Raw genomic sequence first — 46,384 nt, forward strand, 5'->3', positions numbered from 1 at the left:
CAGCAATACTACCCTTTCCGTTATATAACATAAATCCTCCCATCCTATTCCCACCCTGATAAAAAATGTGATCCATCATGTGAAAAATAATTATCGTAATCCCACAAGCTATTTTTATAATAGATTTCTTTAATTTCATTATTTACCCTCGCACTCATACTTGTATGGTGATCGAGAGGATAAATAATGAGACCGCGTCAGGAAATAGCCCAGCCCCGTCACTTTTCATATTGTTGGTTGCCCTCCAGCGTGGAAGGAACATGGCTTAAACCGTATTTACAAGCGGTTCATCTCCCCCATCAGGAGGACGAGAACAACCAGACATTGCTGCTGGAGATTAAACAACTCACTGCAGACACGGTAATAGCCGCCGCTCCTCATGAAGCCTCGCTAATTTTTAAACTCGAGCCCTTCACAGACTCTCAGCCATGTCATGGCGAATATCTGATTACACGCGATGATTACGCGATAACCATTACTGCCGGAGATTATGCCGGGTTACTGTATGGCTGGTTCCATTTGCTGCGTAATATCGCTAATCCAACGGGTGTGAAGGAAATAACAAAAGAACGCCCGGCTTTTGCAATCCGCATGATTAACCACTGGGATAATATGGATGGCTCGATCGAGCGCGGATATGCAGGCCGTTCACTCTTTTTCGCTGATAATAAAATAAGTTACGATGAAACTCGCCTGTGCCAATACGCACGTCTGCTGGCCAGCGTCGGCATCAACGCCCTGACGATAAACAATGTTAACGTCCACCATCATGAAACCAACCTGATTCGTCAACACCTGCTGCCTGACGTTGCCCGTATCGCGGCTATTTTCCGCCGCTACGCTATCCAGCTTTTCCTGAGCGTTAACTTTGCCGCGCCTATTGAAACCGGCGAACTCGCCACGGCAGACCCCTTTGATCCGCAGGTTGTGACGTGGTGGCAGCAACGCGCCGAAGAGATTTATCAATATATTCCTGATTTTGGCGGCTACGTAGTGAAAGCGGACTCGGAGCATCGCCCTGGCCCCTTCACCTATGAGCGTACCCATGCTGACGGCGCCAATATGCTAGCGCGCTCGTTAGCTCCTTACGGGGGTCTGCTGTACTGGCGCTGCTTCGTCTACAACTGCCAGCAAAAATGGTATGACCGTAGCACCGATCGCGCCCGTGCCGCCTGGGACCACTTTGCGCCACAGGATGGGCAGTTCGATGACAACGTTATTTTGCAGATCAAAAGCGGTCCGATGGACTTCCAGGTTCGTGAACCGGTATCACCCCTGCTGGGCGCGATGCCCCACACCAACAAAGTCATGGAATTGCAAATCACCCAGGAGTATACCGGCCAGCAAATCGATCTCTGCTGGTTAGTTCCCCAGTGGAAAACCATTCTCGGCTTTGATACCCAACCGGGAAGGCACGACGCCTCGATTGCCGATATCCTCGCAGGCCGTTGTCGTCAGCACTCTATGCGCCACAGCGGCGTCACGGCGGTGGTCAACACTGGCGATCATCCCTTCTGGACGGGTCATCCGCTTGCGCAGGCCAATCTCTACGGTTATGGCCGTTTAGTATGGGATCCTGAGATCGATGAACGCCTGCTGGCACAGGAGTGGTGCAAGCTCACGCTGTCTGACTCCCCCAAAACCGTCGACACCGTTAGCCAGATGCTGCTCAGCAGCTGGTTAGTTTACGAAAGCTATACCGCACCACTGGGTGTAGGCTGGATGGTACAGCCCCATCACCACTACGGTCCCGCGGTTGATGGCTACGAATACGATAGCTGGGGTACTTACCACTACGCTAACCGCTACGGTCTTGGCGTCGACCGCACCCAAAACAGCGGTACAGGATACGTAAAACAATATCATCCGCTCAACTGCCAGATGTATAACAATCCGAATCGTTGCCCGCAGGAGCTGATTTTATTCTTCCATCATCTGAAATATCGCCACGTCCTGCCTTCAGGTAAGACCGTTATCCAGCACATTTACGACAGCCACTTTAATGGCGTGGCTCAGGTTGAGGATTATATTCAAAAATGGGCTGAGCTTGCCGCTGATAAAAACATTCCAGAAGATCTATTTCACGAAGTACAAGAGCGTTTAAATAGACAACTGAATAACGCTGAAGCCTGGCGTGACCAGGTCAACACCTATTTTTATCGTAAATCAGGTATTCATGACTCACGAAACAGAAAGATTTATCCCTGATAAATAAAAACCATTAGCCGGTGGCATTTATGCCACCGCTAAATAAATTCATCTAACTTTATGGCGTATTTCTGGAGATACCCTATGAGCACCCCTGTACCGATTAAACTGCGAACCTATATTGGTTACGGCATGACGGACCTCTTTTCCAGCGGCGCATTTTCCATTATTGCGGCGTGGTTAATGTATTTTTTTACCAACTTTTCGGGTCTGACGCCCATTCAGGCAGGATCGATTCTATTTATCGCCAAAATTATCGATACCTTCGTTAGCCCCTGCGTTGGCTATCTTACCGATAATATCGGGAATACCCGGTTAGGCCGTCGTTTTGGTCGCCGACGCATCTTCCTGCTGCTGGGCGCAGTGCTGGTGTATGTCTATTCACTGCTGTGGATCCCCGGCATGCCCTATCTTTACTATCTGGTGGTCTACCTTTCCATAGAGATCATCGGTGCGCTGGTCATCATTCCCTGGGAAACCCTCGCTTCCGAAATGACCGACGACTACAAGCAGCGCAGTATTCTGTCCGCCGTTCGTCTGTTTTATGGCGGTTTCAGTACCTGGCTCGCGACCTTCTTACCGGGACGTCTGTTTGCACATTTCGGTACGTCGGACAGCAAAGTTTTCTTCATTAACGCCGTCATTTTCTCCGTTATTTTTATGGTGGCTCTGCTGGTCACCTGGTCCACCACCTGGGAGCGTAAACAGGAAAGCACGGCAGATGCCCCTAAAGCACGCAGCTTCAGCATAAAACATATTTTTACGGATATGGCTTCTACGCTACGCGTGCGCTGCTTCCGCCAGCACCTGACCATGTACGTGCTATCGTTTACCTCACTCGATCTGTTCTACACGGTATTTATCTATTTTATTATTTACTCGCTGAACAGCACTTCGGTGATGGCCTCAAACCTGTTGGCGGTGGGTATTTTCCTTACCGGCTGGAGTAACGCGCTGATGGCGTGGATGGTGATCCGTTATGGCCAGACCTGGAGCCTGAGAATCTGTCTGACCGTCAGCATGCTGTGCTTTTTTGTCTTTTCCGGGTTCTACTTCTGGAAGCCTTTATTGATGCTTCCCATCATGTACGTCACTTCGCTTATCTATCAGTTCTTCAAGGGTGGCTACGTCTATATTATCTGGAATATTTATCCTTTTATTCCTGATGTCGATGAATTGGTCACACGCCAACGCCGCGAAGGTGTTTTTGCTGGCGTGATGACGCTTGCCAGAAAAAGCACCTCAGCGCTGGCTGGAATGTTAATTGGCATCGTACTGCAAGCCGTCCATTTCGACGCGACCAGCAGCACTCAATCCATCACCACTATTCACGGGATTACTGCCCTGTTCTTTTTTGGCAACGTCATTTTGTTACTGCTCAGCACCATTATTGCGTTCCGCTTCAAGCTGTCGAAAGAGAATCATCAGATAGTCAAAAATGAAATTGCACGTTTGAAAAATGGCGGTTCGTTAAGCGATACGGCTCCTGAAACGAAGGCGGTACTGCACACCCTGACCGGCCTGCCGCATGAAAAATTGTGGCCCGAAAAATAACCTACTCTCATCCGAATTCAGTCGTATCGGAAATATAATTTAAATTCATAATGGATGAAAAGAATGAAAAATATCACCTTACTATCGACTGCTATTAGCCTTGCTCTTATGAGTACCTCTGCATCAGCAATGAAAATTACAGATTCCTGGGTTAACTTTCGTGAAGCTTATATGTCCGGGAGCGAACAATTCCAGACAAAAATAGAATACGGAATGAAATTGGATGACGACCTCTATTTCAGCATTCAGAATACTTCCGGGCAAGGTAAGCACTTTGATGAATTTAATAACCGCTATAATGAAATTGAATCCAACTATAAGATCCCACTTGCTTCACGCCTGTTCTTCTGGCCCGGTTTCGTTTTTAACTGGGGTTCTAACGGCAGCGCCTTTGATCCCTACGTCAAACTTGGCGTGCAGGTGACTGATAACTTCATGCTCATTGCAGGCTACCGCTATAACCAGAACAATTATCAGAGCTTCGACTATAACGGCGATTACACCGAAGATTCCAACCAGGAAGTTAACATCTGGGCCGACCTCAATGTCACCGACCGAATCTGGATGGAGTACAACTTTACCTATCATAAACGTGATGAAGATTATCGCTACGGCAATGGTTCGACCGAGAACTACGAGCATACGTTAGCGTTAAGCTACAAAATTGACGACCACTTTACGCCTTATATTGATGTCGCTTATCTGGATAAAGCCAGCGACGGCGATGACGAAAACCGGGTACGTATAGGCGTGTACTATCATTTCTGACGTTCTCATCACCCGGCAGCCTGGCGCTGTCGGGTGAGGTGCACAAATGCCACATCACACGCCCGCCAGAAAACGGAATCGATAAAAAAACCCGCATAAAAATGAAGATTCATCAATAACAGAAGATTCTACGTACGTATTTTTTAGTATTCATTAAGCCCTATTGCATTATTTCTTCCAGAGGCTGAAAAAGCCTTGCACCCGTGCGCCCTTTACGGCATTTTTTTAGTCATGCAAAGGCAACGCGATAGCGCAACGCCACACAACAACACAGCACAACAGGGTTAACGGAGAAGTCTATGTGTTCTATTTTTGGTGTACTGGATATTAAAACTGACGCGGGCGAGCTGCGTAAAAAAGCGCTTGAGCTCTCCCGCCTGATGCGCCACCGTGGCCCGGACTGGTCCGGTATTTACGCATGCGATAAAGCTATTCTTGCGCATGAACGTTTGTCGATTGTTGACGTGAACGCCGGCGCACAGCCGCTGTATAACGAAAAGAAAACGCACGCTCTGGCGGTCAACGGTGAAATCTACAACCATCAGGCCCTGCGTGCTGAATATGCCGATCGCTATCAGTTCCAGACCGGCTCAGACTGTGAAGTGATCCTCGCGCTGTACCAGGAAAAAGGCCCCGAGTTCCTTGACGATCTGCAGGGCATGTTCGCCTTCGCACTGTATGACAGCGAGAAAGACGCGTATCTGATTGGCCGCGACCATATCGGTATTATCCCGCTGTATATGGGCCATGATGAATTCGGCAACTTTTATGTCGCCTCAGAAATGAAGGCGCTGACTCCGGTTTGTCGCACCATTCAGGAGTTCCCGGCAGGCAGCTACCTGTGGAGCAAAGACGGCGAAATTCGTCAGTACTATCAGCGCGACTGGTTCGATTACGACGCGGTAAAAGACAACGTCACCGACAAAAATGAGCTTCGTCAGGCGCTGGAAGAATCCGTGAAAAGCCACCTGATGTCCGACGTTCCTTACGGCGTGCTGCTGTCCGGCGGTCTGGACTCTTCGGTTATCTCGGCTATCACCAAAAAATTCGCCGCCCGTCGCGTCGAAGATCAGGAACGCTCTGAAGCCTGGTGGCCGCAGTTGCACTCTTTCGCCGTCGGTCTGGAAGGTTCACCTGACCTGAAAGCCGCGCAGGAAGTGGCTAACCACCTCGGCACCGTGCACCATGAAATTCACTTCACCGTGCAGGAAGGTCTGGATGCCATTCGTGATGTTATCTACCACATCGAAACCTATGATGTGACCACCATCCGCGCCTCCACGCCGATGTACCTGATGTCACGTAAAATCAAAGCGATGGGCATCAAAATGGTGCTGTCTGGCGAAGGTTCTGATGAAGTGTTTGGCGGCTACCTGTACTTCCATAAAGCGCCGAACGCCAAAGAACTGCACGAAGAGACCGTACGTAAACTGCAGGCGCTGCATATGTATGACTGCGCCCGTGCCAACAAAGCGATGTCCGCCTGGGGCGTGGAAGCACGCGTGCCGTTCCTGGATAAAAAATTCCTCGATGTGGCAATGCGCATCAACCCGCAGGATAAAATGTGTGGCAACGGTAAAATGGAAAAACACGTGCTTCGCGAGTGTTTCGAATCCTATCTGCCGGCAAGCGTGGCGTGGCGCCAGAAAGAGCAGTTCTCTGACGGCGTTGGCTACAGCTGGATTGATACGCTGAAAGAAGTAGCGGCAAAACAGGTGACCGACCAGCAGCTGGAAACCGCACACTTCCGTTTCCCGTACAACACGCCGAGCTCAAAAGAAGGCTACCTGTACCGTGAAATCTTTGAAGAGCTGTTCCCGGTGCCGAGCGCTGCGGAATGCGTACCGGGTGGCCCGTCCGTAGCATGTTCCTCTGCGAAAGCCATTGAGTGGGATGAAGCATTCAAAACCATGGACGATCCGTCTGGCCGTGCGGTAGGCGTGCATCAGTCTGCTTATAAGTAAGCACGATGTTTTAATAGCAGGGCCCCGATGGCGACATCGGGGCCCTGCTTCTTTCCGCTGTCGGCAAACCCACGTTTGCAGTGATAACAATCATTTCTTAAACCGGTGCCAGAACCCACTAGCCAACGCACTGTGAAGGGTCTATTTTACGTTTGGGATAACGGTAAATAGCCAATAATTGCCGAATAATGCGCCAGGCTGTTCGCAACCTAACCAAACAGTCACATTCCGGTGAATTTCATTGAAAAAGGTGTTGACGGTCCAGGGCTCAATACGCATAATGCGCCCCGCAACGCCGATAAGGTAACGCGAAAAAAAAGATGGCTACGTAGCTCAGTTGGTTAGAGCACATCACTCATAATGATGGGGTCACAGGTTCGAATCCCGTCGTAGCCACCATCTTTTTTTGCGGGAGTGGCGAAATTGGTAGACGCACCAGATTTAGGTTCTGGCGCCGCAAGGTGTGCGAGTTCAAGTCTCGCCTCCCGCACCATTCACCAGTAAGCGTTGCACGGATGGGGTATCGCCAAGCGGTAAGGCACCGGTTTTTGATACCGGCATTCCCTGGTTCGAATCCAGGTACCCCAGCCATTTTTCTTCGATATTTGCGGTTAACCGCGACGGTATTGGGGTATCGCCAAGCGGTAAGGCACCGGTTTTTGATACCGGCATTCCCTGGTTCGAATCCAGGTACCCCAGCCATCGAAGAAAACAATCTGGCTACGTAGCTCAGTTGGTTAGAGCACATCACTCATAATGATGGGGTCACAGGTTCGAATCCCGTCGTAGCCACCATATTCCGGAGTGCCGGGTTTACCCGGTTATCCAAAAACAATTTGTTGGGGTATCGCCAAGCGGTAAGGCACCGGATTCTGATTCCGGCATTCCGAGGTTCGAATCCTCGTACCCCAGCCAATTTTAAAAGTCGTTCACATCAGTGAATGCACCCGTTGGGGTATCGCCAAGCGGTAAGGCACCGGATTCTGATTCCGGCATTCCGAGGTTCGAATCCTCGTACCCCAGCCAAATTTTAAAGCTCGCTTCGGCGAGCTTTTTTTGTTTTTGTCCCTGCCAGAATGCCGTAGGCCTGATAAGCAAAGCGCCATCAGGCAGCGTGCCGGATGGCAGCGCTGCCTTATCCGAACTACAACTACAATCCCAGCGCGTACTTCAGCGCCTGACGTTTCAATACGCCCGCCCGCTGTGCCGCCATTAACCCCACATTACGCAAAACCCGCAGCGGGCCGAGATCGTTGCTGAAACCGGCGTAGAACAGATCCATGCCGCTTTGCATCAGCAGATTGTCCACCCGACGGCGCGACTGATAGCGTTCGAGCACCGGCAGACTGGCCCAGTCTTCGCCGACGCTGCGTGCGTTCGCCAGCACGTCCAGCAGCGCATCAACGTCGCGGTAGCCCAGATTCACACCCTGCCCCGCCAGCGGATGAATGGTATGCGCGGCGTCGCCTACCAGCACCAGCCCCGGCTGCACATACTGCAACGCATGGCGGCGCGTCAGGGGGAATGCCCCTGCCGCCACCGGCGTAACATTTCCTAAACGCGCCGGAAAATGCGCGCTGATTTCTCGCTGAAGCTGCGTCATCGACAGCGCCTGTAGCTGGCGAATGCGCGCCGGGGTGTCGTACCACACCAGCGAAGCCCAGTTATCGTAAAGCGGTAAATAAGCACGCGGCCCGGTCGGTGTAAACTGCTGCCAGGTACTGTCACCCGGTTCGTTTTCGGACTTCACGGTGATCAGCATACAGGATTGTGGATACTGCCAGCCGTGCACGCCAATACCCGCCAGTTGCCGCACCTGCGACTGCGCCCCGTCGGCACCGACCACCAGACGAGCAACAATCTCAGTGTCATCCGCCAGATGCAAATGCTGGCCGTGTATTTCGTTTAACGCACTGCCGTGCAGCAGCGTGACCTGCGGATGCGCCTCCAGCGCCTGCCACAGCGCCAGCTGTAGAACATTGTTCTCGACCATATAGCCGAGGTTTGGCAGCTTCAGCTCGGCGGCGTCGAATACCACATGCGCGGTCTGCCACTCCCAGGTCTCAAGACGCCGCCACGGATGCGCGCGCATTGCCAGTACGGCGTCCCAGACACCCAGGCTGCGTAACAGCTGCACAGACGCGGCGCTGATGGCGGAAATGCGCACGTCCGGCTGAGCCGTAGGATCAAATGCCGGAGGCGGCGCTTTATCCAGCACCACAACCGAAAAACCATTCTGCGCCAGACCTAACGCTAACGCGCCGCCGACCATCCCACCGCCGATAACGGCGACGTCAGTATGTCGAATTGTCATCATTTATTATCCTTAAAGCCGAATCCCTTAAGTTTACCGGACTTTTGCCCTTTACGGCGAATATCCGCCAGGCTGGTCACAACCGCGTCAAAGCATTACAATACGCGCCCGGCAATGTTGGCTATTCATAATTGAGCAAGAGCAAGGCGATGACAAAAAAACTCCATATTAAAACCTGGGGCTGTCAGATGAACGAATACGATTCATCAAAGATGGCCGATCTGCTGGATGCCACTCATGGGTATCAACTGACTGAAAATGCAGCAGAAGCCGATGTCTTGCTGCTGAACACCTGCTCAATTCGAGAGAAAGCGCAGGAGAAAGTCTTTCACCAGTTAGGCCGCTGGAAATTAATCAAAGCCAAAAATCCAAAGGTCATTATTGGTGTCGGCGGCTGCGTTGCGTCTCAGGAAGGCAAACTCATTCGCCAACGCGCCCACTACGTAGATATTATTTTCGGGCCGCAAACGCTGCACCGTCTGCCAGAAATGATTGACGCCGTACGCAACAATCGTCGCCCGGTGATTGACGTCAGCTTCCCGGAAATCGAGAAGTTTGACCGTCTGCCTGAACCGCGCGCCGAAGGCCCGACCGCATTCGTTTCCATCATGGAAGGCTGTAACAAGTACTGCACTTACTGCGTGGTGCCGTATACCCGTGGTGAAGAAGTCAGCCGCCCATGCGACGACATCTTATTTGAGATTGCCCAACTGGCCGCTCAGGGCGTGCGTGAAGTCAACCTGCTGGGACAGAACGTTAACGCCTGGCGCGGTGAGAACTACGATGGCACCACCGGCTCCTTCGCGGAACTGCTGCGCCTGGTGGCCGCCATTGACGGGATCGACCGCGTGCGCTTCACCACCAGCCACCCGATCGAGTTCACCGACGACATCATCGAAGTCTATCGCGATACGCCGGAGCTGGTGAGCTTCCTGCACCTGCCGATTCAGAGCGGTTCGGACCGCGTGCTGAACCTGATGGGCCGCCCGCACACCGCGCTGGAGTACAAATCGATTATCCGTAAGCTGCGCGCCGCGCGTCCGGATATTCAGATAAGCTCCGACTTTATCGTCGGTTTCCCGGGAGAAACGACCCAGGACTTCGAGCAGACCATGAAGCTGATTGCCGATGTGAACTTTGACGTGAGCTTTAGCTTTGTCTTCTCCGCGCGTCCAGGCACGCCGGCAGCCGATATGGTCGACGATGTACCGGAAGAAGAGAAAAAGCAGCGCCTGTACATTCTGCAGGAGCGTATCAACCAGCAAGCGATGGCCTGGAGCCGCCGTATGCTTGGCACCGTCCAGCGTATCCTGGTGGAAGGTACCTCGCGTAAAAGCATTATGGAGCTGACCGGGCGCACTGAGAACAACCGCGTGGTCAACTTTGAAGGCACGCCGGACATGGTCGGTAAGTTTGTTGACGTGGAAATTATCGACGTCTACACCAACTCCCTGCGCGGCAAGCTGGTGCGCACCGAAGATGAGATGGGCCTGCGTGTGGTTGAAACGCCGGAGTCAGTCATTGCGCGTACCCGCAGAGAGAGCGACCTGGGCGTAGGAATCTACCAGCCTTAATCTTCATGGCCCGTCAACTCTGGCGGGCCTTGTATTTCCTCCTGCCACCCCCATATTTATCGCAATGCTTGCGCCTTTTGACTGCGGCGTGAATAATTCCTTTACGAGCCAAAGACGCGTGTCCTACGGCTATACAGACATAAGAGGAACAGTTTGAACATAGACACTCGCGAAATTACCCTGGAGCCTGCAGACAATGCCCGTCTGCTGAGCCTGTGTGGCCCGTTTGATGACAATATCAAACAGCTGGAGCGACGACTGGGCATCGAAATCAACCGCCGCGATAACCATTTCAAACTGACGGGACGCGCCATCTGCGTGACCGCCGCTGCTGATATTCTACGTAACCTGTATGTCGACACCGCCCCGATGCGCGGCCAGATTCAGGACATTGAGCCAGAGCAGATCCACCTGGCGATTAAAGAAGCGCGCGTGCTGGAACAGAGCGCCGAGAGCGTGCCGGACTACGGCAAAGCCATCAATATCAAAACCAAGCGTGGGGTGATCAAACCGCGTACGCCTAACCAGGCGCAGTACATCGCCCACATTCTCGATCACGATATCACCTTCGGTATCGGCCCGGCAGGTACCGGTAAAACCTACCTGGCGGTGGCGGCTGCGGTCGACGCGCTGGAGCGTCAGGAAATTCGCCGTATTCTGCTGACCCGTCCGGCGGTTGAAGCGGGCGAAAAACTTGGCTTCCTGCCTGGTGATTTAAGCCAAAAGGTTGACCCGTATCTGCGCCCGCTGTACGACGCGCTGTTCGAGATGCTCGGCTTCGAGAAAGTTGAGAAGCTGATGGAGCGTAACGTCATCGAAGTCGCGCCGCTGGCCTACATGCGCGGCCGTACGCTGAACGATGCGTTTATCATTCTTGATGAAAGCCAGAACACCACCATCGAACAGATGAAGATGTTCCTGACGCGTATCGGCTTTAACTCTAAAGCGGTTATCACCGGCGACGTCACCCAGATTGACCTGCCGCGCAGCACCAAATCCGGCCTGCGCCATGCTATCGAAGTGCTGGCCGAAGTTGATGAAATCAGCTTTAACTTCTTCCACAGCGAAGACGTGGTGCGCCACCCGGTGGTTGCCCGCATCGTCAACGCCTATGAGGCGTGGGAAGAAGCCGATCAAAAACGTAAAGCCGAGCTGGCCGCAGAACGCAAACGCGAAGCTCAGGCGCAGGAGCAGAAATGAGTCAGGTGATCCTCGATCTCCAGTTGGCCTGTGAAAATAACACCGGTCTGCCAGAAGAAAGTCAGTTCCAGGGCTGGCTGGATGCCGTTATCCCGCAGTTCCAGGAGGAATCAGAAGTGACGATTCGCCTGGTGGATGAAGCTGAGAGCCATGAACTGAACCTCACCTATCGCGGTAAGGATAAACCGACCAACGTGCTCTCCTTCCCGTTTGAAGCGCCACCGGGTATGGAGATGCCGCTGTTGGGCGATCTGATCATCTGCCGTCAGGTGGTGGAGCAGGAAGCCGCTGAGCAAGGCAAACCGTTGGAAGCCCACTGGGCGCACATGGTTGTCCACGGCAGCCTGCATCTGCTGGGCTATGACCACATCGAAGATGAGGAAGCGGAAGAGATGGAAAGCCTCGAGACAGAGATAATGCTTGCTCTGGGCTATGAGGATCCGTACATTTCCGAGAAAGAATAAAGCGTTGGGCTGCGGCCCAATGTTTTTCCATGCCGTCCGGCGCTGAATTTACGCGCGACGAGCGACAGTTTAATCAACATGAGAACCCAAACGACGCCATGAGCGACGACAATTCACACAGTAGTGACACAGTAAACAGCAAAAAGGGATTCTTCTCCCTCTTACTCAGCCAGCTTTTCCACGGTGAACCGAAAAACCGTGACGATCTTCTGGCGCTGATCCGTGATTCCGGGCAAAACGAGCTTATCGATGAAGATACGCGCGACATGCTCGAAGGGGTAATGGATATCGCCGACCAGCGCGTCCGCGACATCATGATCCCGCGCTCCCAAATGATTACCCTGAAACGCAACCAGACCCTGGACGAATGTCTTGATGTGATCATCGAGTCCGCCCACTCGCGTTTCCCGGTTATCAGCGAGGACAAAGATCACATTGAAGGGATTCTGATGGCCAAGGATCTGCTGCCGTTTATGCGCAGCGATGCCGAAGCTTTCAGCATGGATAAAGTGTTACGCACCGCGGTTGTCGTACCGGAAAGCAAACGGGTTGACCGTATGCTCAAGGAATTCCGCTCCCAGCGCTACCATATGGCCATCGTTATCGATGAGTTTGGCGGCGTTTCGGGCCTGGTGACTATCGAAGATATTCTGGAGCTTATCGTCGGCGAAATCGAAGACGAGTATGACGAAGAGGACGATATCGACTTCCGTCAGCTCAGCCGCCACACCTGGACGGTGCGCGCGCTGGCCTCTATCGAAGACTTCAACGACGCCTTCAGCACCCACTTCAGCGATGAAGAGGTCGATACCATCGGCGGGCTGGTGATGCAGGCCTTTGGTCATCTGCCGGCGCGTGGGGAAACCATCGACATTGATGGTTACCAGTTTAAGGTGGCGATGGCTGACAGCCGTCGTATTATTCAGGTTCATGTTAAGATTCCGGACGATTCCCCCCAACCGAAACTGGACGAATAATCTCCATGGCATTTGCCTCATTGCTTGAACGCCAGCGCATTCGCCTGCTGCTGGCGCTACTTTTCGGAGCCAGCGGTACGCTGGCTTTTTCTCCTTATGACATCTGGCCTGCGGCGATTATCTCGCTGATGGGTCTGCAGGGGCTGACACTCAACCGTCGCCCGGTGCAGGCGGCGGCCATTGGTTATTTCTGGGGCTTTGGCCTGTTTGGCTCCGGTATCAACTGGGTTTATGTCAGTATTGCGCAGTTTGGCGGTATGCCTGGCGCGGTCAACGTCTTCCTCGTGGTGCTGCTGGCGGCTTACCTGTCGCTGTATACCGGCCTGTTTGCCGGTGTTTTGTCGCGGCTGTGGCCGAAAACGAACTGGCTGCGCGTAGCGATTGCCGCGCCGGTCGTCTGGCAGTTGACCGAATTCCTGCGCGGCTGGGTGCTGACCGGCTTCCCGTGGCTGCAGTTTGGCTACAGCCAGATTGACGGGCCGCTGAAAGGGCTCGCGCCGCTGATGGGCGTGGAGGCGATTAACTTCCTGCTGATGATGGTAAGCGGCCTGCTGGTGCTGGCGCTGGTCACCCGTAACTGGCGTCCGCTGGTCATCGGCGTGGTGCTCTTTGCCCTGCCCTTCCCGCTGCGCTATATCCAGTGGTACACCCTGCAAACCGACAAAACCACTCAGGTTTCGCTGGTCCAGGGGGACATTCCGCAGGCGTTGAAGTGGGACGAAAACCAGCTGCTGAATACGCTAAAAGTCTACCTCGACGCTACCGAGCAGGTGATGGGCAAATCGCAACTGATTATCTGGCCGGAGTCGGCGATTCCGGATCTGGAAATCAACCAGCAGCGCTTCCTCAGCATGATGGACGATCTCCTGCGCGCCAAAGACAGTACGCTGATTACGGGCATCGTCGATTCGCGCCTCAACAAGCAGAACCGTTACGACACCTACAACACCATTATCACGCTGGGCAAAGACAGCCCATACAGCTACGAATCCAGCAACCGCTATAACAAGAACCATCTGGTGCCGTTTGGCGAGTTTGTGCCGCTGGAGTCTATTCTGCGTCCGCTGGCGCCGTTCTTCGACCTGCCAATGTCATCCTTCAGCCGTGGGCCGTATATTCAGCCGCAGTTGCAGGCGCATAATCTGAAGCTCACCGCCGCGATCTGCTACGAAATTATTCTCGGCCAGCAGGTGCGCGACAACTTCCGCCCGGACACTAACTTCCTGCTAACCATCTCTAACGATGCGTGGTTTGGTAAGTCCATCGGCCCGTGGCAGCACTTCCAGATGGCGCGGATGCGTGCGCTCGAGCTGGCGCGCCCGCTGCTGCGCAGCACCAACAACGGCATTACCGCCGTCATTGGCCCGCGCGGTGAAATTCAGGCGATGATCCCGCAGTTTACCCGCCAGGTGCTGACCACCAAAGTCACGCCGACCACCGGCCTGACGCCGTACGCGCGAACCGGTGACTGGACGGTGTGGGTGATTACCGTACTGTTCGGCTTTGGCGCGCTAGTGATGAGCCTGCGTCAACGCCGCAAATAAAACATCGTACTATCGAATGTAGGCCGGATAAGGCGGTACGCCGCCATCCGGCAGTTGTATCGCACCGAGCCTGATAGCGCTACGCTTGTCAGGCCTACAACCTCTCCCCACCACCAAAACCTTATTCTGGCACGCCAATTGCTTAATATAATCAAGAGGCTGCACATTCCCTACCGGCGCAACTAAGTTGCACCACAACACAGCATCGGTAGCACCATTATTGTGCAAACTGCGATTTTTGCCTCAAAGCGGTGCGGCACGCTTCGCAAAAATAAACAATAAAGCAGCAAAATCTTTACATTAAGCCAAACTAAATGCTAACAAACACAGATAACGCTGCACGCTAAAGACGCAGTGATAACAACACAACATTCACAATGGGTTCAATGCGGCAACGTCGCAGAGGATGAAGGAGTTGGATATGCAATTACGTAAGCTTGCCACAGCAATGCTGGTTCTGGGGATGTCTGCCGGCCTGGCGCATGCGGAAGATGCGGCACCCGCCGCAGGCGGAACGCTCGCCAAAATCGCTAAAAACGGCGTGATTGTCGTCGGTCACCGCGAATCATCCGTACCATTCTCCTATTACGACAACCAGCAGAAAGTGGTCGGTTACTCTCAGGACTACTCCAACGCCATCGTTGATGCCGTGAAGAAAAAGCTCAACAAACCGGACCTGCAGGTGAAATTGATTCCGATCACCTCGCAGAACCGTATTCCGCTGCTGCAAAACGGTACCTTCGACTTTGAGTGTGGCTCTACCACCAACAACCTTGAGCGCCAGAAACAGGCCGCTTTCTCTGACACCATCTTCGTCGTCGGCACCCGCTTGCTGGTGAAAAAAGGCGGCCCGATTAAAGACTTCCCGGATCTGAAAGACAAAGCCGTTGTCGTCACCTCCGGTACCACCTCCGAGATTCTGCTGCACAAGCTGAATGACGAACAGAAAATGAATATGCGCATCATCAGCGCCAAAGATCACGGCGACTCTTTCCGTACCCTGGAAAGCGGCCGCGCAGTGGCCTTTATGATGGATGACGCGCTGCTGGCTGGCGAACGTGCAAAAGCCAAGAAGCCGGATAACTGGGAAATTGTCGGCAAGCCGCAGTCCCAGGAAGCCTACGGCTGTATGCTGCGTAAAGACGACCCTGAGTTTAAAAAGCTGATGGACGATACCATCGCTCAGGCGCAAACCTCCGGCGAAGCCACCAAATGGTTTGAAAAATGGTTTAAAAACCCGATTCCACCGAAAAACCTGAACATGAACTTTGAACTCTCAGACGAGATGAAAGCGCTGTTCAAAACGCCTAACGACAAAGCACTTAACTAATAAAAAATACGGGGCGGAAGAATCTGCCCTCTCGATTGTGGTTCAGCACGGACAGACTATATGTCAGGTGGTCGTTCCCCACCTGGCCTGAATACCGCAAAACGCTGTTCAACAATCTTCGAGGGTAGCAGGTCGAACTGCTACCCTTTTTTTTCTGGAGTTCATTATGTCAATAGACTGGAACTGGGGAATCTTTTTACAACAGGCCCCATTTGGCAACACCACCTATCTCGGCTGGCTATGGAGTGGTTTCCAGGTCACCGTCGCGCTGTCCATTACCGCATGGATTATCGCGTTCTTCGTCGGCTCACTGTTCGGGATTCTGCGTACCGTACCGAACCGATTCTTATCGGCTATCGGTACCTGCTACGTCGAACTGTTCCGTAACGTGCCGCTGATCGTGCAGTTCTTTACCTGGTATCTCGTGGTGCCGGAATTGCTGCCGGAAAATCTCGGCATGTGGTTTAAATCCGAACTCGATCCCAACATCCAGTTCTTCCTCTCGTCGATGATCTGTCTGGGTCTGTTCACCGCCGCGCGCGTCTGCGAACAAGTGCGAGCCGCTATTCAGTCGCTGCCGCGCGGGCAGAAAAACGCCGGCCTGGCGATGGGCCTGACCCTGCCGCAAACCTACCGTTACGTGCTGTTACCGAACGCCTATCGCGTGATCGTACCGCCGATGACCTCCGAAATGATGAACCTGGTGAAAAACTCGGCCATCGCGTCAACCATTGGTCTGGTCGATATGGCAGCGCAAGCGGGCAAGCTGCTCGATTACTCCGCGCACGCCTGGGAATCCTTTACGGCAATTACCCTCGCTTACGTTTTCATTAACGCCGTGATTATGCTGGTGATGGCGCTGGTGGAACGCAAAATCCGCCTGCCGGGCAACCTGGGGGGTAAATAATGTACGAGTTTGACTGGAGTTCAATTATTCCATCGATGCCTTACCTGCTGGCAGGTCTGGTTATCACCCTCAAAATTACCGTCACCGCAGTGGTGGTGGGGATTGTCTGGGGCACGCTGCTGGCGGTGATGCGCCTGTCCGCGTTCAAACCGATTGCCTGGTTCGCCAAGGCTTACGTTAACGTTTTCCGCTCCGTCCCGCTGGTGATGGTGCTGCTGTGGTTCTATCTGATTGTGCCCGGGTTCCTGCAAAACGTGTTAGGGCTGTCGCCGAAAAGCGATATTCGCCTGATCTCAGCGATGGTGGCCTTCTCCATGTTTGAAGCCGCCTATTACTCTGAGATTATCCGTGCCGGTATCCAGAGTATTTCCCGCGGCCAGTCCAGCGCCGCGCTGGCGTTGGGGATGACCCACTGGCAGTCGATGAAGCTCATCATTCTGCCGCAGGCCTTCCGCGCCATGGTGCCGCTGCTGCTGACCCAGGGGATCGTCCTGTTCCAGGATACCTCGCTGGTGTACGTTCTGAGCCTCGCAGACTTCTTCCGTACCGCCTCAACCATTGGTGAGCGTGATGGTACCCAGGTCGAAATGATTCTGTTCGCCGGTTTTGTCTATTTTGTGATTAGCCTTAGCGCTTCGCTGCTGGTCAGCTACTTGAAGAAAAGGACCGTATAATGATTACCCTGAAAAATGTCTCTAAATGGTATGGTCACTTTCAGGTGCTGACCGACTGCTCCACGGAAGTGAAAAAAGGCGAAGTTGTGGTGGTGTGCGGGCCGTCCGGCTCGGGCAAATCCACCCTGATTAAGACCGTTAACGGCCTGGAACCGGTGCAACAGGGTGAAATCCTGGTCAACGGCACGAAGGTGAACGACAAGAAAACGGATTTGGCACAGCTGCGTTCGCACGTCGGCATGGTGTTCCAACATTTCGAACTGTTCCCGCACCTGTCGATTATCGAGAACCTGACGCTGGCGCAGGTCAAAGTGCTCAAGCGCGATAAAGCCGCAGCCCGCGATAAAGGTCTGAAGCTGCTGGAGCGCGTTGGCCTGTCTGCGCATGCCAACAAGTTCCCGGCACAGCTCTCCGGCGGCCAGCAGCAGCGCGTGGCGATCGCTCGTGCGCTGTGCATGGATCCGGTGGCGATGCTGTTTGACGAACCAACGTCGGCGCTCGATCCGGAAATGATTAACGAGGTACTGGACGTGATGGTCGAGCTGGCGAACGAAGGGATGACCATGATGGTGGTGACCCACGAAATGGGCTTTGCCCGTAAAGTGGCGAACCGGGTTATCTTTATGGACGAAGGCAAAATCGTCGAAGATGCTGAAAAAGAAGCGTTCTTCGCCAATCCTAAGTCGGAGCGTGCCAAAGACTTCCTCGCCAAAATCCTGCACTAATCTTCCCGGCGCGCACTCGGCAGAGTGCGCGCTGCATCACGCTTTAACGCATCCCCTCTCGTTCATTCCACTAGCAAGCCTTACCCTTGTCACAAAATAACGCGAACAAGGAACTGCTATGGCACTGCCGATTATTCTTGATTGCGATCCGGGTCATGATGACGCGATTGCAATCGTCCTCGCTCTGGCTTCCCCTGAGCTTGAGGTCAAAGCTATCACCTCTTCCGCGGGTAACCAGACGCCGGACAAGACTCTGCGCAACGTCCTGCGTATGCTGACGCTGCTGAAGCGCCCGGATATCCCGGTGGCTGGCGGCGCGGTGAAACCGCTGATGCGTGAGCTGATTATCGCCGATAACGTTCACGGCGAGAGCGGCCTCGACGGCCCTGCGCTGCCGGAGCCGTCGTTCGTTCCGCAGGACTGTACCGCCGTCGAGCTGATGGCCAAAACCCTGCGCGAGAGCGCACAGCCAGTCACCATCGTCTCCACTGGCCCACAGACCAACGTGGCGCTGCTGCTAAATAGCCATCCGGAACTGCATACAAAAATCGCCCGCATCGTGATCATGGGCGGCGCCATGACGCTCGGCAACTGGACGCCCGCTGCCGAGTTCAACATTTTCGTCGACCCGGAAGCGGCGGAAATCGTCTTCCAGTCAGGCATTCCGGTGGTGATGGCCGGGCTGGACGTCACCCATAAAGCGCAGATTCACGCCGCCGACATCGAACGCTTTCGCGCCATTGGCAACCCCATTTCCACCATCGTCGCCGAGCTGCTGGACTTCTTTATGGAGTACCACAAAGACGAAAAATGGGGATTTGTCGGCGCACCGCTGCACGACCCGTGCACTATCGCCTGGCTGCTCAAGCCCGAGATTTTCACCACCGTTGAGCGGTGGGTCGGCGTAGAAACACAGGGGAAATACACCCAGGGGATGACGGTAGTGGATTATTATTTCCTGACGGGGAATAAGCCGAATGCGACGGTGATGGTGGATGTAGACCGTGGGGCGTTCGTTGATCTGCTGGCGGAGCGTTTGGCGTTCTACGCCTGACGCAACAAAAATGCCGGATGGCGCTCACGCTTATCCGGCTGACGATGGCCTATTCTTGTCGGCCGGATAAGACGCATAGAGTCGCCATCCGGCATGCTTGATTACGGCTCGAACGGCCTGCGCTGGAACTGATCGTGGCCGCACTTCGGGCATCTCGGCAGCACATCCGGTGTGTAAACGGCGAGGTGATAATGACACTTCTCGCAAACCAGATTTCCCAATCCCACCACTTCGCCGCTGTGATACACGCCGTGGTGATTCAAATCCTGGAATACCTCGCGCCATTCCAGCTGTGTCTTATCGGTAATATCCGCCAATTCCTGCCAGATACTCTCTTTAATCACCCGCAGGAAGACGCTATCGGAGTCGTCTTCCTGGCTTTCGCCGTAGCTCATCGCAAACTCTTCGAGATCGCGACGCACGGCGCGCAGCAGCTCGTCAATTTCGCTGCGCGTTAACTCGCTGGTTTGCGCGACTTTCGCCCGTGCCTGAGCCACCAGCGCGTCGATATCGCGTTCGCCGTTACGCAAACGTTCGGTCAGCGTGGCGACCAGTTCACGGTAAATTTGAGCAACCTTGTTCATCATTTCCTCTCCCAGCCAGTTAACCTCTTATAATAATAGCCGTTATTTGTGGATCGCTTTGCCAGCTTCGCCACAGAGTTCAGAAATTACCCGCGCGGCTTTTCACCGCCTTAACGTGCGAAAGGCTGTTTTGACGTGCACGTTTGGGCTATGCTATGCGGATCTGAAATACCACATCTATTGGCTACATTTGTAGCTGTATTGAAAACAGGATCACTGGCTGCCATGCAAGAGCAATACCGCCCGGAAGAGATAGAATCGAAAGTCCAGCTTCACTGGGATGAGAAGCGCACATTTGAAGTTACCGAAGACGAGAGCAAAGAGAAGTATTACTGCCTGTCGATGCTTCCCTATCCTTCTGGTCGACTACACATGGGCCACGTCCGTAACTACACCATCGGCGACGTTATTGCTCGCTACCAGCGCATGCTGGGCAAAAACGTACTGCAGCCAATCGGCTGGGATGCGTTCGGCCTGCCTGCTGAAGGTGCGGCGGTAAAAAACAATACCGCGCCTGCTCCGTGGACTTACGACAACATCGCGTACATGAAGAACCAGCTCAAAATGCTGGGCTTCGGCTATGACTGGAGTCGCGAGCTGGCGACCTGTACGCCGGAATACTACCGCTGGGAACAGAAGTTCTTCACCGAGCTGTATAAAAAAGGCCTGGTGTACAAGAAAACTTCTGCGGTCAACTGGTGCCCTAACGACCAGACCGTACTGGCGAACGAACAGGTTATCGACGGCTGCTGCTGGCGCTGCGACACCAAAGTTGAGCGTAAAGAGATCCCGCAGTGGTTTATCAAAATCACCGCCTACGCTGACGAACTGCTGAACGATCTGGACAACCTGGATCACTGGCCTGACACCGTGAAAACGATGCAGCGTAACTGGATCGGCCGCTCTGAAGGCGTAGAAATTACCTTCGACGTGACCGGTTATGACAATACGCTGACCGTTTACACCACCCGTCCAGACACCTTTATGGGTGCGACTTACCTGGCGGTGGCTGCAGGTCACCCGCTGGCGCAGAAAGCGGCCGAGAATAACCCAGAGCTGGCTGCTTTCATCGACGAATGCCGTAATACCAAAGTGGCCGAAGCCGATATGGCGACCATGGAGAAAAAAGGCGTCGACACCGGCTTTAAAGCGGTTCATCCGCTGACTGGCGAAGAAATCCCGGTATGGGCGGCTAACTTCGTGCTGATGGAGTACGGCACCGGCGCGGTTATGGCCGTTCCGGGTCACGACCAGCGCGATTACGAATTCGCCACCAAATACGGCCTGACCATCAAGCCGGTTATCCTGGCCGCTGATGGCTCGGAACCGGATCTCTCCGAGCAGGCGCTGACCGAGAAAGGTGTGTTGTTTAACTCCGGCGAATTCGACGGTCTGGACTTTGAAGCGGGCTTCAACGCCATTGCCGATAAGCTGGCCGCGAAAGGCGTTGGCGAGCGTAAAGTGAACTACCGTCTGCGTGACTGGGGCGTTTCCCGTCAGCGTTACTGGGGTGCGCCGATCCCGATGGTGACGCTGGAAGACGGCACTGTGATGCCGACGCCGGAAGATCAACTGCCGGTAATCCTGCCGGAAGACGTGGTCATGGACGGTATCACCAGCCCAATTAAGGCCGACCCTGAGTGGGCGAAAACCACCGTCAACGGTATGCCTGCGCTGCGCGAAACCGACACCTTCGATACCTTTATGGAATCTTCCTGGTACTACGCGCGCTACACCTGCCCGCAGTACAACGAAGGCATGCTGGATCCAGAAGCCGCAAACTACTGGCTGCCGGTGGATATTTACATTGGCGGTATCGAACACGCCATCATGCACCTGCTCTACTTCCGCTTCTTCCACAAGCTGATGCGCGACGCGGGCATGGTCAACTCTGACGAACCTGCTAAACAGCTGCTGTGTCAGGGCATGGTGCTGGCCGATGCGTTCTACTACGTTGGTGCCAATGGCGAACGTAACTGGGTATCTCCGGTTGATGCTATCGTTGAGCGCGACGAAAAAGGTCGTATCGTGAAAGCGAAGGACGCGGCAGGCCATGAGCTGGTGTACACCGGCATGAGCAAAATGTCTAAGTCCAAAAATAACGGTATCGATCCGCAGGTGATGGTTGAGCGCTATGGTGCCGATACCGTACGTCTGTTCATGATGTTTGCTTCTCCAGCGGATATGACCCTGGAATGGCAGGAATCCGGCGTTGAAGGGGCCAACCGCTTCCTGAAACGTGTGTGGAAACTGGTTTACGAGCATACCGCTCGCGGCCCGGTAGCGGCACTGAACGTTGATGCGCTGAGCGAAGATCAGCAGGCGCTGCGTCGTGACGTCCACAAAACCATTGCTAAAGTGACCGATGATATCGGCCGCCGTCAGACCTTCAACACCGCGATTGCGGCGATCATGGAGCTGATGAACAAACTGGCGAAAGCGCCGCAGGAAGACGAACAGGACCGCGCACTGCTTCAGGAAGCGCTGCTGGCCGTCGTGCGTATGCTTAACCCGTTCACCCCACACGTGTGCTTCACCCTGTGGCAGGAACTGGGTGGCGAAGGCGATATCGACAATGCGCCGTGGCCGGTGGCCGACGAGAAAGCGATGGTGGAAAACACCACGCTGGTCGTTGTGCAGGTTAACGGTAAAGTGCGCGGGAAAATCACCGTTGCGGTCGATGCGACCGAAGAACAGGTGCGTGAACGCGCAGGCCAGGAACACCTGGTCGCGAAATACCTTGAGGGTGTAACCGTACGTAAAGTCATCTACGTACCGGGCAAACTGCTGAACCTGGTCGTAGGCTAAGCGCGGGAGGAAGCGTGCGATATCTGACAACATTGTTGTTATCTTTGGCGGTGCTGGTCACCGCCGGATGCGGCTGGCACCTGCGTAGTACCACGCAGGTGCCGGACGAAATGAAAACATTGATCCTTCAGTCCGGCGATCCTAACGGTCCGCTGAGTCGTGCTGTGCGCGATCAACTAAGAAGCAATGGTATTACGCTGCTTGATCAGAGCACGCTTCGTCAGGACGTACCGTCGCTGCGTCTGGGCGCGGTTAGCCTCTCCCAGGACACGGCGTCTGTGTTCCAGAACGGTCAAACGGCAGAATACCAGATGGTCATGACGGTCAACGCTACGGTGCTGCTCCCGGGTCAGGATATCTTCCCGATTTCCACCAAGGTCTATCGTTCGTTCTTTGACAACCCTCAGCAGGCGCTGGCAAAAGACAACGAACAGAGCATGATCGTTCAGGAAATGTACCAGAAAGCCGCCGAACAGCTGATCCGTAAGCTGCCAAGCGTGCACATCGCTGATGTAAAAGAGAGCAAAGAGGCTGCGGCTTCCGCATCCGATAACGGCTCTCGCGTCTCTACCACTCTGGGTAACTGATGATTCGGTTGTACCCAGAACAACTCCGCGCGCAGCTCTCTGAAGGGCTGCGCGCGGCGTATCTCCTGCTCGGTAATGACCCTCTTTTCCTTCAGGAAAGCCTGGATGCGATCCGGCATGCCGCCGTGAGCGAGGGTTTTATTGAGCACCACACCGTGACGCTGGATGCCAGCACCGACTGGAACGAGATCTTCTCTCTATGCCAGGCGATGAGTCTGTTTGCCAGTCGTCAAACCCTGCTCCTGCTGCTACCGGAAAATGGCCCGAACGCCGCCATCAATGAACAGCTAGCCACGCTGGTGAGTTTGCTTCATGACGATCTATTGCTGATCGTTCGTGGCAACAAGCTGACCAAATCGCAGGAGAATGCCGCCTGGATCCAGGCGCTGGCGAACCGCGCGGTGCAGATTAGCTGCCAGACGCCGGAACCCGCCCAACTGCCCCGCTGGTTGGCCAACCGTGCCAAACAGAACAACCTCCAGTTAGATGAACCCGCCAGTCAACTGCTGTGCTACTGCTATGAAGGCAACCTGCTGGCGCTTTCGCAAGCGCTCGAGCGCCTGTCGCTGCTGTGGCCGGACGGGAAACTCACGCTGCCGCGCGTAGAGCAGGCGGTCAATGATGCCGCACACTTTACGCCGTTCCACTGGGTTGATGCGCTGCTGGCCGGCAAAAGTAAACGCGCGCTGCATATCCTGCAGCAACTGCGTCTTGAAGGCAGCGAGCCGGTGATCCTACTACGCACGGTACAGCGCGAACTGCTGCTGCTGGTGACGTTAAAGCGTCAGAGCGCACACACGCCGCTGCGTTCGTTATTTGATAAACACCGGGTCTGGCAAAACCGTCGGGCGATGGTCGGTGAGGCGGTTAACCGTCTGAGCGGTTCACAGCTGCGTCAGGCCGTCACCCTGCTCAGCCGTGCCGAGCTCACTTTAAAACAGGATTATGGTCAGTCCATCTGGGCTGAACTGGAAAGTTTGTCGCTATTGCTTTGTCATAAAGCGCTAGCCGACGTATTTATCGATGGATGATATGGCAAAACTACAGGCGCTTTTCGGCGGGACATTCGATCCCATCCATTACGGTCACCTGAAGCCGGTCGAGATCCTGGCCAACCAGATTGGTCTGTCCAGGGTCATCATTATGCCCAATAACGTACCCCCACATCGTCCGCAGCCTGAAGCCACCAGCGAACAGCGCAAACTGATGGTTGAGCTGGCTATCGCCGATAAGCCGCTTTTTGTGCTCGACGAGCGCGAGCTGCGCCGCGATACGCCTTCCTTTACGGCGGATACGCTCCAGGAGTGGCGAGCGGAACAGGGACCGGATCAGCCCCTGGCCTTCATTATCGGCCAGGATTCGCTGCTCACTTTCCCAAGCTGGCATCGCTACGAAACAATCCTCGACAACGCCCATCTGCTGGTGACCCGTCGCCCGGGTTACCCGCTGACCATGCAGCACGAAGAGCATCAGTACTGGCTGGACAAGCACCTCACCAGTAATATTGAAGAGCTGCACAACCAGCCGGCGGGGAAAATCTACCTGGCGGAAACGCCCTGGTTCGACGTCTCCGCCACGCTGATTCGCGAACGGCTGGAAAATAATGAACCCTGCGATGAAATGATGCCCGAAGCGGTGCTCAACTACATCATGCAACAGGGGTTGTATCACCACGGCGCATAGAGGAAGCGGCATGAAGCTCTGGTTAGTTCGCCACGGCGAAACTGAAGCCAATGTGGCTGGCCTGTACAGCGGCCACGCGCCAACGCCACTCACGGCCAAAGGCCAACAGCAGGCGCAGCGCCTTGGTGAGATGCTGCGTCAGGTTCCCTTCGATCATGCGCTGTGTAGCGGACTTGAACGCACACGGCATACTGCGCGGCTGCTACTGGGCGAACGTAACATTCCGCTTACCGCAAACCCGCTGCTCAACGAAATGTTTTTCGGTGACTGGGAAATGCGTCACCACCGTGACCTGCAGGTTGAAGACAAAGAGAATTACGCCGCCTGGTGCGCTGATTGGCAGCACGCCGTGCCGACCAACGGCGAAGGTTTTCCCGACTTTTCCCGGCGTGTGGCAGACTTCGCGAGCGAACTGGCGCACTACCCATATCAAAATTTACTGATCGTCAGCCATCAGGGTGTCCTGAGTCTGTTAACGGCGCGTCTATTGGGAATGCCGACTGCCAGTATGTGGCATTTCCGCATCGACCACGGCGCGTGGAGCGTCATTGATTTTACGCCAGAATTTACCACGCTCAGGGTGCTCAACAGCCGAGCGATTTGGCGACCCGATGAGTAATAAAACCGATTTCTGCCTCCGGGCAGCGCCAACCCATTGACACTAATTATTAGACTGTTATTCTCCGCAGCCTGAATCATCCCCCTCCAGCATTTGTGGACAGAGATTGTTTTACAAAAATGGCGATGCAATCGGCATAAAGGAATGGGATGATACCCCGCCTGAAAGGCCGTTTGGTGATTTATTGTCCCGACAATATTTTCAGTTCGGGTATACTGTCAGGCTGTTTTATATCGTTTATCTTCACACCCCAGGGGGAAAACTTGCAGGGTAAAGCACTCCAGGATTTTGTAATTGACAAAATTGATGATTTAAAAGGTCAGGATATCGTCACCATCGATGTTCAGGGTAAGTCCAGCATCACCGATTGCATGGTTATCTGCACCGGTACTTCCAGCCGTCACGTTATGTCTATCGCCGATCATGTGGTTCAGGAGTCCCGCGCTGCCGGCCTGCTGCCGCTGGGCGTTGAAGGCGAAAGCGTTGCCGACTGGATTGTCGTTGATTTAGGCGATGTCATTGTCCACGTCATGCAGGAAGAAAGCCGTCGCCTGTATGAACTGGAAAAGCTCTGGGGTTAAGTTGTGAAGCTGCAGTTGGTCGCCGTCGGCACCAAAATGCCGGATTGGGTACAAACCGGTTTTACCGAATACCTTCGCCGTTTTCCGAAAGATATGCCGTTCGAACTGGTGGAAATACCCGCCGGCAAGCGCGGTAAAAATGCGGACATCAAGCGTATTCTGGATAAAGAAGGCGAGATGATGCTCGCCGCCGCAGGAAAAAACCGCATCGTCACGCTGGATATCCCCGGAAAACCCTGGGATACGCCGCAGCTTGCGCGTGAACTGGAACGCTGGAAGGGTGACGGTCGTGATGTCAGCCTGTTAATCGGCGGCCCGGAAGGGCTTTCTCCGGCATGCAAGGCCGCAGCAGAACAAAGTTGGTCGCTCTCCACATTAACGCTCCCTCACCCGCTTGTGCGCGTGCTGGTGGCCGAAAGCCTCTATCGAGCGTGGAGCATTACCACCAACCACCCTTACCACCGCGAATAATGAGACCCAGGTAGATTAAGCAGCGAATGAAACTACAGAATTCTTTTCGCGACTATACGGCAGAGTCCGCGCTCTTTGTGCGCCGGGCGGTGGTCGCTTTTTTGGGAATTTTGCTGCTTACCGGCGTGCTGATTGCCAACCTCTATAATTTACAGATCGTTCGCTTCACCGACTATCAGACGCGTTCTAACGAAAACCGCATTAAGCTGGTGCCCATCGCGCCAAGCCGCGGCATTATTTACGATCGCAACGGTACCCCGCTGGCACTGAACCGCACCATCTACCAGCTGGAAATCATGCCGGAAAAAGTCGATAGCGTTCAGCAGACTATCGATGGTCTGCGCGACGTCGTCGACCTGAGCGATGACGATATCGCCGCCTTTAAAAAAGAGCGCGCCCGTTCGCATCGCTTTACCTCCATCCCACTCAAAACCAACCTCACGGAAGTGCAGGTGGCGCGCTTTGCCGTCAACCAGTACCGTTTCCCCGGCGTTGAGGTAAAGGGCTATAAGCGCCGCTTTTATCCGTATGGTTCCGCCTTGACGCACGTCATTGGCTACGTCTCAAAAATTAACGATAAAGATGTCGACCGCCTGGATAAAGACGGCAAGCTGGCCAACTACGCCGCAACCCACGATATCGGTAAACTGGGTATTGAGCGCTATTACGAAGATATACTCCACGGGCAAACCGGCTATGAAGAGGTGGAAGTCAACAACCGTGGCCGCGTTATTCGTCAGTTGAAAGAAGTGCCGCCGCAGGCCGGGCACGACATCTACCTGACGCTCGACCTCAAGCTGCAGCAGTATATCGAAACCCTGCTCGCCGGCAGCCGCGCCGCCGTGGTGGTGACTGACCCGCGCAACGGCAGCATTCTGGCGCTGGTCTCAATGCCAAGCTACGATCCTAACCTGTTCGTTGACGGTATCTCCAGCAAAGACTACAGCGGCCTGTTAAACGATCCGAACACGCCGCTGGTTAACCGCGCCACTCAGGGGGTTTACCCTCCGGCTTCCACGGTGAAACCGTATGTCGCGGTCTCCGCCATGAGTGCGGGCGTGATTAACCGCAACACCAGCCTGTTTGACCCAGGGTGGTGGCAGTTACCTGGCTCAGAAAAACGCTATCGTGACTGGAAGAAATGGGGCCACGGTCACCTGAACGTCACCAAGGCGCTGGAAGAGTCCGCGGATACCTTCTTCTACCAGGTCGCCTATGATATGGGTATTGACCGTCTGTCGGAGTGGATGAGCAAGTTTGGCTACGGGGATTATACCGGTATCGACCTTGCGGAAGAGCGCTCCGGCAACATGCCAACCCGCGAATGGAAGCTCAAACGTTTTAAAAAGCCCTGGTATCAGGGTGATACCATTCCGGTAGGGATCGGCCAGGGTTACTGGACAGCGACACCTATCCAGATGAGCAAAGCGCTGATGATTCTGATTAACGATGGCATCATCAAAACGCCTCATCTGCTGGCCAGCACCGTCGAAGAAGGCAAGAAAGTACCGTGGACACAGCCTCAGGAACCCCCGATTGGCGACATCCACTCCGGCTACTGGGAAATTGCCAAAGACGGGATGTTCGGCGTTGCCAACCGCGGCAACGGCACCGCGCATAAATATTTTGCCAGCGCGCCGTATAAGATTGCTGCCAAGTCAGGTACCGCGCAGGTCTTTGGCTTGAAGGCGAACGAAACGTACAACGCCCACCGTATTGCGGAGCGTCTGCGTGACCATAAATTAATGACCGCTTTTGCGCCATATAACGATCCACAGGTCGCCGTGGCGATTATTCTGGAGAACGGCGGCGCAGGCCCGGCTGTCGGTACCATCATGCGTCAGATTCTTGACCACATCATGCTGGGCGACAACAACACCGAATTACCGACCGAGAACCCTGCTGCGGCCGCGTCGGAGGACCAATAATCATGACGGATAATCCGAACAAAAAATCGTTCTGGGATAAAATCCATATCGACCCCGCCATGCTGCTGATTTTGCTGGCGTTGCTGACCTACAGCGCGCTGGTTATCTGGAGCGCCAGCGGCCAGGATATGGGGATGACGGAGCGTAAAATCGGCCAGATCGCCATGGGCCTGGTCATCATGGTGGTGATGGCACAGATCCCGCCGCGCGTCTACGAAGGCTGGGCCCCCTGGCTGTATATTATCTGTATTATTCTGCTGGTGGCGGTTGACGCCTTCGGTGCCATCTCTAAAGGTGCGCAGCGCTGGCTGGATCTCGGTGTTGTGCGTTTCCAGCCGTCCGAAATTGCCAAAATCGCCGTGCCGTTGATGGTCGCGCGCTTTATTAACCGCGACGTCTGCCCGCCAACGCTGAAAAACACCGGTATCGCGCTGGTGCTGATTTTCATGCCGACGCTGCTGGTTGCCGCGCAGCCGGACCTTGGCACCTCAATTCTGGTCGCCCTCTCCGGCCTGTTCGTCCTGTTCCTCGCCGGCTTGAGCTGGCGTTTGATTCTGGTCGCCGTAGTGCTGGTCGCTTGCTTTATCCCGATACTCTGGTTCTTCCTGATGCATGACTATCAGCGACAGCGTGTGATGATGCTGATGGATCCGGAATCAGACCCACTGGGCGCGGGCTACCATATTATTCAGTCCAAAATCGCCATCGGCTCCGGCGGTCTGCGCGGTAAAGGCTGGCTCCACGGGACACAGTCGCAGTTGGAATTCCTGCCAGAACGCCATACCGACTTTATCTTCGCGGTACTGGCCGAAGAACTTGGGCTTATCGGTATTCTGATTTTGCTGGCACTGTACGTGCTGCTGATAATGCGCGGCCTGTGGATTGCCGCTCAGGCGCAAACGACCTTTGGCCGGGTGATGGCCGGTGGTTTGATGCTGATTTTATTCGTTTATGTCTTCGTAAATATTGGTATGGTAAGTGGCATCTTGCCGGTGGTTGGCGTACCGCTACCGCTGGTCAGCTACGGGGGTTCGGCCCTGATCGTACTGATGGCCGGGTTTGGTATCGTAATGTCGATACACACCCACAGGAAAATGTTGTCAAAAAGCGTCTAAGGGGTGCTCAATGCGTAAGCAATGGCTTGGGATCTGCATAGCGGCAGGGCTGCTTGCGGCTTGTTCGAGTGATGATGTTCAGCAACAAACCGTCTCCGCGCCACAACCTGCGGTATGTAATGGTCCTACGGTGGAAATCAGCGGGGCCGATCCACGCTTTGAACCTCTGAACGCGACGGCGAATCAGGATTACGAACGCGACGGCAAGAAATACAAAATCGTCCAGGATCCGGCTAACTTTAGCCAGTCTGGTCTGGCCGCCATCTATGATGCTGAGCCGGGTAGCAATCTGACGGCCATCGGCGAAACCTTTGACCCGACCCAGCTTACCGCCGCGCACCCCACGCTGCCGGTGCCGAGCTACGCGCGTATTACTAACCTGGCTAACGGACGGATGATCGTCGTGCGCATTAACGATCGCGGGCCGTATGGCAACGATCGCGTCATTTCGCTCTCCCGCGCGGCGGCCGATCGCCTGAACACCTCCAACAATACCAAAGTCCGCATCGATCCGATTATCGTCGCCCAGGATGGTTCACTTTCCGGCCCAGGTATGGCCTGTACCACCGTGGCAAAACAGACCTACGCGCTGCCGAGCCGCCCTGACCTGAGTGGCGGGATGGGCAGCGTCTCTTCCGCGCCACAAGCCGCGGCGCCGCAAGGCGACGTACGCGCCATTAGCAACGATACGCTGACCTCCGCCGACAGCGGCGAAGGCGCACCGGTAAAAAGCAGCGGCTTCCTCGGCGCGCCTACCCCATTGAATAACGGCGTACTCGAAGAATCTGCGCCAGCGGCAACGGCCGCTCCGGTGACGGCACCGGTCACCGCGCCTGCCAGCACAGCGCCTGCCGCGACTGCGGCGGTTGCTGCACCCGCTGCGGCCGTGGCTGGTGATTATGTGGTTCAGGTTGGCGCCGTCAGCGACCAGGCTCGCGCGCAGCAGTATCAGCAGCGCCTCAGCCAGCAGTTCTCCGTTCCTGGCCGCGTAACGCAAAACGGCGCGGTCTGGCGTATTCAGCTCGGTCCATTCGCCAGCAAAAGCGAAGCCAGCACCTTACAAGGGCGTTTGCAGAATGAAGCACAGCTGCAATCGTTTATTACACACGCCAACTAGAGCACTCAGCGGTGTCCGAATCTTCGTATATGTAAAAGTCATTAACAAAGTCATATACGATGTCGGATGCCTGCCCGCGGGGCATTTGCTATAGTAAGGCACTTTTTTAACTCCATCACGGATGTCGTTGTTCTGACCATGAAGACCTCTTTTTTCGCTCGCTTACTCCTTCCGGCGCTTTCCGTCGCAGCCCTGACCTCCGCTGCCCACGCCGATGACCTGAACATCAAAACTATGATTCCAGGCGTTCCGCAGATTGACGCCGAATCCTACATTCTTATTGATTACAACTCTGGCAAGGTTCTGGCCGAGCAGAACGCTGACTCCCGACGCGATCCGGCGAGCCTGACCAAAATGATGACCAGCTACGTCATCGGCCAGGCCATGAAAGCAGGCAAATTTAAAGAGTCCGATCTGGTCACTATCGGCAACGATGCCTGGGCTACCGGCAATCCGGTCTTCAAGGGCTCTTCCCTGATGTTCCTTAAGCCAGGCATGCAGGTCCCGGTTTCACAGCTGATCCGCGGGATTAACCTGCAGTCGGGTAACGATGCCTGCGTGGCGATGGCCGACTACGTCGCCGGCAGCCAGGACGCTTTCGTTGGCCTGATGAACAGCTACGTCAACGCGCTTGGCCTGAAAAACACCCACTTCCAGACCGTACATGGCCTGGATGCTGATGGTCAGTACAGTTCCGCACGCGATATGGCGATGATTGGCCAGGCGCTGATCCGCGACGTGCCGAACGAATACACCATCTATAAAGAAAAAGAGTTCACCTTTAACGGCATCCGTCAGTTGAACCGTAATGGTCTGCTGTGGGACAACAGCCTGAATGTTGACGGTATCAAAACCGGCCACACCGATAAAGCGGGCTACAACCTAGTGGCTTCCGCAACCGAAGGCCAGATGCGCCTTGTCTCCGCCGTCATGGGCGGCCGTACCTTCAAAGGTCGTGAAACCGAGAGCAAGAAGCTGCTGACCTGGGGCTTCCGCTTCTTCGAAACGGTGAACCCGATTAAAGCCGGTAAAGAGTTCGCCTCTGAACCTGCCTGGTTTGGTGATACTGACCGCGCCTCGTTAGGCGTAGACAAAGACGTCTACCTGACCATCCCGCGTGGCCGTATGAAAGACCTGAAGGCAAGCTATGTGCTGACCACCAGCGAGCTGCACGCGCCGCTGCAGAAAAACCAGGTTGTTGGAACCATCAATTTCCAGCTCGACGGCAAAATCATCGACCAGCGTCCGCTGGTAGTGCTGCAGGAAATTCCTGAAGGCAACTTCTTTGGCAAAATCATTGATTACATTAAATTAATGTTCCATCACTGGTTTGGTTAAAAATCACCCACTTGAAAGTGTGATTTCCATCCCCATATACTATGCATAGCTAAAATAACTCCCGCTAACCATGCGGGAGTTATTCTTTTTTAACACTGGAGCTGACATGAAAACCAAACTGAACGAACTGCTTGAATTCCCTACACCGTTTACTTACAAAGTAATGGGTCTGGCGAAACCAGAGCTGGTTGACCTGGTGGTTGAAGTGGTACAGCGCCATGCGCCAGGTGACTACTCTCCGCAGATAAAACCGAGCAGCAAAGGCAATTACCACTCGGTGTCCATTACCATCAATGCTACCCACATTGAGCAGGTTGAGACGCTGTACGAAGAGCTGGGCAATATTGAAATTGTCCGTATGGTGCTGTAATCGCATCTCCGTTACCCGGCACTGCCGGGTAACGCTTCTCCCCTCCTCCCTGTGATATACTCTGCGTCCATCATTTCCCCTCTGCGGAGACGCTGTTTTGGATTTTAATACTCTCCTCATCCGTCAACTGGGCCTACAGCCTTACGAACCCATTTCTCAGGCGATGCATGACTTCACCGACAACCGCGATGAATCCACGCTGGACGAGATTTGGCTGGTTGAGCATCAGCCGGTTTTCACGCAGGGTCAGGCGGGTAAAGCTGAACATGTGCTGGTGCCCGGCGACATTCCGGTCATCCAAAGCGATCGCGGCGGCCAGGTAACCTACCACGGGCCGGGCCAGCAGGTGATGTACGTTCTGCTGAACCTGAAGCGCCGCAAGCTGGGCGTACGCGAACTGGTAACGCTGCTGGAGCAAACCGTCGTCAACACGTTAGCTGAGCTGGGTATTGAGGCACATCCGCGCGCCGATGCGCCGGGCGTCTATGTGGGCGAGAAAAAGATCTGCTCGCTGGGGCTGCGAATCCGTAAAGGCTGCTCTTTCCATGGACTGGCGCTGAATATCGCTATGGACTTATCCCCTTTCCTGCGCATTAACCCTTGTGGCTATGCCGGTATGGAGATGACCCAGGTTTCACAATGGGTGAGTGAAGCGAAGCCGGAAAATATATCCCCAACGCTTGTCAGACATTTTTTAGCGTTGCTAAACAATCCTCCGCACGAATATATCTCTGCTTAATATATTATACATCGCGACCCAATATTGCATTGGGTCGTTAACTCTCTCCATCGCACGCCTTTTATAACGCCGTCCAGTTTCTCTCTTCTTTCTGCGATTCATGTTCTGAAAATGAAGACTGGTTCTCATTTTTTTGCAAAATCACGACAACGATATACACTTAATAAAGCATTAGAATCATTAATACATTGACCCATAAAGAAAATTTCCATTTCCATCTTGCAGTAAGATGGACTCACCAATCATAATAATAATGAAATCATCAACTATCATTCATGGAGTGAATGAATATGGAGTGAGCAGTGTGGATTATAACAATAAGCCTGAAAATAAAATAAATATGAATGCCGATAATGATACGCCACAAATCTTTCGCACCCTGCGTAATATAGACCTTAACTTATTGACCATATTTGAAGCAGTCTATGTGCATAAAGGCATCGTCAATGCGGCGAAAATCCTGAATCTCACGCCATCGGCCATTAGCCAATCCATCCAGAAACTTCGTCTCCTGTTTCCCGACCCGTTGTTCATTCGCAAAGGACAGGGCGTGACGCCCACGGCCTACGCAACACACCTGCATGAATACATCAGCCAGGGTCTGGAGTCGATACTGGGCGCGCTGGATCTCGACGGCAGCTATGACAAGCAGCGAGTTATCACTATCGGTACGGCGGCATCCGTTGGCGCTATCGTGATGCCGGTTATCTATCAGGTGGTAAAACAAACCTACCCACAGGTACTGCTGCGTAACGTCGCCGTGACCGATGCCAACACGCAGCTCAGCCAGTTCCAGACGGATTTGGTCATTGACAACCACGAGCATAACAACCCGCGCACGCTGGGCCGTCATGCGCTATTTAGCGATAAACTGGTGCTGGTCTGTCGCCATAACCACCCGGCACTTAACGAAGAGACATCGGTTGATACCCTGATGCAGTATGAACATACGCTGCTGACGATGGATGGTGCGGGGCAAAACGATCAGTATAAGCGCATTCGCGACATGCTCCCCGATCGCCAGGTTAGCGTAAGCAGTTACAACCTGTTCACTATCGCGTCACTGATCGCCTCAAGCGACCTGATTGGCATTATGCCGCTACGCTTCTACCACATCTTTAAGCAGTGCTGGCCGCTGTGCACGTTGGACTTTGCCCCGCTACAGCAGGAACACGTCGACTTTTCATTGCATTACAACAAACTCAGTCTGCGGGACCCGGTCATGCAAAACATTATCAACGTTATCCAGCAAGCGTTCTGATTCACTTGCCCCCTACTTCGCCTTGCCGGCAAAAAAGCATTATTCAACAACTATTTTACAATTTGCCGGCCAGGCAGGCTGCTTTAAACCCCGTTTCAATGGTATACTGCGTGTCATTAATTCAAAAATAGTTGATAAATACAACATTCCCTTGAATTGAAACGCTTTCCCTCGATACTCGGAACTGGAACACGTACGCTATGAGTAAACCCATTGTGATGGAACGCGGTGTTAAGTACCGCGACGCCGATAAAATGGCCCTTATCCCGGTTAAAAACGTGGCAACAGAGCGCGAAGCGCTGCTGCGAAAACCGGAATGGATGAAAATTAAACTTCCGGCAGACTCTTCCCGTATCCAGGGTATCAAAGCGGCCATGCGCAAGAATGGTCTGCACTCCGTGTGTGAAGAAGCCTCCTGCCCGAACCTGGCGGAATGCTTCAACCACGGTACCGCCACCTTTATGATCCTCGGTGCTATTTGTACCCGTCGCTGCCCATTCTGCGACGTGGCCCACGGTCGCCCTGTTGCGCCTGATGCCAATGAACCGCAGAAGCTGGCGCAGACCATTGCCGATATGGCGTTGCGATATGTCGTGATCACCTCCGTGGATCGTGACGATCTGCGCGACGGCGGTGCTCAGCACTTCGCCAACTGCATCTCCGCCATTCGTGAGAAAAGCCCAAGCATTAAGATTGAAACGCTGGTGCCCGACTTCCGTGGCCGTATGGACCGCGCCTTAGAGATCCTGACCGAGACGCCACCCGACGTGTTTAACCACAACCTGGAAAACGTGCCGCGTATTTACCGTCAGGTTCGTCCAGGCGCAGATTACAACTGGTCCCTGAAGTTACTGGAACGTTTTAAAGAAGCGCACCCGGATATCCCAACCAAATCCGGCCTGATGGTCGGCCTCGGTGAAACCAACGCTGAAATCATCGAAGTCATGCGCGATCTGCGCCGCCACGGCGTCACGATGCTGACACTGGGCCAGTACCTGCAGCCAAGCCGTCACCACCTGCCGGTGCAGCGCTACGTTAGCCCGGACGAGTTTGAAGAAATGAAAGCCGAAGCGCTGGCGATGGGCTTTACCCACGCGGCATGCGGCCCGTTCGTGCGTTCATCCTACCATGCGGATCTTCAGGCTAAGGGCCTGGAAGTGAAGTAAGGTCATCGCCTGACGCAAAAAAGCCGCTCTCTTTCGACAGCGGCTTTTTTATTACCCATTATTGAAATAAATTATTTCAATTGAATACATTCAGAAACCTGATTCCATAAAAAAGGGCCACAGCATCGTCATGCTGAAGCCCCTTCCACAGACCATCGGGTCCGGGCATGGCACGCGCTGATCGGCACGCCATGTTAAACGCTGCCCTGCTTACTCTTTATGAGAGAGTTTTTCTGCCGGAGTCTCGTCTGCGCTTTTCTGCGCGGTGGTTTCATCATCATTCATGGCTTTCTTAAAACCTTTGATTGCTGAACCCAGATCTCCACCCAGAGTCCGTAATTTCTTGGTACCAAACACCAGAATAATCAGTGCTGCCACTACCAGTAGTTTGGTAATACTAATCTCACCCATAGATACCTTCTTCTCAAAAACAGGCTGCAGAATGCGCCATATCACCGTAGTTTATTAACGGTCATCTGACGCGTGCACACAATAGCAATCTGTAACAAGGTGAATCAAGCGTTGTTTAAAAAAACGTCACGTTAATTGCGGTAGCGCAAAACGTCGGTTTTGCAGCACTGGCAGCTGCTGGCGAATACGAGACAGATCCTCGCGTCGCACGTCAGATATAATCAGCTGTGGCTCAACCGATGCGCCAGCCAGCGTCACGCCCAGCGGATCAATTATCCGACTCTGACCGATATTGCGCGTGCCGCACTCGCCGCTGGCCACGATGTAACAGGTGGTATCCAGCGCCCGCGCCGCCAGCAGCGTGGCCCAGTGGTGCTCTTTGAGCGGTCCTCGTACCCAGGCGGCAGGCAAGGCCAGAATCTCGGCCCCTTTGAGCGCAAGCGCCAATGCCATATCCGGGAAACGCAGGTCATAGCAGGTCATAAGTCCCACCTGAAACCCCGCCACCTCAAGCAACGGCGGTAGCGTGTTCCCGGCATCCACTCGCTTCGACTCCTGGATTGCGAAAGCGTCATAGAGGTGCAGCTTGTGATAATGGGTAATCACCTCACCGCCGCGCAGCGCCACCAGGGTATTGCAGGCTCTTCCCGCCGTCGAGGGCGTATGAATGGTCAATATCGTCGTCAGCGTATCACGGCGGCTTTGTGTTTTCAGATGCTGCATAAAACCGCCGTCCAGCGATTGCGCCGACTTCACCGACATATCCGGGTCGCTATCGCTGCGCGCCAGCAGAGCCTCTGGCAGCACCAGTAGGTCAGCATGCTGTTCCGCTGCAGCCTGCATCAGCGACACGCTGGTTTGCGCATTCTGCCGCCACTCCGACGTGACGATAAACTGCCCTGCGGCAACTCGCATAGCGTCTCCTTACGTTTTTCCAATATATCAGGATGATGAATACTGATGAGTATATAGCCAGATTCACCTGGCAGGGTTAAACTCTGCTGACGATTCGACAATGGCAGGAAATTCGCATGACGCAACTTTTGTTGGCCGTGTTTATCGGCGGCGGCACCGGCAGCGTTGCCCGCTGGCTACTCAGCTTTCGCTTTAATCCTTTGCACCATGCGCTGCCGCTTGGAACGCTGGCGGCGAATCTGCTGGGCGCATTTATTATCGGCGCGGGTCTTGCCTGGTTTAATCGGCTGCCGCATATCGATCCGGTATGGAAAGTGTTGATTACCACCGGCTTCTGCGGTGGATTGACAACCTTCTCTACCTTTTCAGCGGAAGTGGTATTTCTTTTACAGGCGGGAAAGGTCAGCTGGGCGCTGCTTAACGTGGCGGTCAACCTGTTTGGTTCTTTCGCCATGACGGCCCTGGCGTTCTGGCTGTTCAGTGCCAGCAGTCAGGGGTAAAAGAAAGATAAAAAAAAACCCGCACTTAAGCGGGTTTTGAATTCTGACTGCTAATTTTCGCTTACAGAGCGATGACGTTAGCAGCAGAAGGGCCTTTGGCACCGTTAGTGATTTCGAACTCTACACGCTGACCTTCAGCCAGAGTTTTGAAACCGTTGGTCTGGATCGCAGAGAAGTGTACGAATACGTCTTTGCTGCCATCTTCCGGAGTAATGAAACCGAATCCTTTGGACTCATTAAACCACTTAACGTTACCTTTAATCTTAGACATCAAAATTACCTTTATATGAAAAAACGACACTAATCTGTGTCAGTTAACAGTACAACAATTGTCGTGCGTTTTGTCCAGCCCAAGTTCGTTAAAAAGTGATAAATGTCGCTAACTTTTATTTGCAGGTTGACATTATCCCACTCCTGGTTACAGGACCCGTGATCAGAACTGGAAACGTAGCCAGGCAAAGTAGACATTGCCGTTGTTATACGTGCCCGGGATGTAGGTCATCTGGAACGTCGCCGGCCCATAGCCGATGGAGGCCAGGGGCAGCACAACCGGCAGCGGAATGTAGTTCCAGTTATCGCGGGCGGTCACCCCAATGGTGTAACCCAACCCAAGGTGGAAGTTATCATCCGCCAGCGGGCGCCAGGTCTTCTCCCAGCCGTAGCCGCCAATAGGCTCCCATTTATTAAAGGAATCCTTAAAAGCCATCAGGTAAATGCCGTGCCAGTTGCCCTTATTATCCCAGCGCGACACGCCGCCCCCCGCCCCCCAGGGGCGCTCATTGTACTTGTCTGTCTTTTCTTTATCGTAGGCAAAACGCGCATGCCAGGTGATGGCTGGCACGTACAGATCGTAGTGCTGCGGTTCATCCCACGTCTTTACAACATTATTGCTCAGCGTGTTATAGCCATCTTTAATGGTTTCCGTAAAAGAAGCCTCAGCAGGATACGCTGCACCAGACAGCCCCGCGAAAATCAGCGATAGCGAGAAAATTTTATTTAGTTTTAACACGATAGACTTGCCAATAAATTATCCATTAAGAATAGTCTAACAAGGATAAACTCAATAGCAGTTCAACGGTACCAATCGATAGCCGTTTTTTCACCGCTTAACAACAAATTAGAATATTCTTAGATAATCGTCAAACCAGAGTGAGACTTGAATGCGAATAATATTCTTTTATAAGAAAAATTTGTAACCGTATTTAGTTCTCGTAAGGAAGAATGGCCTATGCCTTTAATATTAGCCGAATTAAAACTCGTATTATTCTCTTAATATTCCTGATATTTTCCTGGCAGATTATTTAAAATCCAGATCGTCGCAGTTAAACGTTTTAAATACTTCACACCAGGAGATAAAAAAACGCGCTTACCTCCTCACGAGCTCAACCCCGTCATACCACCTCAACGCTGCTACCTTGTTGAAAAAACAACATTTCATTTACCTTTGTTGTTTAATATTCGACCAGGCAACTATACTTACTGACGGGTCAATGTTCCGCTTTGTGAGTACATCGTGTAAATTGCATCGTCATGGTCTTTAATTAGTCTCTTTTTTGATTTTCATCAGCTAAATTTGCCGCTTTTTTCGGCACATTTCACCACTTACTTTTTGATGCTGTTCTGCATCAATTTTTATAACTGGGCGATAGGTGTTAATAATGTTAACGTTCTTTGAACTCCTGATTGGTGTTGTGGTTATCGTGGGCGTAGCCCGCTACATCATCAAAGGATATTCCGCAACGGGTGTCCTTTTTGTTGGTGGTCTGCTGCTACTGATTGCCAGCGCGTTGATGGGGCATAAGATTTTACCAAGCAGCGCAACCAGCACCGGCTACTCTGCAACCGACATCGTTGAATATATTAAAATTCTGCTGATGAGCCGCGGCGGCGATCTCGGCATGATGATTATGATGCTCTGCGGCTTTGCCGCCTATATGACCCATATCGGCGCTAACGATATGGTCGTCAAACTGGCATCAAAACCGCTGCAATATATTAACTCGCCATATTTACTGATGATTGCCGCTTATTTTGTGGCGTGCCTGATGTCGCTGGCGGTCTCTTCGGCAACCGGACTTGGCGTACTGCTGATGGCGACGCTGTTCCCGGTAATGGTTAACGTCGGTATTAGCCGTGGCGCCGCAGCCGCTATTTGTGCCTCTCCGGCCGCCATTATTCTCTCCCCTACCTCCGGCGACGTCGTATTGGCCGCGAAGGCCGCAGAGATGCCGTTAATCGATTTCGCTTTCAAAACCACGCTGCCTATCTCCATCGCCGCGATTATCGCAATGGCTATCGCCCATTTCTTCTGGCAGCGCTATCTGGACAAGAAAGAACATATCTCGCACGAGATGCTGGATGTCAGCGAAATTACCACCACAGCCCCGAGCTTCTACGCCATTCTGCCGTTCACGCCAATTATTGGCGTGCTGATTTTCGACGGCAAATGGGGCCCGGAACTGCATATTATCGCCATTCTGGTGATTTGCATGCTGCTGGCCGCCGTGCTGGAATTCTGTCGTGGCTTTAACACCCAGAACGTGTTTGCCGGCCTCGAAGTCGCGTATCGCGGAATGGCCGACGCCTTTGCCGGCGTGGTCATGCTGTTGGTTGCAGCAGGCGTTTTCGCTCAAGGCTTGAGCACTATCGGTTTTATCAATAGCCTGATCTCCATCGCGACCTCGTTTGGGTCCGCCAGCATTATCCTGATGCTGGTACTGGTGGTGCTGACCATGTTGGCCGCGATGACCACCGGTTCCGGTAACGCGCCGTTCTACGCCTTCGTCGAGATGATTCCAAAACTGGCGCACTCATCCGGCATTAACCCGGCCTATCTCTCCATTCCGATGCTGCAGGCCTCCAACCTGGGTCGTACCATCTCCCCGGTCTCCGGCGTGGTGGTCGCGGTCGCCGGGATGGCAAAAATCTCGCCGTTCGAAGTGGTCAAACGTACCTCAGTACCGGTTCTTGTCGGCCTGTTGGTGGTCATTATCGCTACGGAAATACTGGTTCCCGGCGCTGCCGCGTAATCATTGATTGATGAAATAAATAAGGCGCCTGAGGGCGCCTTATTTTATTATGTAATAACGTCACTAAATGATTTAAAACGTGGAGTCAGGAAAATGCTAAGGAAGAATATTGTGTCAGGATGCGCGCTGTTGCTCTGCGCTGGTAGCCTACAGGCTGCCCCTCTCGTACCGACACAATATGGTGACTTCGATCGTTATGTGCTGGCGCTCTCCTGGCAAACCGGTTTTTGCCAGAGCCAGCATGACAGAAATCGCAAAGAACCACTGGAATGTCAGCAGCCAAAAGAAGCGGCCAACAAAGCCGACTACTTAACGGTTCACGGCCTATGGCCCGGCCTGCCCGCGTCGATCGCCGCACGCGGAGTCGATAATAACCGCTGGATGCGCTTCGGGTGCGCCACGCGCCCCATTCCCAATATGCCGGAAGCGAAAGCCAGCCGTAAATGCGCCGCCGAAGAGACCGGTCTGTCGCTGGAAGTGGCTAATAAGCTCAACCAGGTTATGCCCGGCAGCGGTGGAAAAAGCTGTCTTGAGCGCTATGAATACGCCAAACACGGCGTCTGTTTTGGTTTCGATCCCGACGCCTACTTCAGTACGATGGTACGTCTGAACAGCGAAGTGAAACAGAGCGCAATCGGCAAATTCCTCGCCGCCAATTACGGTAAAACCGTGACTCGCGCCAGCTTCGACAACGCAGTAGCCTCGGCCTTTGGCAAAGAGAACGTCAAAGCCGTTAAACTCACCTGTAACGGTAATCCGGCCTATCTGACGGAAATGCAAATTGCCATTAAATCCGCCAGCATCAACGACCCGCTCACCGCCGCGTCTCTGCTGCCGCAGCCACATCCAGGCAACTGCAGCAAACAGTTTGTGGTGGATCAAAACGGTTATTGATCCCCAGCCCCCGGAGCCGGGGGCTGCATACCGTTATTTCTGAATGAATGCCAGCAGATCGTCGTTGATCTGATGTTTGTGAGTTGTACAGATCCCGTGCGATCCGCCTTTATAAACCTTCAGCTCCGCGTTCGGTAGAATTTCCGCCGCGACCTTGCCACAAGTTTCAAACGGCACAATCTGGTCGTCATCGCCGTGAATCACCAGCGTCGGTACCGTTATCTTACGCAGGTCTTCACGTAAATCAGTCTCCGAGAACGCTTTGATACAGTCGTAAAGCGCTTTTATAGAACCTTGCAACCCTTGCTCGACAAACCCTTCACGCACCGCCTTCGACTCCTTTGCGCCCGCGCGATTATAGCCATAGAATGCCGCCGACAGCTCATAGAAGAAAGCACCACGGTCCTCTATCACGCCGTTGCGAATACCGTCAAACACTTCAAGCGGTACGCCGTTAGGGTTGAAGTCCGTTTTCACCATAATTGGCGTCACCGCGCCAATCAGCACCGCTTTTGCCACCCGACTGGTCCCATGACGACCAATGTAGTGAGCCACTTCACCGCCGCCGGTAGAGTGTCCGACGTGCACCGCATCTTTCAGATTAAGATGCGAGGTCAATTCCGCCAGATCGTCGGCGTATTGATCCATATTATGTCCGTCCCAGGGTTGTGCCGAACGTCCGTGGCCTCGTCTATCGTGGGCGATGACACGATACCCTTTCGAACCCAGATACAGCATCTGATCCTCAAAGGCATCAGACGTTAACGGCCAGCCATGGCTAAAGATAATGGGCTGTCCGCTCCCCCAATCTTTAAACCAGAGGTAACTACCATCTTTCAGGGTCAGTTTATCGAAACCGCTCATACGATCTCCTGTGTTGGAAGGACGCTGCCAGGTGCAGCCTAAAAAGAATAATCCAGATTTATAAGTTGCGATGTATTTCGCATAAAATTCACACAACAAAGAGTATTGCCATCTGCGAATGTGCGTTCCATCACTTCAAACCTGACGCCAGGATCAGTATGATGGAATGAGATGAACCCTTGCCGCTGGCGGTGAGGGTTTTCTTTTGGATAATCGATAGACATGGAGTAAATAATGACCAGACCTGCCATCATTATTAATGAGTTCGATGCCGAGCGTATCGACCGCCTGCTTGAGCAACCTGCTTACGCAAATTCCCCGGTGGCGAGCGCGCTAAACGACGAACTGGATCGTGCCCAGATGTGTGCCCCAGAGGACATGCCGCACGATGTAGTCAGTATGAATAGCCAGGTCAGATTCCGCGATCTCACCACCGGCGAAGAACGCGTCCGCACGCTGGTCTTCCCGGCCCAGATGACCGATAGCAGCACCCAGCTCTCTGTGATGGCCCCGGTTGGCGCGGCCCTGCTCGGCCTGCGCGCAGGCAGTACTATTCACTGGGAGCTACCGGGCGGAGCCTCAACGCACCTGGAAGTACTCGAACTGCTGTATCAGCCGGAAGCCGCCGGCGAATTTCATCGTTAATTCCGCGCAATAGTAGCCTAAGAGGGTGCCCGGCATCCTCTTTCTGCCCCGCCTGACCAAACTTTACAACTCCCTTCTCTTCGATAAACTATTTTGCGAACTGAATGACATATTCAAAACGCATTATGTGTTTTGATTGTTCTACAAAGACAAGGAGGAGCCTATGTACAAAACAATCATTATGCCAGTTGATGTTTTTGAGATGGAGTTGAGTGACAAAGCGATTCGTCACGCAGAGTTTTTGGCCCAGCAGGATGGCATTATCCATCTGCTGCATGTGTTGCCCGCATCGGCCAGCTACACCATGAGCCGTTTTGCCGCCGATCTACGCCGCTTTGAGGAGCATCTTCAGCAGGAAGCGGAAAGCCGCCTGACCACCATGGTCAGCCACTTCACGCTCGATCCTTCCCGCATCAAGCTACACGTTCGTCTGGGTAGCGTCCGCGACGCGGTCAACGAACTGGCGGAAGAACTGGGGGCCGATATGGTGGTGATTGGGTCACGTAACCCTTCAATCAGCACGCACCTTCTGGGTTCCAACGCCTCCAGCGTGATTCGCCACGCACACATTCCGGTACTTGTTGTTCGCTGAGCCCGGCATAATCCGCAAAACAAAAAAAGGCCACCTTTCGGTGGCCTTTGACATTGCAGGCATTGTCTTCTTTTTTATGCTGTTTTGGTGCGAATCAGATAATCGAACGCGCTCAGTGACGCTTTCGCACCTTCGCCGGCGGCGATAATAATCTGTTTGTAAGGCACGGTAGTACAGTCACCCGCGGCGAATACGCCTTTAACGTTCGTTTCGCATTTCGCATCGATGATGATTTCGCCCATGCGGTTACGCTCAACTGCGCCTTCCAGCCAGGTGGTATTCGGCAGCAGACCAATCTGTACGAAGATTCCCGCCAGCGCCACGTGGTGCTCATCGCCGCTCACACGGTCACGATACTGCAAACCGGTGACTTTGGTGCCGTCGCCTTTCACTTCGGTGGTTTGCGCATTCAGAATGATGTCCACGTTCTTCAGGCTGCGCACTTTATCCTGCAGTACCTGATCGGCTTTCATTTCCGGGGCAAACTCCAACAGCGTAACGTGTTCCACCACGCCCGCCAGGTCGATTGCGGCTTCCACACCGGAGTTGCCGCCACCGATCACCGCCACGCGTTTGCCTTTAAACAGCGGGCCGTCGCAGTGCGGGCAATAGGTTACGCCCTTAGTACGATACTGATCTTCACCCGGTACGTTCATGTTACGCCACTTAGCGCCGGTCGCGATAATGATGCTGCGCGCTTTCAGCACCGCGCCGGAGGCGGTTTCAATCTGATGCAGGCCGCCTTCAACAGCGGCAGGCACCAGCTTAGCCGCGCTCTGGGAATCAATCACGTCCACATCATATTCGCTCACGTGCGCCTTCAGCGCGCCCGCCAGCTTCTGACCTTCGGTTTTCGGCACGGAGATATAGTTTTCAATATCAACGGTATCCAGCACCTGGCCGCCAAAGCGTTCGCCCATCAGACCGGTACGAATACCTTTACGTGCCGAGTAGACTGCCGCCGCCGCGCCAGACGGGCCGGAACCGACAATCAATACCTCATACGCATCACGCTTATTCAGCTCTTCCGCCGCGCGTTTTTCCGCACCGGTGTCCACTTTCGCGACGATTTCCGCCAGCGTCATACGACCCTGACCGAACTCCTGACCGTTAACATAAACGGCTGGAACGCCCATCACGTTACGTTCGGTGATTTCGTTCTGGAAGGTGCCTCCGTCAATCGCCGTATGCTTGATACGTGGGTTCAGCACCGACATCAGGTTCAACGCCTGCACCACATCCGGACAGTTATGGCACGACAGCGAGTAATAGGTTTCAAACTCAAAATCGCCGTCGATATCGCGAATTTGCTCCAGCAGAGACTGCGTTTCTTTCGACGGGTGACCACCAGTCCACAGCAGCGCCAGCACCAGCGAGGTAAACTCGTGGCCCAGCGGGGAACCGGCAAAACGTGGCCCCTGATGAGAACCTGGGTTGGTGATCAGGAATGACGGCTTGCGTACAGCAAGGGTATTGTCTTCTTTAAAGGTGACTTTGTCTGACAGTTCAGCAATTTCAGCCAACAGTTCCTTGATCTCTGCCGATTTAGCGCTGTCATCCAGCGTGGCAATCAGCTCAACAGGTTTGGTCAGCTTCTCAAGATAGGCCTTGAGCTGGGTTTTCATGTTGGTGTCGAGCATTGTTATCTCCTGGGCTTAAAACATCATCATGCAAGCGGCCTCACGCGGCAGCCTGAATGCGCTTGCATCATGGACGCTAATAAGAAATTCGGGTGCTGGCGCACCCGTTTTTAAAGGGGGCTATTTCCTGAGTGTTTCGCGTCACAGCATGGCGCTGTGGCGCGAAAGACGACGGAAATTTAGATTTTACCGACCAGGTCAAGAGATGGAGCCAGAGTCGCTTCGCCTTCTTTCCATTTCGCCGGGCATACTTCGCCTGGGTGAGAAGCAACGTACTGAGCCGCTTTGATTTTACGCAGCAGGTCAGAAGCGTCACGGCCGATACCTTCAGCGGTAACTTCGATAGCCTGGATGATGCCCTGCGGGTCAACAACGAAGGTCGCACGGTCAGCCAGACCTTCATCTTCACGCATGTTGTCGAAGTTACGGGTCAGGGCGCCAGTCGGGTCACCGATCATCGCATATTTGATTTTTGCGATGGTGTCAGAGCTGCTGTGCCATGCTTTGTGGGTGAAGTGAGTGTCAGTAGACACAGAGTACACGTCCACGCCCAGTTTCTGCAGCTCTTCGTAATGGTCTGCAACGTCGCCCAGTTCGGTCGGGCATACGAAGGTGAAGTCAGCCGGATAGAAGAAGAAGACGCTCCAGCGGCCTTCGGTATCTTTCTCAGTGACTTCGATGAACTCACCGTTTTTGAACGCCTGGTTTTTGAAAGGTTTGATTTTAGTATTAATTAAAGACATCGAGTACTTCCTCCGTGTTTTCGTTGAGGTCTAAGTTAACGAATAATTCCTGATTCGACCAATGCGTTTACATTATCAAATCAATAAGCGTTATCTAACAACCGGAACAAGACAACTTTGTGAACCTGTGTCCGGGGATACGCACGAAACGCTCATCCCCAAACGTAAAAAGGCCGCAACAAGGCGGCCCGATTACCTGAATCCCCCGCAGGTGAGTTCAGCGCCAGCCAGGCTGGCGTAGTGTTGCGCTCTACATACCCTAACAAAGGTTGTAACAGCTTTTCGATTACATCACTCTGGCCTGTAAAGGGCAATTCACTCACAGTAGGTCCTGTCTATGATTGTGATAGGTTACACCGTCAATCATTCACAATAAGCTGATTTTACGCATATTTTCCATCAAAAAGGCTTCTTTACCCTTAATGTCTCCTCCACGCAGGGCTGAATATTCTGACGACCAACAAAAAGCGATAACGCTGTTACAGACGTCATTTCATTCATTTTCTAAACAAATAAAAGCCTACCAC

The 46,384-nt window shown here is 53.6% G+C and carries 43 protein-coding genes and 7 tRNA genes; 41 read left to right on the forward strand and 9 right to left on the reverse strand.

The genetic code is table 11. The features are described from left to right. Positions 1-186 precede the first annotated feature (186 nt). The 11 genes from NNN71_RS07170 (at position 187) to NNN71_RS07220 (ending at position 7,520) form a co-directional block, all read left to right on the forward strand. Complete coding sequence (locus tag NNN71_RS07170) at positions 187-2,208, forward strand: alpha-glucuronidase (protein WP_271458193.1); 2,022 nt, start codon at positions 187-189, stop codon at positions 2,206-2,208. A gap of 84 nt (positions 2,209-2,292) precedes the next feature. Next, on the forward strand, positions 2,293-3,762 hold the full coding sequence (locus NNN71_RS07175; RefSeq protein ID WP_167576401.1) for an MFS transporter: 1,470 nt from the start codon (positions 2,293-2,295) through the stop codon (positions 3,760-3,762). Positions 3,763-3,891: 129 nt separating this feature from the next. Then, positions 3,892-4,530 (forward strand): oligogalacturonate-specific porin KdgM family protein, encoded by a 639-nt coding sequence (locus tag NNN71_RS07180; protein WP_167576402.1) that lies wholly within the window; start codon positions 3,892-3,894, stop codon positions 4,528-4,530. 299 nt (positions 4,531-4,829) lie between these two features. Beyond that, positions 4,830-6,494 (forward strand): asparagine synthase B, encoded by a 1,665-nt coding sequence (gene asnB / locus NNN71_RS07185; protein ID WP_064548273.1) that lies wholly within the window; start codon positions 4,830-4,832, stop codon positions 6,492-6,494. Between the two features lie 322 nt (positions 6,495-6,816). Then, positions 6,817-6,893 (forward strand) — tRNA-Met (locus tag NNN71_RS07190). A gap of 9 nt (positions 6,894-6,902) precedes the next feature. After that, positions 6,903-6,987, forward strand: a tRNA-Leu gene (locus NNN71_RS07195). Between the two features lie 23 nt (positions 6,988-7,010). Continuing rightward, positions 7,011-7,085: transfer RNA gene (locus NNN71_RS07200), tRNA-Gln, on the forward strand. A gap of 36 nt (positions 7,086-7,121) precedes the next feature. Beyond that, positions 7,122-7,196, forward strand: a tRNA-Gln gene (locus NNN71_RS07205). 16 nt (positions 7,197-7,212) lie between these two features. Next, positions 7,213-7,289 (forward strand) — tRNA-Met (locus NNN71_RS07210). A gap of 45 nt (positions 7,290-7,334) precedes the next feature. Beyond that, positions 7,335-7,409, forward strand: a tRNA-Gln gene (locus NNN71_RS07215). Positions 7,410-7,445: 36 nt separating this feature from the next. Next, positions 7,446-7,520 (forward strand) — tRNA-Gln (locus NNN71_RS07220). 124 nt (positions 7,521-7,644) lie between these two features. Here NNN71_RS07220 and ubiF read toward each other — a convergent pair. Further along, entirely contained in the window at positions 7,645-8,808 is a 1,164-nt protein-coding gene (gene ubiF, locus NNN71_RS07225; protein ID WP_271458203.1) for a 3-demethoxyubiquinol 3-hydroxylase, read from the reverse strand. Positions 8,809-8,957: 149 nt separating this feature from the next. Between ubiF and miaB the strand changes: the two genes are divergently transcribed. The 10 genes from miaB (at position 8,958) to rihA (ending at position 19,257) form a co-directional block, all read left to right on the forward strand. Next, positions 8,958-10,382, forward strand: a complete 1,425-nt coding sequence (miaB, locus tag NNN71_RS07230; protein ID WP_065355523.1) for a tRNA (N6-isopentenyl adenosine(37)-C2)-methylthiotransferase MiaB — start codon at positions 8,958-8,960, stop codon at positions 10,380-10,382. A gap of 153 nt (positions 10,383-10,535) precedes the next feature. Next, positions 10,536-11,582 carry a PhoH family protein gene (locus NNN71_RS07235; RefSeq protein WP_064548269.1) on the forward strand — a complete coding sequence of 349 codons (1,047 nt, stop codon included), beginning with the start codon at positions 10,536-10,538 and terminating at the stop codon, positions 11,580-11,582. Beyond that, positions 11,579-12,046, forward strand: coding sequence for an rRNA maturation RNase YbeY (gene ybeY, locus NNN71_RS07240; protein ID WP_163446137.1), 468 nt, complete (start codon positions 11,579-11,581; stop codon positions 12,044-12,046). The genes NNN71_RS07235 and ybeY overlap by 4 nt, the downstream gene beginning before the upstream one ends. Positions 12,047-12,144: 98 nt before the next feature. Next, the gene (gene corC, locus NNN71_RS07245) at positions 12,145-13,023 is read left to right on the forward strand and encodes a CNNM family magnesium/cobalt transport protein CorC (RefSeq protein ID WP_064548409.1); all 879 of its coding nucleotides are present in this window, start codon (positions 12,145-12,147) and stop codon (positions 13,021-13,023) included. 5 nt (positions 13,024-13,028) lie between these two features. Further along, positions 13,029-14,567, forward strand: coding sequence for an apolipoprotein N-acyltransferase (lnt, locus tag NNN71_RS07250; protein WP_271458194.1), 1,539 nt, complete (start codon positions 13,029-13,031; stop codon positions 14,565-14,567). A 421-nt stretch (positions 14,568-14,988) separates the two neighbouring features. Beyond that, positions 14,989-15,897: an amino acid ABC transporter substrate-binding protein gene (locus NNN71_RS07255; RefSeq protein WP_064548262.1), complete on the forward strand. Its 909-nt coding sequence runs from the start codon at positions 14,989-14,991 to the stop codon at positions 15,895-15,897. Positions 15,898-16,063: 166 nt separating this feature from the next. Continuing rightward, positions 16,064-16,804, forward strand: a complete 741-nt coding sequence (locus NNN71_RS07260) for an amino acid ABC transporter permease (RefSeq protein ID WP_163446139.1) — start codon at positions 16,064-16,066, stop codon at positions 16,802-16,804. Further along, positions 16,804-17,478 carry a glutamate/aspartate ABC transporter permease GltK gene (gltK, locus tag NNN71_RS07265; RefSeq protein WP_065355520.1) on the forward strand — a complete coding sequence of 225 codons (675 nt, stop codon included), beginning with the start codon at positions 16,804-16,806 and terminating at the stop codon, positions 17,476-17,478. Before NNN71_RS07260 ends, gltK begins: the two co-directional genes overlap by 1 nt. Beyond that, entirely contained in the window at positions 17,478-18,203 is a 726-nt protein-coding gene (locus NNN71_RS07270) for an amino acid ABC transporter ATP-binding protein (protein ID WP_163446140.1), read from the forward strand. Before gltK ends, NNN71_RS07270 begins: the two co-directional genes overlap by 1 nt. A gap of 118 nt (positions 18,204-18,321) precedes the next feature. Further along, positions 18,322-19,257: a pyrimidine-specific ribonucleoside hydrolase RihA gene (gene rihA / locus NNN71_RS07275; protein WP_271458195.1), complete on the forward strand. Its 936-nt coding sequence runs from the start codon at positions 18,322-18,324 to the stop codon at positions 19,255-19,257. 101 nt (positions 19,258-19,358) lie between these two features. Here rihA and NNN71_RS07280 read toward each other — a convergent pair whose 3' ends face one another. Then, positions 19,359-19,841: a zinc ribbon-containing protein gene (locus NNN71_RS07280; protein WP_163446142.1), complete on the reverse strand. Its 483-nt coding sequence runs from the start codon at positions 19,839-19,841 to the stop codon at positions 19,359-19,361. A 225-nt stretch (positions 19,842-20,066) separates the two neighbouring features. On the opposite strand from NNN71_RS07280, the gene leuS reads away from it, so the two are divergent. The 15 genes from leuS to lipA all read left to right on the forward strand — a co-directional run bounded on the left by leuS (position 20,067) and on the right by lipA (position 35,624). Continuing rightward, a complete protein-coding gene (gene leuS, locus NNN71_RS07285; RefSeq protein WP_167576406.1) occupies positions 20,067-22,649 on the forward strand; it encodes a leucine--tRNA ligase in 2,583 nt (860 codons plus the stop codon). 14 nt (positions 22,650-22,663) lie between these two features. Beyond that, positions 22,664-23,236 carry an LPS assembly lipoprotein LptE gene (lptE, locus tag NNN71_RS07290; protein WP_163446144.1) on the forward strand — a complete coding sequence of 191 codons (573 nt, stop codon included), beginning with the start codon at positions 22,664-22,666 and terminating at the stop codon, positions 23,234-23,236. Then, entirely contained in the window at positions 23,236-24,267 is a 1,032-nt protein-coding gene (holA, locus tag NNN71_RS07295; RefSeq protein ID WP_271458196.1) for a DNA polymerase III subunit delta, read from the forward strand. The genes lptE and holA overlap by 1 nt, the downstream gene beginning before the upstream one ends. After that, positions 24,260-24,919, forward strand: coding sequence for a nicotinate-nucleotide adenylyltransferase (gene nadD / locus NNN71_RS07300; RefSeq protein ID WP_191091008.1), 660 nt, complete (start codon positions 24,260-24,262; stop codon positions 24,917-24,919). The genes holA and nadD overlap by 8 nt, the downstream gene beginning before the upstream one ends. Before the next feature lie 10 nt (positions 24,920-24,929). Then, positions 24,930-25,538 carry an adenosylcobalamin/alpha-ribazole phosphatase gene (locus NNN71_RS07305; protein ID WP_167576408.1) on the forward strand — a complete coding sequence of 203 codons (609 nt, stop codon included), beginning with the start codon at positions 24,930-24,932 and terminating at the stop codon, positions 25,536-25,538. Between the two features lie 263 nt (positions 25,539-25,801). Further along, positions 25,802-26,119 carry a ribosome silencing factor gene (gene rsfS / locus NNN71_RS07310; RefSeq protein WP_064548405.1) on the forward strand — a complete coding sequence of 106 codons (318 nt, stop codon included), beginning with the start codon at positions 25,802-25,804 and terminating at the stop codon, positions 26,117-26,119. A 3-nt stretch (positions 26,120-26,122) separates the two neighbouring features. Further along, positions 26,123-26,590: a 23S rRNA (pseudouridine(1915)-N(3))-methyltransferase RlmH gene (rlmH, locus tag NNN71_RS07315; protein ID WP_064548242.1), complete on the forward strand. Its 468-nt coding sequence runs from the start codon at positions 26,123-26,125 to the stop codon at positions 26,588-26,590. A 26-nt stretch (positions 26,591-26,616) separates the two neighbouring features. Then, the gene (gene mrdA / locus NNN71_RS07320; RefSeq protein ID WP_163446148.1) at positions 26,617-28,518 is read left to right on the forward strand and encodes a peptidoglycan DD-transpeptidase MrdA; all 1,902 of its coding nucleotides are present in this window, start codon (positions 26,617-26,619) and stop codon (positions 28,516-28,518) included. A gap of 2 nt (positions 28,519-28,520) precedes the next feature. Next, complete coding sequence (gene mrdB / locus NNN71_RS07325) at positions 28,521-29,633, forward strand: peptidoglycan glycosyltransferase MrdB (protein ID WP_163446149.1); 1,113 nt, start codon at positions 28,521-28,523, stop codon at positions 29,631-29,633. Between the two features lie 10 nt (positions 29,634-29,643). Beyond that, positions 29,644-30,750 carry an endolytic peptidoglycan transglycosylase RlpA gene (gene rlpA / locus NNN71_RS07330; RefSeq protein WP_271458197.1) on the forward strand — a complete coding sequence of 369 codons (1,107 nt, stop codon included), beginning with the start codon at positions 29,644-29,646 and terminating at the stop codon, positions 30,748-30,750. A 138-nt stretch (positions 30,751-30,888) separates the two neighbouring features. Continuing rightward, positions 30,889-32,088 (forward strand): D-alanyl-D-alanine carboxypeptidase DacA, encoded by a 1,200-nt coding sequence (gene dacA, locus NNN71_RS07335; RefSeq protein ID WP_163446151.1) that lies wholly within the window; start codon positions 30,889-30,891, stop codon positions 32,086-32,088. 106 nt (positions 32,089-32,194) lie between these two features. Continuing rightward, a complete protein-coding gene (gene ybeD, locus NNN71_RS07340) occupies positions 32,195-32,458 on the forward strand; it encodes a DUF493 family protein YbeD (RefSeq protein WP_035894333.1) in 264 nt (87 codons plus the stop codon). 97 nt (positions 32,459-32,555) lie between these two features. After that, positions 32,556-33,197, forward strand: coding sequence for a lipoyl(octanoyl) transferase LipB (lipB, locus tag NNN71_RS07345; protein ID WP_065355505.1), 642 nt, complete (start codon positions 32,556-32,558; stop codon positions 33,195-33,197). 304 nt (positions 33,198-33,501) lie between these two features. Continuing rightward, the gene (locus tag NNN71_RS07350; protein ID WP_223802166.1) at positions 33,502-34,458 is read left to right on the forward strand and encodes a YbeF family transcriptional regulator; all 957 of its coding nucleotides are present in this window, start codon (positions 33,502-33,504) and stop codon (positions 34,456-34,458) included. A 200-nt stretch (positions 34,459-34,658) separates the two neighbouring features. Continuing rightward, a complete protein-coding gene (gene lipA, locus NNN71_RS07355) occupies positions 34,659-35,624 on the forward strand; it encodes a lipoyl synthase (protein ID WP_271458198.1) in 966 nt (321 codons plus the stop codon). 210 nt (positions 35,625-35,834) lie between these two features. Here the strand turns inward: lipA and tatE are convergent, their stop codons facing one another. Both tatE and NNN71_RS07365 read right to left on the reverse strand, forming a co-directional pair. After that, the gene (gene tatE, locus NNN71_RS07360) at positions 35,835-36,035 is read right to left on the reverse strand and encodes a twin-arginine translocase subunit TatE (RefSeq protein WP_052284794.1); all 201 of its coding nucleotides are present in this window, start codon (positions 36,033-36,035) and stop codon (positions 35,835-35,837) included. 126 nt (positions 36,036-36,161) lie between these two features. Beyond that, the gene (locus NNN71_RS07365; protein WP_271458199.1) at positions 36,162-36,950 is read right to left on the reverse strand and encodes a deaminated glutathione amidase; all 789 of its coding nucleotides are present in this window, start codon (positions 36,948-36,950) and stop codon (positions 36,162-36,164) included. Between the two features lie 116 nt (positions 36,951-37,066). Between NNN71_RS07365 and crcB the strand changes: the two genes are divergently transcribed. After that, positions 37,067-37,450, forward strand: a complete 384-nt coding sequence (crcB, locus tag NNN71_RS07370; protein WP_163446154.1) for a fluoride efflux transporter CrcB — start codon at positions 37,067-37,069, stop codon at positions 37,448-37,450. 61 nt (positions 37,451-37,511) lie between these two features. Here crcB and cspE read toward each other — a convergent pair whose 3' ends face one another. Both cspE and pagP read right to left on the reverse strand, forming a co-directional pair. Next, positions 37,512-37,721: a transcription antiterminator/RNA stability regulator CspE gene (cspE, locus tag NNN71_RS07375; protein ID WP_000034825.1), complete on the reverse strand. Its 210-nt coding sequence runs from the start codon at positions 37,719-37,721 to the stop codon at positions 37,512-37,514. Between the two features lie 162 nt (positions 37,722-37,883). Beyond that, the gene (gene pagP / locus NNN71_RS07380) at positions 37,884-38,441 is read right to left on the reverse strand and encodes a lipid IV(A) palmitoyltransferase PagP (RefSeq protein ID WP_442910505.1); all 558 of its coding nucleotides are present in this window, start codon (positions 38,439-38,441) and stop codon (positions 37,884-37,886) included. Between the two features lie 667 nt (positions 38,442-39,108). Here pagP and dcuC point away from each other — a divergent pair. Together dcuC and rna are read left to right on the forward strand one after the other, a co-directional pair. After that, complete coding sequence (gene dcuC, locus NNN71_RS07385) at positions 39,109-40,479, forward strand: anaerobic C4-dicarboxylate transporter DcuC (RefSeq protein WP_163449644.1); 1,371 nt, start codon at positions 39,109-39,111, stop codon at positions 40,477-40,479. A gap of 93 nt (positions 40,480-40,572) precedes the next feature. Next, the gene (gene rna, locus NNN71_RS07390; RefSeq protein WP_271458200.1) at positions 40,573-41,373 is read left to right on the forward strand and encodes a ribonuclease I; all 801 of its coding nucleotides are present in this window, start codon (positions 40,573-40,575) and stop codon (positions 41,371-41,373) included. A gap of 33 nt (positions 41,374-41,406) precedes the next feature. On the opposite strand, the gene NNN71_RS07395 is transcribed toward rna, so the two are convergent. Continuing rightward, positions 41,407-42,237 carry an alpha/beta fold hydrolase gene (locus NNN71_RS07395; RefSeq protein WP_271458201.1) on the reverse strand — a complete coding sequence of 277 codons (831 nt, stop codon included), beginning with the start codon at positions 42,235-42,237 and terminating at the stop codon, positions 41,407-41,409. A 234-nt stretch (positions 42,238-42,471) separates the two neighbouring features. Between NNN71_RS07395 and rnk the strand changes: the two genes are divergently transcribed. Beyond that, complete coding sequence (gene rnk, locus NNN71_RS07400; protein WP_271458202.1) at positions 42,472-42,882, forward strand: nucleoside diphosphate kinase regulator; 411 nt, start codon at positions 42,472-42,474, stop codon at positions 42,880-42,882. Between the two features lie 163 nt (positions 42,883-43,045). After that, positions 43,046-43,474 (forward strand): universal stress protein UspG, encoded by a 429-nt coding sequence (gene uspG / locus NNN71_RS07405; protein ID WP_064548214.1) that lies wholly within the window; start codon positions 43,046-43,048, stop codon positions 43,472-43,474. Between the two features lie 74 nt (positions 43,475-43,548). Here uspG and ahpF read toward each other — a convergent pair whose 3' ends face one another. Then, the gene (ahpF, locus tag NNN71_RS07410) at positions 43,549-45,114 is read right to left on the reverse strand and encodes an alkyl hydroperoxide reductase subunit F (protein ID WP_167576412.1); all 1,566 of its coding nucleotides are present in this window, start codon (positions 45,112-45,114) and stop codon (positions 43,549-43,551) included. A gap of 179 nt (positions 45,115-45,293) precedes the next feature. Further along, on the reverse strand, positions 45,294-45,857 hold the full coding sequence (ahpC, locus tag NNN71_RS07415) for an alkyl hydroperoxide reductase subunit C (protein WP_004859485.1): 564 nt from the start codon (positions 45,855-45,857) through the stop codon (positions 45,294-45,296). Positions 45,858-46,384: the final 527 nt, after the last annotated feature.

This window comes from Kluyvera sp. Awk 3, assembly GCF_028069715.1.
Classification (GTDB): Bacteria; Pseudomonadota; Gammaproteobacteria; order Enterobacterales; family Enterobacteriaceae; genus Kluyvera; species Kluyvera georgiana_A.

Bases quoted from the DNA above. Each gene is read 5' to 3' on its own strand.
- NNN71_RS07170 (WP_271458193.1), top strand. From the start codon at position 187: ATGAGACCGCGTCAGGAAATAGCCCAGCCCCGTCACTTTTCATATTGT.
- NNN71_RS07175 (WP_167576401.1), top strand. From the start codon at position 2,293: ATGAGCACCCCTGTACCGATTAAACTGCGAACCTATATTGGTTACGGC.
- NNN71_RS07180 (WP_167576402.1), top strand. From the start codon at position 3,892: ATGAAAATTACAGATTCCTGGGTTAACTTTCGTGAAGCTTATATGTCC.
- asnB (WP_064548273.1), top strand. From the start codon at position 4,830: ATGTGTTCTATTTTTGGTGTACTGGATATTAAAACTGACGCGGGCGAG.
- ubiF (WP_271458203.1), bottom strand. From the start codon at position 8,808: ATGACAATTCGACATACTGACGTCGCCGTTATCGGCGGTGGGATGGTC.
- miaB (WP_065355523.1), top strand. From the start codon at position 8,958: ATGACAAAAAAACTCCATATTAAAACCTGGGGCTGTCAGATGAACGAA.
- ybeY (WP_163446137.1), top strand. From the start codon at position 11,579: ATGAGTCAGGTGATCCTCGATCTCCAGTTGGCCTGTGAAAATAACACC.
- corC (WP_064548409.1), top strand. From the start codon at position 12,145: ATGAGCGACGACAATTCACACAGTAGTGACACAGTAAACAGCAAAAAG.
- lnt (WP_271458194.1), top strand. From the start codon at position 13,029: ATGGCATTTGCCTCATTGCTTGAACGCCAGCGCATTCGCCTGCTGCTG.
- NNN71_RS07255 (WP_064548262.1), top strand. From the start codon at position 14,989: ATGCAATTACGTAAGCTTGCCACAGCAATGCTGGTTCTGGGGATGTCT.
- NNN71_RS07260 (WP_163446139.1), top strand. From the start codon at position 16,064: ATGTCAATAGACTGGAACTGGGGAATCTTTTTACAACAGGCCCCATTT.
- gltK (WP_065355520.1), top strand. From the start codon at position 16,804: ATGTACGAGTTTGACTGGAGTTCAATTATTCCATCGATGCCTTACCTG.
- NNN71_RS07270 (WP_163446140.1), top strand. From the start codon at position 17,478: ATGATTACCCTGAAAAATGTCTCTAAATGGTATGGTCACTTTCAGGTG.
- rihA (WP_271458195.1), top strand. From the start codon at position 18,322: ATGGCACTGCCGATTATTCTTGATTGCGATCCGGGTCATGATGACGCG.
- NNN71_RS07280 (WP_163446142.1), bottom strand. From the start codon at position 19,841: ATGAACAAGGTTGCTCAAATTTACCGTGAACTGGTCGCCACGCTGACC.
- leuS (WP_167576406.1), top strand. From the start codon at position 20,067: ATGCAAGAGCAATACCGCCCGGAAGAGATAGAATCGAAAGTCCAGCTT.
- holA (WP_271458196.1), top strand. From the start codon at position 23,236: ATGATTCGGTTGTACCCAGAACAACTCCGCGCGCAGCTCTCTGAAGGG.
- nadD (WP_191091008.1), top strand. From the start codon at position 24,260: ATGGATGATATGGCAAAACTACAGGCGCTTTTCGGCGGGACATTCGAT.
- NNN71_RS07305 (WP_167576408.1), top strand. From the start codon at position 24,930: ATGAAGCTCTGGTTAGTTCGCCACGGCGAAACTGAAGCCAATGTGGCT.
- mrdA (WP_163446148.1), top strand. From the start codon at position 26,617: ATGAAACTACAGAATTCTTTTCGCGACTATACGGCAGAGTCCGCGCTC.
- mrdB (WP_163446149.1), top strand. From the start codon at position 28,521: ATGACGGATAATCCGAACAAAAAATCGTTCTGGGATAAAATCCATATC.
- rlpA (WP_271458197.1), top strand. From the start codon at position 29,644: ATGCGTAAGCAATGGCTTGGGATCTGCATAGCGGCAGGGCTGCTTGCG.
- dacA (WP_163446151.1), top strand. From the start codon at position 30,889: ATGAAGACCTCTTTTTTCGCTCGCTTACTCCTTCCGGCGCTTTCCGTC.
- ybeD (WP_035894333.1), top strand. From the start codon at position 32,195: ATGAAAACCAAACTGAACGAACTGCTTGAATTCCCTACACCGTTTACT.
- lipA (WP_271458198.1), top strand. From the start codon at position 34,659: ATGAGTAAACCCATTGTGATGGAACGCGGTGTTAAGTACCGCGACGCC.
- tatE (WP_052284794.1), bottom strand. From the start codon at position 36,035: ATGGGTGAGATTAGTATTACCAAACTACTGGTAGTGGCAGCACTGATT.
- NNN71_RS07365 (WP_271458199.1), bottom strand. From the start codon at position 36,950: ATGCGAGTTGCCGCAGGGCAGTTTATCGTCACGTCGGAGTGGCGGCAG.
- crcB (WP_163446154.1), top strand. From the start codon at position 37,067: ATGACGCAACTTTTGTTGGCCGTGTTTATCGGCGGCGGCACCGGCAGC.
- cspE (WP_000034825.1), bottom strand. From the start codon at position 37,721: ATGTCTAAGATTAAAGGTAACGTTAAGTGGTTTAATGAGTCCAAAGGA.
- dcuC (WP_163449644.1), top strand. From the start codon at position 39,109: ATGTTAACGTTCTTTGAACTCCTGATTGGTGTTGTGGTTATCGTGGGC.
- rna (WP_271458200.1), top strand. From the start codon at position 40,573: ATGCTAAGGAAGAATATTGTGTCAGGATGCGCGCTGTTGCTCTGCGCT.
- NNN71_RS07395 (WP_271458201.1), bottom strand. From the start codon at position 42,237: ATGAGCGGTTTCGATAAACTGACCCTGAAAGATGGTAGTTACCTCTGG.
- rnk (WP_271458202.1), top strand. From the start codon at position 42,472: ATGACCAGACCTGCCATCATTATTAATGAGTTCGATGCCGAGCGTATC.
- uspG (WP_064548214.1), top strand. From the start codon at position 43,046: ATGTACAAAACAATCATTATGCCAGTTGATGTTTTTGAGATGGAGTTG.
- ahpF (WP_167576412.1), bottom strand. From the start codon at position 45,114: ATGCTCGACACCAACATGAAAACCCAGCTCAAGGCCTATCTTGAGAAG.
- ahpC (WP_004859485.1), bottom strand. From the start codon at position 45,857: ATGTCTTTAATTAATACTAAAATCAAACCTTTCAAAAACCAGGCGTTC.